The organism is Streptomyces sp. NPDC048182 (assembly GCF_043202555.1).
Classification (GTDB): Bacteria; Actinomycetota; Actinomycetes; order Streptomycetales; family Streptomycetaceae; genus Streptomyces.
Map to the genome: position 1 here is coordinate 223875 of NZ_JBIDAQ010000003.1, position 53774 is coordinate 277648.

The window sequence follows — 53774 nt, forward strand, 5'->3', positions numbered from 1 at the left end:
TTCGCCTATGACCGAGCGGGGCGGGAAGTCGATCGCCGCGTGGGTGGCGTCGCCCTGAGTCAGACCTGGGACATGGCCGGAAGGCTGAGTACGCAGACGCTGACGGCGTCAGGCGCCATCACTGGCTCAGGCCCGACGGCCACTCCACACCGCCTTCAGCACCGGGCCTATCGCTACCGGCCCGACGGCACAGTGGCCACCATCAGCGATCTTCTCCGGGGCGATCGCAGTGTCGACATCGACGGGCTGGGGCGAGTGTCAGGCGTTCGCGCCGCCACCTGGACCGAGCGCTATGCGTACGACATGGCGGGTGATCTCGCCGAGGGCGAGTGGGGCAGCGCGCATCAGGCCGACCCCCGGCACTTCCCGGTCCGCCGATTCCGGGACATCAGCTACGAGTACGACGATCAAGGCCGCGTCGTTGTCCGACGCAAGAAGCGCCTGTCCCGCAAGCCGGACATCTGGCAGTACACGTGGGACAGCGAAGACCGCTTGGTCGCCGTGACCACGCCGGACGGCACCGCATGGACGTACGCGTACGACCCATTCGGCCGTCGCATTGCCAAGCGTCGTCTGGGTCCCGACGGTCACAGTGTCGTCGAGGAGACCAAGTTCGTCTGGGACGGCTTCGTGCCGGCCGAGCAGATCACCGAGGCGCTCGGCAAGGAGCCCGAGTGCACGGTGTGGGACTGGGAGCGGGACCGCTTCAGTCCCGTCACGCAGGTTGTGCGGGCTCCGTCGCCCGAAGCATCCCAGGAGTGGGTGGACGCCGAGTTCTACTCCATCGCCACGGACCTCGTCGGCACGCCCACCGAGCTGGTCTCGGAGTCAGGGGAAATCGCCTGGCAGGCCCGCTCCACGGTCTGGGGGGCGCCGCTTGACGCGCCCGGTCCGGACGGCGTCTCGTGCCCGTTGCGTTTCCCAGGACAATACGACGACCCTGAGACGGCACTTCACTACAACTACCAGCGTCACTACGATCCGGAGACGGCCCGGTACGTCTCCTCGGACCCGCTCGGTCTCACTCCAGGGCCGAACCCGCGCGCATACGTGTCCAATCCCTTTACCGCGGTCGATCCATTCGGCCTGTCACCTGCCTGCCCCGAGGCTGCGAAACGAGCAGCGGAGGCCCGAGCCGACCTTGAGCAGGCGCGACCGGGCGCCAGTAAGAAGACCCGTCCTACCAGTGCGGCCGGCCTCTCGGTACCCGGCCACAAAAAGCCGTTCGACGGAGCGAGCATCAAGGGCGGCGGGGAGCACGATCTGCACCCGGACGTCAAGGCTGCTTACGACAGAGTGCCCGAGGACGTGCGGGCGGGGGGTCAGCACGGGAAGTGCGGAGAGGCAGAGGCGTTGTCGAAAGCGATGAAGGCAGGTGTCGATCCAAGGGGCGGTGTGATGCATGCGGTCAACGTCCGCGCTCCGGGTAACGAAGCCCATAAGATGGTCAAGCCCCCTTGCCCTTCATGCGCGAATGTACTCGATCAACTCGGAATCACGGCGGTGACGTAGTGGAAATCGACGAAATACCGACAGAGTGGTCCCCACTGACCTGCCAGGTGCTGCGTTCGGCCGGGTGGTACCCAGGTCGTGCCGTCCCTGTCGATGGATGGCGCAGGGCCCTCGAAGAGAGTCACGGACTTCACATGCATGAAGCGGCGGCGAGCTTCTTGGCCGAATTCGGTGGACTGGCGACGGACACGTGGACTCCCGGTCCTGTGATGCCGCAGTCCACGTTCCGTTTCGATCCGTGCGTCGCCGCGGCTCAGCTGAGTCAGGCCGCAGGAGCCGGTCTCTGCCCCATCGGGCAGGCGGACAGCGGCGCGAGCTACCTGGGGATGGCCGTCGACGGGTCCGTTCACGTCGGTGACACCAGCGGCTCGGAGCTTCTGGCGTCCGGGGCACACGCAGCCCTGGAGAGGCTGGTCATGGACCGGCTCACCGAGGCCCCATTGCCGTTCGTGCCGGCCGGTGACCACTTGGAGCTTCCTGCCGAATTCGAGGCGACAACGGGACCGGACGGTGTCCGCCGGTGGTCACCCGCAACGGAACGTGTACTCCGATCGGCCGGTTGGCGGCCGGGACGTTCGGTTTCCGTCGACAACTGGGAAAAGGTCCTGCGTGAAGCCGACGACGGATACGTCATGCACGAGGCGGCGCGTCGGTTCCTCGCGGAATTCGGCGGTCTGGAAGTGTTCGAGAAAGGGCCCGGCGTCAATGCAGGTCGGGCATCTTTTCGTCTTGATCCCGCCTTGGCCAAGTGGGATTACGAAATCATCGAGTCCCTTGGTGAGGAAGTCGAGGTCTCCCTCTACCCGCTAGGGGATCTGTGGCAGGGGAACTTCTATCTGGCCATGGCCGAAAATGGGACAGTCTACTTCGGTATGGATGACGCGGAGTGGCTCGCCCAGTCTCCGGACGAGGCCCTGGACAGACTCATCAGAGGCATTCGCGGCTGACGGAGGGCCCTGGCGCTGTGGAGGGGCGGTGCCGAAGGGCCCTGCGGCTCGGTTTGATCTTCGGGGCCCCCGGGGTACCCTCTTCCGCCCGATTGGCCATGCGTCCACCCCGTATGGCAGACTAGCGGGGTTGCTCGGTCGAGTGCCGATGCTGCGCGTCTCCCGCCGGGAGGACCGGAAGCGAGTCCCACAGTACTCGTCGCCCTGCTCAGGGGCGGACGTACGGGAATCTTCCGGGAATGCGTCAGCGGGGTGCCTCGGCCAGGCGCCCGGTGGGCCTCTCGCCCCCGGCCTGCGGTTCCGGAAGGGCCGTGCTCCCAGAGCGGGGATGTTCGAACAAGGGACATCTGTGTCAGCGGGAGTGCGACACGCCCGACCGCGTGGGTCGGAGGCGGCAGCAGAGGGACGCCGGGTACCAGAGCGTTTTCGAGAGACAGGACTACGAAGTAGCCATGGCGGGACAGAAGATCCGCATCCGGCTCAAGGCCTACGACCACGAGGTCATCGACTCCTCGGCGAAGAAGATCGTCGAGACGGTGACGCGTACTGGTGCGTCGGTCGCGGGCCCGGTGCCGCTGCCCACTGAGAAGAACGTGTACTGCGTCATCAAGTCGCCGCACAAGTACAAGGACTCGCGCGAGCACTTCGAGATGCGCACGCACAAGCGCCTGATCGACATCCTCGACCCGACCCCCAAGACCGTTGACTCTCTGATGCGACTCGACCTCCCGGCCGGTGTCGACATCGAGATCAAGCTCTGAGGGCGGTGATCTGAAGATGACCAAGCAGATCAAGGGCATCCTGGGCGAGAAGCTCGGCATGACGCAGGTGTGGGACGAGAACAACCGTGTTGTTCCGGTCACGGTCGTCAAGGCCGGCCCCAACGTCGTCACCCAGGTCCGCACGAACGACGTCGACGGCTACGAGTCGGTCCAGATCGCCTTCGGCGAGATCGACCCGCGCAAGGTGAACAAGCCCCTCAAGGGCCACTTCGCCAAGGCCGACGTCACCCCGCGCCGCCACCTCGTCGAGATCCGGACCGCTGACGCCGCCGAGTACACGCTCGGCCAGGAAGTCACCGCCGAGGTCTTCGAGTCCGGCGTGAAGGTCGACGTCACCGGCAAGAGCAAGGGCAAGGGCTTCGCCGGTGTCATGAAGCGTCACAACTTCAAGGGCCTCGGCGCCGGTCACGGCACCCAGCGCAAGCACCGCTCGCCGGGCTCCATCGGTGGCTGCGCCACCCCGGGCCGCGTGTTCAAGGGCCTCCGCATGGCGGGTCGCATGGGCAACGAGCGGGTCACCACCCAGAACCTGACCGTCCACGCCGTTGACGCGGAGAAGGGTCTGCTGCTCATCAAGGGCGCGGTTCCCGGTCCGAACGGCGGCCTCGTCCTGGTCCGCACCGCGGCCAAGGGGGCCTGAGGTAACCGATGAGCACTGTTGACATCCTTTCGCCTGCCGGCGAGAAGACCGGAAGCGTCGAGCTCCCCGCGGAGATCTTCGGCGTGGAGAAGATCAGCATCCCGCTGATCCACCAGGTCGTCGTCGCGCAGAACGCCGCTGCCCGCCAGGGCACGCACAAGACCAAGCGTCGCGGCGAGGTCCGCGGTGGCGGCAAGAAGCCGTACCGCCAGAAGGGCACCGGCCGCGCCCGCCAGGGTTCGACCCGCGCCCCGCAGTTCGCCGGCGGTGGCGTCGTCCACGGCCCGCAGCCGCGTGACTACTCGCAGCGGACCCCGAAGAAGATGAAGGCCGCGGCCCTGCGCCACGCCCTCACCGACCGGGCCCGCCACGACCGCATCCACGTCGTCTCCGGCGTGATCGACGGCGACGCGCCCAGCACCAAGGCCGCCCGGAGCCTGTTCGGCAAGATCAGCGAGCGCAAGAACCTGCTCCTGGTCGTCGAGCGCTCCGACGAGGCCGCGTGGCTGTCCGCCCGCAACCTGCCCCAGATCCACATCCTGGAGCCGGGCCAGCTGAACACGTACGACGTTCTCGTCTCGGACGACGTGGTCTTCACCCAGGCCGCTTTCGAGTCCTTCGTGTCTGGCCCCACCAAGGCCGCTGACACCGAAGGGAGCGAGGTCTGATGGCCATCCGTCACCCCGCTATCGCCTCGAAGGCCGCGAAGAAGGCCAAGGCCGCGCGCGTCGCCAAGGCCCGCCGCCACGCCACCGAGGGCAAGAACACCGTCGTCACCCCGGTCAGCAAGGGCTTCACGGACCCCCGTGACGTGCTGCTGAAGCCGGTCGTGTCCGAGAAGAGCTACGCGCTGCTCGACGAGAACAAGTACACGTTCGTCGTCGCGCCGGGCTCCAACAAGACCCAGATCAAGGAGGCCGTCCAGGCGGTCTTCTCGGTCAAGGTCACCGGGGTCAACACGATCAACCGCCAGGGCAAGCGGAAGCGGACCCGCACGGGCTTCGGCAAGCGTGCCGACAGCAAGCGCGCGATCGTGACCCTCGCCGAGGGCGACCGTATCGACATCTTCGGCGGTCCGACCGCTTAAGCGGGTCGGATCGTCCGATATCGGACGAGGACTGAGAAATGGGAATCCGCAAGTACAAGCCGACTACGCCGGGCCGTCGTGGCTCCAGCGTCGCCGACTTCGTCGAGGTCACGCGGTCCACGCCGGAGAAGTCGCTGGTCCGCCCGCTGCACAGCAAGGGCGGCCGTAACAACGCCGGTCGTGTGACCGTTCGCCACCAGGGTGGCGGACACAAGCGCGCCTACCGCGTGATCGACTTCCGTCGTCACGACAAGGACGGCGTGCCGGCGAAGGTCGCGCACATCGAGTACGACCCCAACCGCACCGCGCGCATCGCGCTGCTGCACTACGCGGACGGCGAGAAGCGCTACATCCTCGCCCCGCGCAACCTGCAGCAGGGCGACCGCGTGGAGAACGGCCCCGGGGCCGACATCAAGCCGGGCAACAACCTGGCGCTCCGCAACATCCCGGTCGGTACCACGATCCACGCGATCGAGCTCCGTCCGGGCGGCGGCGCCAAGTTCGCCCGCTCCGCCGGTGCCTCCGTGCAGCTGCTCGCGAAGGAGGGCTCGATGGCCCACCTCCGCATGCCGTCCGGTGAGATCCGCCTGGTCGACCAGCGCTGCCGCGCCACGGTCGGCGAGGTCGGCAACGCCGAGCAGTCCAACATCAACTGGGGCAAGGCCGGTCGTAAGCGGTGGCTGGGCGTTCGCCCGACCGTCCGCGGTGTGGTCATGAACCCGGTGGACCACCCGCACGGTGGTGGTGAGGGCCGGACCTCCGGTGGCCGTCACCCCGTGTCCCCCTGGGGCAAGAAGGAGGGTCGTACTCGTTCGCCCAAGAAGGCGTCGAACAAGTACATCGTCCGCCGCCGCAAGACGAACAAGAAGCGTTAAGGACGGGTTGAGATGCCTCGTAGCTTGAAGAAGGGGCCCTTCGTCGACGACCACCTGATCAAGAAGGTGGACTCGCAGAACGAAGCCGGCACCAAGAACGTCATCAAGACCTGGTCCCGTCGCTCGATGATCGTCCCGGACATGCTCGGTCACACGATCGCGGTGCACAACGGCAAGACCCACATCCCGGTGTTCGTCACCGAGTCGATGGTCGGCCACAAGCTCGGCGAGTTCTCGCCGACGCGCACCTTCCGGGGTCACGTCAAGGACGACCGGAAGTCGAAGCGCCGCTAGCAGCGGATCGCATTCAGACACATGAGTAACTCTGAAGGGACAACCATGGAAGCCAGGGCCCAGGCGCGGTACATCCGCGTCACGCCCATGAAGGCCCGCCGTGTGGTGGACCTCATCCGTGGCATGGACGCCACGGAGGCCCAGGCTGTTCTGCGATTCGCTCCGCAGGCAGCTTCGGTGCCGGTCGGCAAGGTGCTGGACAGCGCCATCGCCAACGCCGCGCACAACTACGACCACACCGACGCCGGCACCCTCGTGATCTCCGAGGCGTACGTCGACGAGGGCCCGACCCTGAAGCGGTTCCGGCCGCGCGCCCAGGGCCGTGCCTACCGGATCCGCAAGCGGACCAGCCACATCACCGTGGTCGTCAGCAGCAAGGAAGGAACCCGGTAATGGGCCAGAAGGTAAACCCGCACGGGTTCCGACTCGGTATCACCACCGACTTCAAGTCGCGCTGGTACGCCGACAAGCTGTACAAGGACTACGTCAAGGAAGACGTCGCCATCCGTCGGATGATGACGTCCGGCATGGAGCGCGCCGGCATCTCCAAGGTGGAGATCGAGCGCACCCGTGACCGCGTCCGCGTGGACATCCACACCGCCCGCCCGGGCATCGTCATCGGCCGCCGCGGCGCCGAGGCCGACCGCATCCGCGGTGACCTGGAGAAGCTGACCGGCAAGCAGGTCCAGCTGAACATCCTCGAGGTCAAGAACCCGGAGACGGACGCTCAGCTGGTGGCCCAGGCCGTCGCCGAGCAGCTGTCCTCCCGCGTCTCCTTCCGTCGCGCCATGCGCAAGAGCATGCAGTCGACGATGAAGGCCGGCGCCAAGGGCATCAAGATCCAGTGCGGTGGCCGCCTCGGCGGCGCCGAGATGTCCCGTTCGGAGTTCTACCGCGAGGGCCGCGTGCCCCTGCACACGCTCCGCGCCAACGTGGACTACGGCTTCTTCGAGGCCAAGACGACCTTCGGCCGCATCGGTGTGAAGGTCTGGATCTACAAGGGCGACGTCAAGAACATCGCCGAGGTCCGCGCCGAGAACGCCGCGGCCCGTGCGGGCAACCGCCCGGCCCGTGGTGGCGGCGGCAGCGACCGCCCGGCCCGTGGTGGCCGCGGTGGCGAGCGTCGCGGGCGCAAGCCGCAGCAGTCGGCTCCGGCCGCCGAGGCCCCCAAGGCCGAGGCTCCCGCCGCCGCTCCGGCCGAGGCGCCGTCCTCTTCTACTGGCGGAACGGAGGCCTGACCGACATGCTGATCCCCCGTAGGGTCAAGCACCGTAAGCAGCACCACCCCAAGCGCGACGGCATGTCGAAGGGTGGCACGCAGGTCGCGTTCGGCGAGTACGGCATCCAGGCGCTGACTCCGGCCTACGTCACGAACCGCCAGATCGAGGCGGCCCGTATCGCGATGACCCGCCACATCAAGCGTGGCGGCAAGGTCTGGATCAACATCTACCCGGACCGTCCCCTCACCAAGAAGCCGGCCGAGACCCGCATGGGTTCCGGTAAGGGTTCGCCGGAGTGGTGGATCGCCAACGTCAAGCCCGGACGCGTCATGTTCGAGCTGTCGTACCCCAACGAGAAGATCGCCCGTGAGGCGCTGACCCGTGCGGCCCACAAGCTGCCGATGAAGTGCCGGATCGTCAAGCGCGAGGCAGGTGAAGCGTGATGTCGGCCGGTACCAAGGCGTCCGAGCTGCGCGAGCTGGGCAACGAGGAGCTTCTGGCGAAGCTCCGCGAGGCCAAGGAAGAGCTGTTCAACCTCCGCTTCCAGGCGGCGACCGGGCAGCTCGAGAACCACGGTCGGCTGAAGGCCGTCCGTAAGGACATCGCGCGGATCTACACCCTGATGCGTGAGCGCGAGCTGGGCATCGAGACGGTGGAGAGTGCCTGATGAGCGAGAACAACGTGACTGAGAACGCAGAGGCGCGCGGCTTCCGCAAGACCCGCGAGGGTCTCGTCGTCAGCGACAAGATGGACAAGACCGTCGTCGTCGCCGTCGAGGACCGCGTCAAGCACGCGCTGTACGGCAAGGTCATCCGCCGTACGAACAAGCTCAAGGCCCACGACGAGCAGAACACCGCCGGCGTCGGCGACCGCGTCCTCCTCATGGAGACCCGGCCGCTCTCCGCCACCAAGCGGTGGCGCGTCGTCGAGGTCCTCGAGAAGGCCAAGTAGTAAGCCTCCTGCGGGGCATTCCCCGCAGGACAGTTCCGCCAGGCTCGGTAGGGGTCCCTCTCGTAGGGCCCCTGCCGGGAACCGGCAGACATTCAGGAGATAGACGTGATCCAGCAGGAGTCGCGACTGCGTGTCGCCGACAACACGGGTGCCAAGGAGATCCTCTGCATCCGTGTGCTCGGTGGCTCCGGTCGCCGCTACGCGGGTATCGGTGACGTCATCGTCGCCACCGTCAAGGACGCGATCCCCGGCGGCAACGTGAAGAAGGGTGACGTCATCAAGGCGGTCATCGTTCGCACCGTCAAGGAGCGCCGCCGCCCGGATGGCTCGTACATCCGTTTCGACGAGAACGCCGCCGTCATTCTGAAGAACGACGGCGACCCCCGCGGCACCCGTATCTTCGGCCCGGTCGGCCGTGAGCTGCGCGAGAAGAAGTTCATGAAGATCATCTCCCTCGCGCCGGAGGTGCTGTGAGCATGAAGATCAAGAAGGGCGACCTGGTCCAGGTCATCACCGGTAAGGACAAGGGCAAGCAGGGCAAGGTCATCGCGGCCTTCCCCCGCGAGGACCGCGTCCTGGTCGAGGGTGTCAACCGGGTCAAGAAGCACACCAAGGCCGGTCCGACCGCTCGCGGTTCGCAGGCCGGCGGCATCGTGACCACCGAGGCCCCGATCCACGTCTCCAACGTCCAGCTGGTCGTGGAGAAGGACGGCAACAAGGTCGTCACGCGCGTCGGTTACCGCTTCGACGACGAGGGCAACAAGATCCGCGTTGCCAAGCGGACGGGTGAGGACATCTGATGGCGACCACCACCACTCCGCGTCTGAAGACGAAGTACCGCGAGGAGATCGCGGGCAAGCTGCGTGACGAGTTCAAGTACGAGAACGTCATGCAGGTCCCCGGCCTCGTCAAGATCGTGGTCAACATGGGTGTCGGCGACGCCGCCCGTGACTCCAAGCTCATGGACGGTGCCGTCCGTGACCTGACCACCATCACCGGTCAGAAGCCGGCCATCACCAAGGCCCGGAAGTCCATCGCGCAGTTCAAGCTGCGTGAGGGCCAGCCGATCGGTGCGCACGTCACGCTTCGTGGCGACCGCATGTGGGAGTTCCTGGACCGCACCCTGTCGCTCGCGCTGCCGCGCATCCGCGACTTCCGCGGCCTGTCCCCCAAGCAGTTCGACGGCCGTGGCAACTACACCTTCGGTCTCACGGAGCAGGTCATGTTCCACGAGATCGACCAGGACAAGATCGACCGCGTCCGGGGTATGGACATCACCGTGGTGACCACGGCGACCAACGACGCTGAGGGCCGCGCGCTCCTTCGTCACCTCGGCTTCCCGTTCAAGGAGGCGTGAGCGAGATGGCGAAGAAGGCTCTGATCGCTAAGGCTGCTCGCAAGCCCAAGTTCGGTGTGCGTGGCTACACCCGCTGCCAGCGCTGTGGCCGCCCGCACTCCGTCTACCGCAAGTTCGGCCTGTGCCGCGTGTGCCTTCGTGAGATGGCTCACCGTGGCGAGCTGCCGGGCGTGACCAAGAGCTCCTGGTAATCCCCCCTTTGGGGATTGTCGGAGACTCTCGGTAAGCATCGAGGTCGGCAGATGCCCGGCTCCACATGCCGTAGGCTTGTGGGGTTGGGCGTCTGCCGCCCACATCGACTTACTACGCCGTAGGTCCACCGCGCCGCACCCGTCCCGTCTCGGATCGGGGAGAGGGATGGCGCACCAGGAAACCCCGGCGAGAGAGGCCGAAGGCCAATTCATGACCATGACTGATCCGATCGCAGACATGCTTACGCGTCTGCGGAACGCGAACTCGGCGTACCACGACTCCGTGACGATGCCGGCGTCCAAGATCAAGTCTCACATCGCGGAGATCCTCCAGCAGGAGGGCTTCATCACGGGCTGGAAGGTCGAGGACGCCGAGGTCGGCAAGAGCCTCGTCCTGGAGCTGAAGTTCGGCCCCAACCGTGAGCGCTCCATCGCGGGCATCAAGCGGATCTCGAAGCCCGGTCTCCGGGTGTACGCGAAGTCCACCAACCTGCCCAAGGTGCTGGGTGGCCTCGGCGTGGCGATCATCTCCACGTCGCACGGGCTCCTCACCGACAAGCAGGCCGGCAAGAAGGGCGTGGGTGGGGAAGTCCTCGCCTACGTCTGGTAGCGGAAGGGAACGGAGGAAACAGCTATGTCGCGCATCGGCAAGCTCCCCATCGCGGTTCCCGCCGGCGTGGACGTCACCATCGACGGCCGTACGGTCGCGGTCAAGGGCCCCAAGGGCTCGCTGACCCACACCGTCGTGGCGCCGATCGACATCGCCAAGGGTGAGGACGGCGTGCTCAACGTCACCCGCCCCAACGACGAGCGTCAGAGCAAGGCCCTGCACGGCCTGTCCCGCACGCTGGTGGCGAACATGATCACCGGCGTGACCCAGGGTTACGTGAAGAAGCTCGAGATCAGCGGTGTCGGTTACCGCGTGCTCGCCAAGGGTTCGAACCTGGAGTTCTCCCTCGGCTACAGCCACCCGATCCTGGTCGAGGCCCCCGAGGGCATCACCTTCAAGGTGGAGTCCCCGACCCGTTTCTCGGTCGAGGGCATCGACAAGCAGAAGGTCGGCGAGGTTGCGGCCAACATCCGCAAGCTGCGCAAGCCCGACCCGTACAAGGCCAAGGGCGTCAAGTACGAGGGCGAAGTCATCCGCCGCAAGGTCGGAAAGGCGGGTAAGTAAGCCATGGCATACGGGCAGAAGATCCTCAAGGGCGACGCCTACAAGCGCGCCGCGATCAAGCGCCGCCACATCCGCATCCGCAAGAACCTCGCGGGTACGGCGGAGCGCCCCCGTCTGGTCGTCACCCGCTCCAACCGCCACATCGTGGCCCAGGTGATCGACGACCTCAAGGGTCACACCCTTGCGTCGGCGTCCACCCTGGACACCTCGATCCGCGGCGGCGAGGCGGACAAGTCCGCGCAGGCCAAGCAGGTCGGTGCCCTGGTCGCCGAGCGCGCCAAGGCCGCGGGCGTCGAGGCCGTCGTGTTCGACCGTGGTGGCAACCAGTACGCCGGGCGCATCGCCGCCCTGGCGGACGCCGCCCGCGAAGCCGGCCTGAAGTTCTGAGCCGGTTCCGTATCGCTAGCGGAAACAGAGAGAGGTAATTCCAATGGCTGGACCCCAGCGCCGCGGAAGCGGTGCCGGTGGCGGCGAGCGGCGGGACCGGAAGGGCCGTGACGGCGGCGCAGCTGCCGCCGAGAAGACCGCTTACGTCGAGCGTGTCGTCGCGATCAACCGTGTCGCCAAGGTCGTGAAGGGTGGTCGTCGCTTCAGCTTCACCGCGCTGGTCGTGGTGGGCGACGGTGACGGCACCGTGGGTGTCGGTTACGGCAAGGCCAAGGAGGTGCCGGCCGCCATCGCCAAGGGTGTGGAGGAGGCCAAGAAGCACTTCTTCAAGGTCCCCCGCATCCAGGGCACCATCCCGCACCCGATCCAGGGTGAGAAGGCTGCCGGCGTCGTGCTGCTCAAGCCCGCGTCCCCCGGTACCGGTGTTATCGCCGGTGGTCCGGTGCGCGCCGTGCTCGAGTGCGCCGGTATCCACGACATCCTGTCGAAGTCGCTCGGCTCCGACAACCAGATCAACATCGTGCACGCGACCGTGGCGGCCCTCAAGGGCCTGCAGCGTCCCGAGGAGGTCGCGGCCCGCCGCGGTCTGCCGCTCGAGGACGTCGCCCCCGCGGCTCTTCTCCGCGCACGTGCCGGGGCGGGTGCGTAGATCATGGCGCAGCTCAAGATCACGCAGGTCAAGTCCTACATCGGCAGCAAGCAGAACCACCGCGACACCCTGCGCTCCCTTGGTCTCAAGGGGATCAACACGCAGGTCGTCAAGGAGGACCGCCCCGAGTTCCGCGGCATGGTGCACACCGTCCGCCACCTCGTGACGGTCGAGGAGGTCGACTGATCATGGCGGAGCAGAACCCGCTCAAGATCCACAACCTCCGTCCCGCCCCGGGCGCCAAGACCGCCAAGACCCGCGTCGGTCGTGGTGAGGCGTCGAAGGGTAAGACGGCCGGTCGTGGTACCAAGGGCACGAAGGCCCGTTACCAGGTTCCGGAGCGCTTCGAGGGTGGCCAGATGCCCCTCCACATGCGTCTCCCGAAGCTGAAGGGCTTCAAGAACCCGTTCAAGACCGAGTTCCAGGTCGTGAACCTCGACAAGCTGGCCGCGCTGTACCCCGAGGGTGGCGAGGTCACCGTCGAGGGTCTGGTGGCCAAGGGCGCCGTTCGCAAGAACAGCCTCGTCAAGGTCCTCGGCCAGGGCGAGATCTCGGTGGCGCTGCAGGTGACGGTGGACGCCGTCTCCGGCTCCGCCAAGGAGAAGATCACCGCCGCCGGCGGTACGGTCACCGAGCTGGTCTGATCTTCGGACCTCTCGATGACGTGAGCGATCCCGACCGGGGATACCCCACAAAAGGGGTATCCCCGGTCGGTCGTTCCTAGGGAAGTGCTCCCGCCGGTAAGGTGGCCAGCACTGCCCTCTTTCACGGGCGCCACACATGGGGCACCCTGAGCGGCAGTCGGCCGTTAAGCCTTGCAGCCGTCACCATTTCAGTCGTCAGTCGAACCTCAAGACCGTCACCCTTGCCGCAGTAGCGCGGGGGTCGCAGGAGGCACCGTGCTCACCGCGTTCGCCCGGGCGTTCAAGACGCCCGACCTGCGCAAGAAGCTCCTCTTCACGCTCGGCATCATCGTGGTCTACCGCCTGGGGACCCACATCCCGATCCCCGGCGTCGACTACAAGAACGTCCAGGAGTGCGTGGACCAGGCGTCCGGCAACCAGGGCCTCTTCGGTCTGGTCAACATGTTCAGCGGCGGCGCCCTGCTGCAGATCACGGTCTTCGCGCTCGGCATCATGCCGTACATCACCGCGAGCATCATCCTTCAGCTGCTGACCGTGGTGATCCCCCGCCTGGAGGCCCTGAAGAAGGAGGGCCAGGCGGGTACCGCGAAGATCACGCAGTACACCCGGTACCTGACCATGGCGCTCGCCATCCTCCAGGGCACAGGGCTGGTGGCCACCGCCCGCAGCGGCGCCCTGTTCTCCGGCTGCACCGTCGCCGGGCAGATCGTGCCGGACCAGGCGATCTTCACCACCGTCACCATGGTCATCTGCATGACCGCCGGCACCGCCCTGGTGATGTGGCTCGGTGAGCTGATCACCGACCGCGGCATCGGCAACGGCATGTCGATCCTGATGTTCATCTCGATCGCCGCGACCTTCCCGTCCGCGCTCTGGGCGATCAAGAAGCAGGGCTCGCTGGCCGACGGCTGGATCGAGTTCGGCACCGTGATCCTCGTCGGCCTGGTCATGGTCGGCCTGGTGGTCTTCGTGGAGCAGGCCCAGCGCCGCATCCCGGTGCAGTACGCGAAGCGGATGATCGGCCGCCGCTCCTACGGCGGCACCTCGACCTACATCCCGCTCAAGGTCAACCAGGCGGGTGTGATCCCGGTCATCTTCGCCTCGTCGCTGCTCTACATCCCGGCGCTGATCGTCCAGTTCTCCAACTCCCAGGCGGGTTGGGCGGCCTGGATCACGAAGAACCTCGCCAACACGGCGGCCACCCCGCACATCATCCTGTACTTCTTCCTCATCGTGTTCTTCGCGTTCTTCTACGTGGCGATCTCCTTCAACCCCGAGGAAGTCGCGGACAACATGAAGAAGTATGGTGGCTTCATCCCGGGCATCCGGGCTGGCCGACCGACCGCTGAGTATCTGAGCTACGTACTCAACCGGATCACCTGGCCGGGTTCGCTGTATCTGGGCCTGATCGCTCTCGTCCCGACAATGGCGTTGGCTGGTTTCGGGGCAAACCAGAACTTCCCCTTCGGCGGCACCAGCATCCTGATCATCGTGGGTGTCGGTCTGGAGACGGTGAAGCAGATCGAGAGTCAGCTCCAGCAGCGCAATTACGAAGGGTTCCTCCGCTGATGCGAATCGTCCTCGTCGGGCCGCCTGGCGCCGGAAAGGGTACGCAGGCGACCCGCCTTGCCGAGACGCTGCACATCCCGCACATCTCCACGGGTGACCTGTTCCGCGCCAACATCAGCCAGCAGACCGAGCTCGGCAAGCTCGCCAAGTCCTACATGGACGCCGGCAACCTCGTCCCGGACGAGGTGACCATCGGCATGGCGAAGGACCGCATGGAGCAGCCGGACGCCGAGGGCGGTTTCCTGCTCGACGGCTTCCCGCGCAACGTCTCCCAGGCGGAGGCGCTGGACGAGCTGCTCGAGACCGAGAACATGCAGCTCGACGCGGTGCTCGACCTGGAGGCCCCCGAGGACGAGGTGGTCAAGCGCATCGCCGGCCGCCGCGTGTGCCGCAACGAGTCGGCGCACGTCTTCCACGTCACGTACAACGCGCCGGCCGTCGAGGGCGTCTGCGACGTCTGCGGCGGCGAGCTGTACCAGCGGGACGACGACTCCGAGGAGACGGTCCGCAAGCGGCTGGAGGTCTACCACACGCAGACCGAGCCGATCATCGACTACTACAAGGCGCAGGGCCTGGTCGTCACCATCTCGGCGATGGGCCCGGTGGGCGAGGTCACCGCCCGCGCGCTCGAGGCGCTCAAGCGCGACCAGTAGTCACCGTTCGATCCGCCCGGCAGCAGCCGCGGTCCTGCTCAGGGGCCGCGGCTGAGCTGTGGGTGGCCGTATTGTTGTAAGGCGTGTTGGAAGCGTCCGTCGTCCCCCTGAAAGGCCGCAGCCCCCATGGTGCAGATCAAGACCCCCGAGCAGATCGCGAAGATGCGCGAGGCGGGGCTGGTCGTCGCCGCCATCCACGCGGCCACCCGTGAGGCGGCGGTGCCCGGCGCCACCACCAACGACCTGGACCAGGTCGCCCGCAAGGTCCTCGCCGACCACGGCGCCAAGCCGAACTTCCTGAACTACGGCGGCTTCCCGGCGACCATCTGCACCTCCGTGAACGAGGTCGTCGTCCACGGCATCCCCTCCGACGACGTGGTCCTCAAGGACGGCGACGTCATCTCCATCGACTGCGGCGCGATCATCGACGGCTGGCACGGCGACGCCGCGTACACCGCCTTCGTCGGCTCCGGCCACGCCCCCGAGCTGATCGAGCTGTCCCGGGTGACCGAGGAGTCGATGTGGGCCGGCATCGCGGCCATGAAGCAGGGCAACCGCCTGGTGGACATCTCCCGGGCCATCGAGACGTACATCCGCCGCCAGCCGAAGCCGGGCGGCGGCAAGTACGGGATCATCGAGGACTACGGCGGCCACGGCATCGGCACCGAGATGCACATGGACCCCCACCTCCTGAACTACGTCGAGCGCCGCCGCGGCAAGGGCCCCAAGCTGGTCCCCGGCTTCTGCCTGGCCATCGAGCCGATGGTCTCCCTGGGCACCCCCCGCACGAAGGTCCTGGACGACGAGTGGACGGTCATCACGACCGACGGCACCTGGTCCTCCCACTGGGAGCACTCCATCGCCCTCACCGAGGCGGGGCCGCTGGTCCTCACGTCGCCCGACGGGGGCAAGGCCAAACTGGCCGAGCTGGGTGTGGTGGCGGCGCCGGATCCGTTGGCATAACGATCGCCCTCTCGGGGCAGACTTCCTCGTTTCGCCTTTTGCCATGCCCTGACGTAGACTGACTCGTCGGCTCTCGTGCACCCGCATGTCCGCATGTCGCTCATGTGGCGTAGGGGAGTCGATCAAGGTAGTCGATTCGAAGGGCGAAGCGTGGCCAAGAAGCAAGGTGCCATCGAGATCGAGGGCACTGTCGTCGAGTCTCTTCCGAACGCCATGTTCAAGGTCGAGCTCCAGAACGGCCACCAGGTCCTGGCACACATCAGCGGCAAGATGCGCATGCACTACATCCGCATCCTCCCTGACGACCGGGTCGTGGTGGAGCTGTCTCCGTACGACCTGACGCGTGGCCGGATCGTCTACCGGTACAAGTAGATCTTGCCCGCGCCCCGGGCCCGCCCGGTGCGATGGCACTGACCCGGAGAACCTCACCCCATGAAGGTCAAGCCGAGCGTCAAGAAGATCTGCGACAAGTGCAGGGTGATCCGCCGTCACGGCCGGGTCATGGTCATCTGCGACAACCCGCGCCACAAGCAGCGCCAGGGCTGACGCAGGACCTCCCTCCGCGATTCGCAGTACTTCGCGCGACGCGAGCTGAATTGTTCATACGCAGGACCCGGACGCAGCACGGCTGTGTCCGACACCCCCGGTCTCGGAGGCTGGGGACCCGGCACGTACCTCATACGGCGGCCGGGGAGCGGTCTTGTGGAAGACCTCCGACAACTAACTGGAGCCATTGAATGGCACGCGTTTCCGGTGTTGACATCCCGCGCGAAAAGCGCGTGGAGATCGCCCTCACCTACGTGTTCGGCATCGGCCGGACCCTCTCGCAGCAGACGCTCGCCGCCACCGGCGTGGACCCGAACACCCGTGTTCGGGACCTCTCCGAGGAGCAGCTCGTCGCGATCCGCGAGTTCGTCGACAACAACATCAAGACCGAGGGTGACCTCCGTCGCGAGATCCAGGCCGACATCCGCCGCAAGGTCGAGATCGGCACCTACCAGGGTCTCCGTCACCGTCGCGGTCTGCCCGTCCGCGGTCAGCGCACCAGCACCAACGCGCGTACCCGCAAGGGCCCGCGTCGCGCCATCGCCGGCAAGAAGAAGCCGGGCAAGAAGTAGTCCGCAGCGGACTGATGACCACGGTCTTCGCTGTAGGACCGACCACCTCCCGTAGGAGAACGACATGCCCCCCAAGGGACGTCAGGGCGCTGCCAAGAAGGTGCGCCGCAAGGAAAAGAAGAACGTCGCTCACGGCCACGCGCACATCAAGAGCACGTTCAACAACACCATCGTGTCGATCACGGACCCGTCCGGCAACGTGATCTCCTGGGCCTCCGCCGGCCACGTCGGCTTCAAGGGCTCCCGGAAGTCCACGCCGTTCGCCGCGCAGATGGCCGCCGAGTCGGCTGCCCGCCGCGCTCAGGAGCACGGCATGCGCAAGGTCGACGTGTTCGTCAAGGGCCCGGGCTCCGGTCGTGAGACCGCGATCCGCTCCCTCCAGGCGACCGGTCTCGAGGTCGGCTCCATCCAGGACGTCACCCCGACCCCGCACAACGGCTGCCGGCCGCCCAAGCGCCGCCGCGTCTGATCTTGTTCGGCGGTTTCGGGCGGTACGGCTCCGTGTAGGTGCCGTACCGCCCGTACCCTTGTAGTACAAGTCGGGCGTCAAATAGCGGGCGCCCCTGACTGAAGGATCACCACATGCTGATCGCTCAGCGTCCCTCGTTGACCGAAGAGGTCGTCGACGAGTTCCGCTCCCGGTTCGTCATCGAGCCGCTGGAGCCGGGCTTCGGCTACACCCTCGGCAACTCCCTCCGCCGCACCCTCCTGTCGTCGATCCCCGGCGCTGCTGTCACCAGCATCCGCATCGACGGCGTCCTGCACGAGTTCACCACCGTGCCGGGCGTCAAGGAGGACGTCACCGACCTGATCCTCAACATCAAGCAGCTGGTCGTCTCCTCGGAGCACGACGAGCCGGTCGTGATGTACCTGCGCAAGCAGGGCCCGGGTCTGGTCACCGCCGCCGACATCGCGCCGCCGGCCGGTGTCGAGGTGCACAACCCCGACCTCGTCCTCGCCACGCTCAACGGCAAGGGCAAGCTGGAGATGGAGCTGACCGTCGAGCGCGGTCGCGGCTATGTCTCCGCGGTGCAGAACAAGCAGGTGGGTCAGGAGATCGGGCGCATCCCGGTCGACTCGATCTACTCGCCGGTCCTCAAGGTCACGTACAAGGTCGAGGCCACGCGTGTCGAGCAGCGCACCGACTTCGACAAGCTGATCGTCGACGTCGAGACCAAGCAGGCCATGCGGCCGCGCGACGCCATGGCGTCCGCCGGCAAGACGCTGGTCGAGCTGTTCGGCCTCGCCCGTGAGCTGAACATCGACGCCGAGGGCATCGACATGGGTCCGTCCCCGACGGACGCCGCGCTCGCGGCCGATCTGGCGCTGCCGATCGAGGAGCTGGAGCTCACCGTTCGGTCGTACAACTGCCTCAAGCGCGAGGGCATCCACTCCGTGGGTGAGCTCGTCGCCCGTTCCGAGGCGGACCTGCTCGACATCCGCAACTTCGGTGCGAAGTCGATCGACGAGGTCAAGGCGAAGCTCGCGGGCATGGGCCTGGCGCTGAAGGACTCGCCTCCCGGGTTCGACCCGACCGCCGCCGCGGACGCCTTCGGCGCGGACGACGACGCGGACGCCGGGTTCGTGGAGACCGAGCAGTACTAAGAGCTCGGGCCGCACGGTCCGAGTTCGGGTGCGGGTGCGCTGTGGCTGGTCGCGCAGTTCCCCGCGCCCCTTCCGAGCACGGCCCCTTCGGGGCCTGTGCTCGGATCTCCGACGGACGGCCGTCCGCTCGGATACTGACCCCGGTACCTAGTACGGCCGGGGCAGACACCTAGGAGAAACACCATGCCGAAGCCCACCAAGGGTGCCCGTCTGGGCGGCAGCGCCGCGCACGAGAAGCTCCTCCTCGCCAACCTGGCGAAGAGCCTCTTCGAGCACGGCCGCATCACCACCACCGAGGCGAAGGCGCGTCGGCTGCGCCCCTACGCCGAGCGTCTGGTCACCAAGGCGAAGAAGGGCGACCTTCACAACCGCCGTCAGGTGCTCCAGGTGATCACGGACAAGAGCATCGTGCACACGCTGTTCACCGAGATCGGCCCGCGCTACGAGAACCGTCCGGGTGGCTACACCCGTATCACCAAGATCGGTAACCGCCGTGGCGACAACGCGCCCATGGCTGTCATCGAGCTGGTCGAGGCGCTGACGGTTGCGCAGCAGGCCACCGGCGAGGCCGAGGCCGCGACGAAGCGTTCCGCCAAGGACGCGGAGGCGCCGGCCGCTGAGGCTCCGGCCGAGGAGTCGAAGGACGCGTAAGCGTCTGGTGGGTGCTGTGTGAGGGCGGCTGCGGCTTCGTCGTGGCTTGTCGCGCAGTTCCCCGCGCCCCTTGAGGGCGTTGCGGGTCCGTTCCTTTTCAGGGGCGGGCCCGCTTCTCTTTACCTGAGAGGAGCTGTGGGTGAGTGATGAAGTGCGGCCGGGGCATGTTCGGATCCGGCTCGATCTGTCCTACGACGGCGGGGCGTTTCATGGGTGGGCCAAGCAGGCCGGTGGGAAGCGGACCGTGCAGGGGGAGATCGAGGACGCGCTGCGGACCGTCACGCGGGCCGGGGAGCGGGCGTACGAGCTGACCGTGGCCGGGCGGACCGATGCCGGGGTGCATGCGCGGGGGCAGGTGGCGCACGTCGATCTGCCGGTCGAGGTGTGGGAGGAGCACCGGGAGAAGCTGCTGAAGCGGCTTGCCGGGCGGCTGGACAGGGACGTGCGGGTGTGGGCGCTCAGCGAGGCGCCGGCGGGGTTCAACGCGCGGTTCTCGGCGGTGTGGCGGCGGTACGCGTACCGGGTGACGGACAACCCCGGGGGCGTCGACCCGCTGCTGCGCGGGCACGTGCTGTGGCACGACTGGCCGCTGGACGTGGACGCCATGAACGAGGCCGCGCGGGCGCTGCTCGGCGAGCACGACTTCGCCGCGTACTGCAAGCGCCGCGAGGGGGCCACCACCATCCGGACGCTTCAAGAGCTGAGCCTGGTGCGCGGGGCGGACGGGGTGGTCACGGCGACCGTCCGGGCCGACGCCTTCTGCCACAACATGGTGCGCTCGCTGATCGGGGCGCTGCTCTTTGTGGGGGACGGGCATCGGGGGCCGGAGTGGCCCGGGAAGGTGCTGGCCGCGGGCGTGCGGGACTCCGCCGTGCACGTGGTGCGGCCGCACGGGCTGACCCTGGAGGAGGTCGGCTACCCGGCCGACGAGCTGCTGGCCGCGCGGAACAAGGAGGCGCGGAACAAGCGGGTCCTGCCGGGTGGCGGCTGCTGCTGAGGCGGCGGGCTCGGGTCAGTCGTGGGCCCAGGTGGTGAGGAGGCCGGCCACGGCGGTCGCGGCCTCGTCGGCGTCCCGTCCGTCGCGGGCCTCGGGGGCGAGTTCCAGGTGGACGAAGGTCGCGTGGCGGCGCTGGGCCGCCTGGCCCTGCACGTTGGTCTTCCCCTCCAGCGGGCAGCGCGCCGCCCAGCCCCGGCAGACCCGCAGCCCGTCCGCCGCCATCCGGTCGGCCAGGGCGACGACCTCGCCGGGGGCGCTCTGGGCGACGCCGGTGGAGAGCAGGACGTCGTACTTCTCGGCGGCCGACTCGGCGAAGCCGTGCAGCTGGATGCCGGGGACGCCGCGGTCCGCGAGCTGCACGGCGATGGTGTGGAAGGCGCTGTCCTCGCGGTGGGCGACGTCCGCCGCGCCGTCGCCGCCCGCCTGGCGGTGGGCGCCGGCCAGCACCAGCGCGCCGCCGGGAGTGCCCTCGAGCAGGCGGACGCCGAGCGCCTCGGTGTGCTGGTCGAAGACGGGGTGCGGCACCTGCGCGCTCCAGCGGACCGGGGAGTCGGCGGTCAGGTAGAGGCGGCCCCAGCGGCTGCTGTCGCCCGTACCGGAGGCCGCGATCTCGTCGTAGCGCCGGCCGCTGTCGGTGTCGGTGAGCCGGGTGACGCGCAGACCGATCGGGTCGAGCAGCCGCTGGGCCCCCTGGGCGTCCCCCTGGAGCAGGCGTCCCACGGCCCGGCCCAGCCGGTCCCGCTGCTGCTCGGAGGGCGGCGTGTAGGGGCCGTCGGGTCCCATGTGCGCGGTGTACGACAGGATGCGGGCGCGGAGGTCCACCAACTCCCGGCTTTTGTCGTTCGATTGGGCCGGGGAATCCGCCTGACAGCCGGACGTTGCCAGGAGGACAGCCAAAAGACCGAAAGCGCACACAAAGTGTGAAGCGATCGTTATGGCGCGGGCTGAATGCGCCGCAACTCGAGTGTGACACTGCTTCGGTGACATCACGTAAGTCTCTCCCCATCGGTCGTGGTCCAGCGCTCATCCTGGCGCCCACCGTCTGAGAAGCCGGCCGACACCGACCGAGGAGCGAACCATGGCAGCCAGGACGAAGAAGCGGAAGACGGGACCGGCCGTCACCGGCTCGGTGGTGCTGGCCTTCGTCGCGATCTGCGGTTACCTCGCGCTGGAGCCGCGCGACCAGGAGCCGCCCGGGGCCACCGACGTGCGCAACGTCGGTGAGCCGAACAGTACCCGCGGCACGGGCGGCGGGCCCGCCGACAAGGGCGGAACGACCTGGTCCCGGCTGGCCGGTCCGGCGCGCTCGGTGCTGCGCGACGGCGACGGCCGGATCGTGGCCGTGTTCACCGACGGGGCCCGCACCGCGACCCTCACCGGACCGGCCCGCACCTTCCAGGAGCCGGCCTCGACCCCCTCCAAGGTCTCCACCACGGACTGGGTCCGGCTCATGCCCGAGCCCTGGAAGGCGGGCGCCGAGAAGGAGCGGTGGTTCGGGAAGTGGTACGCCGAGTACCGGGACAGCAAGGAGGACGACCTGTTCGCGTACGCCTTCCAGTACGTGGCGGGCGCCCCGCGGAAGAAGGACGCGCAGGGCGTCGCCTACGCCGGTGACGCCAACTTCGGCCCGCTGAACACCACCGGCGCCGAGGGCGGCGACCTGCGTCTCGAGCAGTCCGACTTCTACGACTACCTCGGCATGACCTACCCGTTCCGGGACGGCACGGTCGGGCAGCCGGAGACGATGCGCGCGCGGTCCCTGGACTGCTCCGGCTTCATCCGCATGGTGCTCGGCTACCGCGCCCGCTACCCGCTGATGGCCTCGGACGACGCCGGCGACGGCCTGCCCCGCACCGCCAACGGCATGGCCCGCTCGAAGCGGGGCGTCGACGTGCTGCCGCTCACCGGGGTGGGCGCCGACAGCCGGCCGGCCGCCATAGACCAGCTGCAACCCGGCGACCTGGTCTTCTTCAAGCTCGACACCCGCACCGGGCAGCGCCTGGACCACGTGGGCATGGTCCTCGGCCACGACACCGAGGGGCACCTGATCTTCGTCTCCAGCCGCGAGGAGGTCAACGGCCCCACCATCGGCGACGTCGGCGGCAGCTCCCGCCTGGACGGCGACGGCTACTACGCCAGGACGCTGCGCAGCGCGAAGCGCCTGTGACGCACCGGCGTCCGGCGCCCGGCCGGCGGGGGAGTCGGTGGGGGCCGCTCAGCCCAGGGCCGCCGCCGACGCCTGGGCCTCGCCGCGGCGGCGTATCTGGCGGAAGGCGAACTCGGCGAGATCGTCGCCGGTGCGGAAGACCGGGGTGGACTTCGTCGTGACGTCCTTGCCGTTGGTGAAGCCGGTCAGGGTGAAGTAGGTGTAGCGGCCGTAGCTGTTGGTGGTGTTGCGGCAGACCGCGCCCTCGCAGAAGCGCTTGACGCCGCCGCCGGTCAGCGGCCGGATCATGCTCGCGTTGTCGGTCTGCTTCCGGGCCGCGCTCGCGCGGGCCGCGGTGTCGAAGACGGCGACGCCGACCGTGACGGCCATGTCGCCCTTGGTGTAGGTCACGCGTATCAGGCGGGTGCAGCCGCCCGCCTTGAGGGCCTTGGGCAGCGACTTCTGGGCGGCGGAGGCGCAGTCGCGGGTGTCCGCGGTGGGCCCCTTCTTGTACACCGTCTCGCCCATGGTCAGCTGGGTGCCCGGGAAGAGCAGGTCCGGGCCGAGCGGGGCCTTGTCCTTGGCGGCGCTGGAGACGAAGTCCTTGGGGTCCAGCGGCGGCGGCGCGCTGGTCGGCTGGAAGGACGGGGCGGCGGGCGACTCGCTGGGGATGTCCGCCGAGGTCGACAACTGGGAGGACGGGGTGTCGGACGCCTCACCTGAGCCGTCCGACGACACCACGGCCGCCGCGACCGCGCCGGCGACGGCCACCGCGGCCAGCGCGCCGCCGCCGACGAACAGCAGTCGGCGCCGCTTGGCGCGGGCCTCGGACGCCTCGGCGAGCGCGGCCCAGTCCGGGGTGCCGCCGTCGCCGCCGCTGTTCCACGAGGGCTGCTGCGAGTGTGGTTTCCAGGGATCCCACTGGGAGTCGGGTCCCCCCTGCCCAAAGCTCATGGCCCGCATCTTAGACGGGACATGACGCGCGCTGGTCCGCCTGTGGACGGCCGTGAACGCCTAGCGTTCCTCCCATGCGGACGGGCAAAAGCGACATCTTCGGGTGGTTGGTGCGGCCGGCGGACCGGCGGCTGTGGACGGTGCTCGCGGTGGTGCTCGCGGCATCCGCGCTGCGTACGGCGCGGGCGGCCGGGGACGGCGGGATGGACAACGCGATCGTCGTGCGGGCCGCCCGGAGCTGGCTGGCCGGCGGCGATCCGTACGACGATCCGCACTTCCTCTACTTCCCGAGCGCCGTCCTCGCCGCCGCCCCGCAGGCGCTGCTGCCGGGGGCGGTACTGCGGGTCCTGGTGCCCTGCGCGGTGACCGCGTTGCTAGTCCTGGGCTGGGCGGCGGCGCTGCGGCTGCACCGGGTGCCGCTGGGCAGCCGCTTCGCGGCGCTGGGGCTGCTCGGCCTCGCCGCGGGCTTCGCGCCCTTCGGGCACCTGGTGCGGCTGGGCAACTGGACGGTCACGGCGGCGGCGGCCCTGCCGCTCGCCCTGCTCCTGGCGAGCCGGGGGCGCTGGACGGCGGCGGGCGCGGTGATCGGCGCGGCCGTGGCGCTGAAGCCGCTGCTCGCGCCGGTGCTGCTGCTGTTCCTGTTCGCCGGCCGGTGGCGGGCCCTGGCGGCGGCCGTCCTCATCCCGGCCTGCGCGTCCGGCGCCGCGGCCCTGCTGCTGCCCGACCCGGCCGGCTTCCTCACCCGCACCCTGCCCTTCCTGCTGCACGGCGACGACGGCTTCGTCCGCCTCTACGAGGCGTCCCCGGCGGCCGTGCTGCCCCGGCTCGGGGTGCCGCTGTCCCTCGCGCGGGCGCTGGGGGTGCTGGCGGCCGGGGCGGGGGTGCTGTGCGCCTACCGGCGCTGGCGGCGCAGCGACCCAGGACCGCTGCGGCTCGCCGAGACCGGCGCGGGGCTGATGCTCTCGGCGTTCCTGGTCTCGCGCCCGTCCTACGACCACTACCTCCTGGTCGTGCTGCCGCTGCTGCTCGCCGGGCTGCCGTACGCCGGCTCGGTGGCCCGGCGGCCCTGGTTCTGGATCGCCCTGGTGCCCCAGCTGCCCGGCCTGGGCTGGCCCTGGCTGGAGACGGACCGGCGCCGGGCCTTCCGGGACGCGTTCACGCTGTGCGCGCTGGCGGTGACGGTGGCCCGGCGGGGCGTGGCCGGTTCCGCCGTACCGGTGACGGCCGGGGAGCGGCCCGCGCCCGCCCCGTCCCCCGCGGCACCGTTTTGACCCGGCCGCCGCGCCCCGGGTACTCTGCACAGCTGTATGTGTATTGGCTTGCTCATTCTCACGTGAGGGGCCCTTACACCGGTCCACCGGGACCGATGACCAGCGATCTGCACGCGGTATGCGTCACCGCGGTGCGGTCAGGGCTGTCGTGATCGTCTTCGGTGACCTTGTCAGGACCATTCACTGAAGAAGCGAAGGCTACGAACCGTGCGTACGTACAGCCCCAAGCCCGGCGATGTGACGCGCCAGTGGCACGTCATCGACGCCCAGGACGTCGTCCTGGGTCGTCTGGCCACCACGGCCGCGTCCATCCTCCGCGGCAAGCACAAGCCGATCTACGCGCCCCACGTCGACACCGGTGACTTCGTCATCATCATCAACGCCGACAAGGTGCACCTCTCCGGCAACAAGCGGACCCAGAAGATGGCGTACCGCCACTCCGGCTACCCGGGCGGTCTGCGCTCCGTGCGCTACGACGAGCTGCTGGACAAGAACCCGGAGAAGGCAATCGAGAAGGCCGTCAAGGGCATGCTCCCCAAGAACTCCCTGGGCCGTCAGATGCTCTCGAAGCTGAAGGTCTACAAGGGTGACCAGCACCCGCACGGCGCGCAGCAGCCGCAGCCGTTCGAGATCACCCAGGTCGCGCAGTAACTCCGGCCACCCCCTAAGACTGAAGAGAATCTGAGGAGCATCGTGGCCGAGACCACTGCCGAGCAGCCGCTCGAAGAGATCGACATCGACAGCTACACCACCGAGTCCGAGGTCCCCGTCGAGGGCGAGTACACCTCGGAGTCCATGGCCTCCCGCTTCGGCGAGCCGCAGCCGGCCGCCGGCCTGGGCCGCCGCAAGAACGCCATCGCCCGTGTCCGGATCGTCCCGGGCACCGGCAAGTGGAAGATCAACGGCCGCACCCTCGAGGACTACTTCCCGAACAAGGTGCACCAGCAGGAAGTCAACGAGCCCTTCAAGGTGCTCGAGCTGGACGACCGCTACGACGTCATCGCCCGCATCGCCGGCGGCGGCGTCTCCGGCCAGGCCGGTGCGCTCCGTCTCGGTGTCGCCCGCGCGCTGAACGAGGCCGACGTGGACAACAACCGCGGCGCCCTCAAGAAGGCCGGCTTCCTCAAGCGCGACGACCGCGCGGTCGAGCGCAAGAAGGCCGGTCTGAAGAAGGCCCGCAAGGCCCCGCAGTACAGCAAGCGCTAAGCTTCGCTGCCTGCACGTACTCCGAACGCCCCGGCGGCACGCCACAGTGCTGCCGGGGCGTTCGTTTATCCCGGCCGCCAGGCGTATAACGACACAAGACGCTCAGAAGCTCAGCCGGTCATGGGCTCATGTGTTCACGCGTTCATGGGCTCGTGTGCTCGGAACTGACGTTTCCTCAGGAGGACAAGTGGGACGACTCTTCGGCACGGACGGCGTACGCGGTGTCGCCAACGCGGATCTCACGGCCGAGCTGGCGCTCGGTCTCTCCGTCGCCGCGGCGCACGTGCTGGCCGAGGCGGGCACCTTCGCCGGGCACCGGCCCACCGCCGTGGTCGGCCGGGACCCGCGCGCCTCCGGGGAGTTCCTGGAGGCCGCCGTGGTCGCGGGCCTGGCCAGCGCCGGTGTGGACGTGCTGCGGGTCGGCGTGCTGCCCACCCCCGCGGTCGCCCACCTCACCGGCGCGCTCGGCGCCGACCTCGGCGTGATGCTCTCCGCCAGCCACAACGCGATGCCCGACAACGGGGTCAAGTTCTTCGCCCGCGGCGGGCACAAGCTCGCCGACGAGCTGGAGGACCGCATCGAGTCCGTCTACGAGGAGCACCGCACCGGCGCGCCCTGGGACCGGCCGACCGGCGCGGGCGTCGGGCGGGTGCGGGACTACGACCAGGGGCTCGACCAGTACGTCGCCCACCTCGTCGGGGTGCTGCCCAACCGGCTCGACGGCCTGAAGATCGTCCTGGACGAGGCGCACGGGGCGGCCCACCGGGTGTCCCCGGAGGCGTTCCTGCGGGCCGGGGCCGAGCTGGTCACCATCGGTGCGGCGCCCGACGGCCTCAACATCAACGACGGCTGCGGCTCCACCCACCTCGACCTGCTCAAGGCGGCGGTCCTGGAGCACGGGGCCGACCTCGGCATCGCGCACGACGGGGACGCCGACCGGTGCCTCGCCGTGGACCACACCGGCGAGGAGGTGGACGGCGACCAGATCCTCGCCGTGCTGGCCCTCGCGATGCGGGAGCGGTCCGTGCTGCGCGCGGACACCGTCGTCGCCACGGTCATGTCCAACCTGGGGTTCAAGCTGGCCATGGAGCGGGAGGGCATCCGGTTCGTGCAGACCGGGGTCGGGGACCGGTATGTGCTGGAGGAGATGAAGGCCAGGGGCTACGCGCTGGGTGGCGAGCAGTCCGGGCACGTGATCATCCTCGACCACGCGACGACGGGTGACGGGACGCTGACCGGGCTGATGCTGGCCGCGCGGGTCGCGCAGACGGGGCGGTCCCTGCGGGACCTCGCGTCCGTGATGGAGCGGCTGCCGCAGGTGCTGGTGAATGTGCCGGACGTGGACAAGTCCCGGGTGACGACGTCTGCGGAGCTGGCCTCGGCGGTGGGGGAGGCCGAGCGGGAGCTGGGCTCCACGGGGCGTGTTCTGCTCCGGCCCTCGGGTACGGAGCCGCTCGTCCGCGTCATGGTCGAGGCCGCCGACATCGAACAGGCCCGCACGGTGGCCGGCCGCCTGGCCGACGCGGTGAAGTCGGCGCTGGGCTGAGTGGCCGGGGGCGTGGCGCAGCTCGGCGCGACGAGGTGCCGCTGCGCCCACCCGTGCCGCCCCAGCGGCACGACTGCCCGCAGCTGGGTTGGTCCGGCTCCCCGGTTTTACAGCTTGCGTAGGCTCAGTTTTTGGACCTTGTGGTCCGGGCCCTTGCGGAGGATCAGGGTGGCTCGGCCGCGCGTGGGGGCGACGTTCTCCACCAGGTTCGGCCTGTTGATCGTGCGCCACGTCGTGCGGGCGTAGTCGAGGGCCTCCTCCTCCGACACCTGCGTGTACTTGCGGAAGTAGGACGAGGGGTTCTGGAACGCCGTCGCCCGCAGTTTCCGGAACCGCCGGAGGTACCACCGCTCGATGTCCTCCGTGCGCGCGTCCACGTACACGCTGAAGTCGAAGTAGTCGGCCAGCCCCACCCGCGTGCGGCCGTCCTTGCCCGGCAGCGCCGGCTGGAGGACGTTCAGGCCCTCGACGATCAGGATGTCGGGGCGGCGTACGACCAGCTGCTCGTCCGGGACGATGTCGTAGATGAGGTGGGAGTACACCGGCGCCGTCACCTCCGCCTTGCCGGCCTTGATGTCGGCGACGAACCGGGTCAGCGCCCGCCGGTCGTAGGACTCGGGGAAGCCCTTGCGGGACATCAGGCCCCGCGCCTCCAGCTCCCGGGTCGGCAGCAGGAAGCCGTCCGTGGTGACCAGCTCGACGCGCGGGTGCTCGGGCCAGCGCGAGAGCAGCGCCTGGAGCAGCCGGGCGACGGTGGACTTGCCGACCGCGACCGAGCCGGCCACCCCGATGACGAAGGGCGTGCCGGACTGCGAGCCGCCCTCGCCGAGGAAGGTGTTCAGCGCCCCGCGCAGGCCGTCGGTGGCGCCGACGTAGAGGTTGAGCAGCCGGGACAGCGGGAGGTAGATGTCCCGCACCTCGTCGAGGTCGATGACGTCGCCGAGGCCGCGCAGCTTCTCCACCTCCTCGGCGGTGAGCGGCAGCGGCGTCTTGTCGCGCAGCGCGCTCCACTCGGCGCGGGTGAGGTCGACGTAGGGAGTCGCCTCCGGCCGCTGCCGGTGGGCGCTCCGGGGTATCGAGGGGACCGGAGAGATCACAGTCCATTGTTAACGGAGTGCGAACGCGGCGGCAGGTGGGGTACGTCACCCCGGCCGGAGTCGGACACGGATGATCACGTGGGCGTCACGGTCCGATACCGGGGCGGTGGCCGGTAGATCAACTGTGCGTCACCTGTGCGTAAGGTGCGGGCAAAGCGTGCGGTGATCATCCGCACCCCGGGCAGGAAGAGCCGTCCACGTGAGAAGCACCACCGTCCGCCGCAGCGCCCTCGCGGCCTCCGTCGCCGCCCTCGCCCTCCTCGTCACCGCCTGCGGCGGCTCGTCCGACGACGACGGCAAGGCAGACGAGGGCAAGGCGAAGGCGCTCACCGCCGCCGAGCTGGAGAAGGCCGCCCTGGCCCAGGCGGACGTGAAGAACGGCAAGGTCACCCCGACCGCCAAGTCGGACGACGTCGCACCGGACCAGGTGAAGACCGGAAAGGCCGCGTGCCGGCCGCTCGCCCTCGGGCAGGTCGGCGTGCCTCTGGGCACGCCCGCGACCACGGTGAAGCGGTCCTGGACCGAGACGGCGAAGAAGCCCAGGCACGTGACCGAGGAGAACATCGGCACCGCCCTGGACCTGGACAAGGTCCTGATCACGCTGGCGTCCTACGAGGACGGCGGTGCCGAGGCGGTCATGAAGGACGTCGAGGCCGCGCGCAGCGCGTGTGCGGGCGGCTTCGCGCACACCGTCGAGGGGGTCGAGACGAAGATCCTCAAGGTGGCCGCCGACAAGGCGCCCGCCGGTGCCGACGAGGCGGTCGCGCTGACCCTGACGATCGCGGGCGACGAGGGCGACAAGTTCCCCGCCAAGCTGACCGTCACCCGGAAGGGCTCCACCATCGCGTCCTTCGTCGTCATCAACCTCGGTGCCGCCGCCACCGGCAAGGACTTCCCCTTCCCCGCCGAGATCTCGGACGCCCAGCTGGCCAAGCTCGGCTGACCGCCCGCTGACCGCCCGTGCGTACCCCGGTGGGAATCTCCGATTTCGGGCTCATGCCGCCGGGTTCGTGGCGGAACCTGACCGTAGGCTGCCCGTCATGTGCGGAATCGTGGGATACGTGGGGCCGCAGTCGGCGCTCGACGTCGTGCTGGCCGGCCTGAAACGGCTGGAGTACCGGGGCTACGACTCGGCGGGTGTCGCCGTGCTCGCGGACGGCGGGCTCGCCACCGCCAAGCGCGCCGGGAAGCTCGTCAACCTCGACAAGGAGCTGTCCGAACGGCCGCTGCCGGCCGCGCCCGCCGGCATCGGCCACACCCGGTGGGCCACGCACGGCGGCCCCACGGACACCAACGCCCACCCGCACCTGGACAACGCGGGCCGGGTGGCCGTCGTCCACAACGGCATCATCGAGAACTTCGCGGAGCTGCGCGCGGAGCTGGCGGAGCGCGGGCACGAGCTGGCCTCCGAGACCGACACCGAGGTCGTCGCCCACCTGCTCGCCGAGGAGTTCTCCGGCTGCGGCGGCCTCGCCGAGGCGATGCGGCTGGTGTGCCGGCGCCTGGAGGGGGCCTTCACGCTGGTCGCCCTGCACGCCGACGAGCCGGACGTGGTGGTGGGCGCCCGGCGCAACTCGCCGCTGGTGGTGGGGCTCGGCGAGGGTGAGGCGTTCCTCGCCTCCGACGTCGCCGCCTTCATCGCGCACACCCGCGAGGCCGTCGAGCTGGGCCAGGACCAGGTGGTGGAGCTGCGCCGCGACGGCGTGCGCGTCACCGGCTTCGACGGCGCCCCGGCCGAGGTGCGGCCCTACCACGTGGACTGGGACGCCTCGGCCGCCGAGAAGGGCGGCTACGACTACTTCATGCTCAAGGAGATCGCCGAGCAGCCCAAGGCGGTCGCCGACACCCTGCTCGGCCGCGTCGACGGCGCCGGCTCGCTCACCCTGGACGAGGTGCGCATCCCGCCGGAGGTGCTGCGCGAGCTGGACAAGGTCGTCATCGTCGCCTGCGGCACGGCCTACCACGCCGGCCTCATCGCCAAGTACGCCGTCGAGCACTGGACGCGGGTGCCCTGCGAGGTGGAGCTGGCGAGCGAGTTCCGCTACCGCGACCCGATCCTGGACCAGCGCACCCTGGTGGTCGCGATCTCCCAGTCGGGCGAGACCATGGACACCCTGATGGCCCTGCGGCACGCCCGCGAGCAGGGCGCGAAGGTGCTGGCCATCTGCAACACCAACGGCTCCACCATCCCGCGCGAGTCCGACGCGGTCCTCTACACGCACGCCGGGCCCGAGGTCGCCGTCGCCTCCACCAAGGCGTTCCTCACCCAGCTGGTCGCCTGCTACCTGGTCGCCCTCTACCTCGGGCAGGTGCGCGGCACGCAGTACGCCGACGAGATCCGGGGCGTCGTGCGCGACCTGGCCGGGATCGCCGGGGCGGTCGAGCAGGTCCTGGAGACCATGGAGCCGGTGCGCGAACTGGCCCGCTCCCTCGCCCACAAGAACACGGTGCTCTTCCTCGGCCGGCACGTCGGCCACCCGGTCGCCCTCGAAGGCGCCCTCAAGCTCAAGGAGCTGGCCTACATGCACGCCGAGGGCTTCGCGGCCGGCGAGCTGAAGCACGGGCCGATCGCGCTCATCGAGGAGGACCTGCCGGTCGTCGTGATCGTGCCCTCGCCGCGCGGGCACTCGGTGCTGCACGACAAGATCGTCTCCAACATCCAGGAGATCAGGGCCCGGGGCGCCCGCACCATCGTCATCGCCGAGGAGGGCGACGAGGAGGTCGTCCCCTACGCCGACCACCTCGTCCGCGTCCCCGTCACGCCGACCCTGCTCCAGCCGCTGGTCGCGACGGTCCCGCTCCAGGTCTTCGCCTGCGAGCTGGCGACGGCCCGGGGCAACGAGGTGGACCAGCCGCGGAACCTGGCGAAGTCGGTGACGGTGGAGTGAGGCCGTTGTCTTCGTAGCCATGGCGAGCGCCATAGTGTTCCGGCATGGGCATCATCGGGGTCGGCATCGACGTGGCGGAGATCGAGCGGTTCGAGGCGTCCCTGGAGCGCACCCCGGCGCTGGCCCGGCGCCTCTTCCTCCCCGCCGAACTGCTCCTCCCCAGCGGCGAACGCCGGGGCACCGCCTCCCTCGCCGCCCGCTTCGCGGCGAAGGAGGCCCTGGCCAAGGCGCTGGGGGCGCCGGCGGGGCTGCTGTGGACGGACGCGGAGGTGTACGTCGAGGAGGGCGGGCGGCCGCGGCTGCGGGTGACGGGGACGGTCGCCGCGCGGGCGGCGGTGCTGGGGGTGGCGTCGTGGCATGTGTCGCTGAGCCATGACGCGGGGGTGGCTTCGGCGGTGGTGATCGCGGAGGGCTGAGCCCTGGGGCACTGATCGGGCCGTTCCCCGACCCGCGCTACGGGGAACACTCGACGGCATGCGGACTGCGTACAGCGTGGAGACGGTCAGGACCGCCGAACGGGAGCTGATGGCACGGCTGCCGGACGGGGCGTTGATGCAGCGGGCGGCGGCCGGACTCGCCGCCGCCTGCACGGAGCTGCTCGGCCGGGTGGCCGGGCGGGTCTACGGCAGCCGGGTCGTGCTGCTGGTCGGCAGCGGTGCCAACGGCGGCGACGCCCTGTACGCCGGGGCGCGGCTCGCCCGGCGCGGGGCGGGCGTCACGGCGGTGCTCCTCGCACCGGACCGGGCGCACGCCGGAGGTCTGGAGGCGCTGCGGCGGGCCGGCGGCAGCGTGGTGGACTCCGGGGCCGGGGCGGCGCTGGTCGAGCGGGCCCACCTCGTGCTCGACGGGATCGTGGGGATCGGCGGGAAGGGCGGGCTGCGCGAGGACGCGGTGCCGTTGGCCGAGGCGGCGGCGCGGTCGCGGGCGGGCGTGGTCTCCGTGGACCTGCCGAGCGGGGTGGACGCGGACACGGGGCAGGTGCCGGGGGCCGCCGTACGGGCCGACCTGACGGTGACCTTCGGGGCGCACAAGCCTGGGCTGCTGGTCGATCCGGGGCGGGAGTACGCCGGGTCGGTGCGGCTGGTGGACATCGGGCTGCCGCTGCCCGGGGAGGCGGCGGAGCTGGAGGCGCTCCAGCACGCGGACGTGGCGCGGCTGCTGCCGGTGCCGGGGGTGGAGAGCGACAAGTACCGGCGCGGTGTGGTCGGGATCGCCGCCGGGTCGGCGCGGTATCCGGGGGCGGCGGTGCTGGCCGTGTCGGGGGCGCTGCGGGGTGGGGCGGGGGCGGTGCGGTACGTCGGTCCGGCGGGGGACGCGGTGATCGCGCGGTTCCCGGAGACGCTGGTGTCCGACCAGGGGCCGGCCAAGGCTGGGCGGGTGCAGGCGTGGGTGGTCGGGCCGGGGGCGGGGGACGACGCGGGGACGGTGGCCGAGGTGCTGTCGGCCTCGGTGCCGGTGCTGATCGACGCGGACGGGTTGCGGTTGGCGGAGGTGTCGGCGGTACGGGGGAGGTCGGCGCCGACCTTGATGACGCCGCATGCGGGGGAGGCGGCGGCGCTGCTGGGGGTGAGCCGGGAGTCGGTGGAGGCGGGGCGGCTCGAGGCGGTGCGGGAGTTGGCGTCGCGGTATTCGGCGACGGTGCTGCTGAAGGGGTCGACGACGGTGGTGGCTGCGGCGGAGTCGGGGGCGGTGCGGGTGAACGCCACGGGGACGTCGTGGCTGGCCACGGCGGGGAGCGGGGACGTGCTGTCGGGGTTGGCGGGTTCGCTGCTGGCAGCGGGGCTGTCCGCGCGGGACGCCGGCTCGGTCGGGGCGTATCTGCACGGGCTCGCGGGCCGGCTGGCGTCGGACGGGGCGCCGGTGGGCGCGCATGACGTGGCCGCCGCGATTCCCTTGGCATGGCGGGATGTCAGGGACGCCGGTTGAACGGTGTGCGGCGTGGGCGCTGAGGGCGGGGCGTGGCGCAGCCCGGCGCGACGGGGTGCCGCTGCGCCCACCCGTGCCGCCCCAGCGGCACGATTGCCCGCAGCTACGCGTGGAGGGGGGCGGGTGCGGCACGGCTGCCTGCGGCTGCGCGGGGTGGGGGGCGGGTGTGGCACGACTGCCCGCGGCTGCGCGTGGAGCGGGCGGGACTGTATGCCCCAGGGGCGCGGGGAACTGCGCGACCAGCCACGACGGGCCCGCAGTCGACGGATCGCCCCCTCTGAGACACTGAGGCCACGATGAACGAGACTGGTGGGACTTCGCGGGCCTGGGCCGAGATCGATCTGGGCGCGCTGCGGGAGAACGTACGGGTGCTCAAGGAGCGCGCGACCGGCGCCCAGTTCATGGCCGTGGTCAAGGCCGACGGCTACGGCCACGGCGCCATCCCCTGCGCCCGCGCCGCCGTGGCCGCCGGAGCGACATGGCTCGGCACCGCCACCCCCCAAGAGGCCCTCGCCCTGCGCGCCCAGCCCTGGCTGCCGCCCGACGTGCGCGTCCTGTGCTGGCTGTGGACCCCCGCCGACCCCTGGCAGGACGCCGTCGAGGCCGGCATCGACGTCTCCGTGAGCGGCATGTGGGCGCTGGACGCGGTCACGGAGGCGGCCCGCCGGGCGGAGAAGCCCGCCAGGGTCCAGCTCAAGGCCGACACCGGCCTCGGCCGCAACGGCTGCCAGCCCGGCGCCGACTGGGAGGCCCTGGTCGCCGCCGCCCGCCGCGCCGAGGCCGACGGAGTCCTCCGTGTGACCGGCCTCTGGTCCCACTTCGCCTGCGCCGACGAACCCGGCCACCCCTCCATCGCCGCCCAGCTCACCCGCTTCCGCGAGATGACGGCGTACGCCGAGGACCAGGGCCTGCGCCCCGAGGTCCGGCACATCGCCAACTCGGCCGCCACGCTCACCCTCCCCGAGACCCACTTCGACCTCGTCCGCCCCGGCGTCGCGATGTACGGCATCTCGCCCAGCCCCGACCTCGGCACCTCCGCCGACTTCGGACTCCGCCCCGTGATGCGCCTCGCGGCCTCGCTGGCCCTGGTCAAGCAGGTCCCCGGCGGACACGGCGTGAGCTACGGGCACCAGTACGTCACCCCCGGCGAGACCACCCTCGGCCTGGTCCCGGTCGGCTACGGCGACGGCGTCCCGCGCCACGCCTCCGGCACCGGCCCGGTCCTCGTGGACGGCAAATGGCGTACCGTCGCGGGACGCATCGCGATGGACCAGTTCGTCGTGGACCTCGGCGGCGACCGGCCCGCCGAGGGCGCTCAGGCGGTGCTGTTCGGGCCTGGCGACCGGGGCGAGCCCACCGCCGAGGACTGGGCGCAGGCCGCCGGGACCATCGCGTATGAGATCGTCACCCGGATCGGTCCGCGCGTCCCCCGCGTCCACCTGAACGAGAGCTGACCGATCGTTCGGCGACGCGCATGACTGACACGCATGACTCGCCCGTTCGGGTGAATCAGAAACCAGAGGGGAACCCGGAGAGCGGCCCGGTGGGGAGGTGCGGCAGGTGAGCGAGACCAGCGCGGAGGCCGTGGCGGACGTGGCGGACGTCGCCGTGGCGGCCGTCGCCACCGCCGCGGAGGCCGCCGCGGGCGGCTGGCGCCGTACCACCGGCCTCGCCGGCGCGGCGCTCGGCGTGGTCGCGGCGGGCGCGGCGGCCGGCGTGGCGATAGAGCGCCTCACCGTCGGGCGCGGCATCCGCCAGAAGGCCCGCCTCGCCCTGGACGCGGCCGGACCCTACGGCGGCCTGCGCGGCACCCCCGGCACGGCCCGCGCCGAGGACGGTACCGAGCTGTACTACGAGGTGGACGAGGTGGAGCCGGCCACCGAGGCCGCCCTCGCCCGGCGCCGGCGGCGGCTCTTCGGGCGCCGGGCGCCGGCCCCCGTCACCGTCGTCTTCAGCCACGGCTACTGCCTCAACCAGGACTCCTGGCACTTCCAGCGCGCCGCCCTGCGCGGCGTCGTCCGCACCGTGCACTGGGACCAGCGCAGCCACGGCCGCTCCGGGCGCGGCGTGGCCCAGGCCGGCGGCGCCCCGGTCACCATCGACGAGCTGGGCGCCGACCTCAAGGCCGTCATCGACGCCGCCGCCCCCGAGGGCCCGATCGTGCTGGTCGGCCACTCCATGGGCGGCATGACGGTGATGGCCCTGGCGGACCGCTTCCCGGAGCTGATCCGCGAGCGCGTCGTCGGCGTCGCCCTCATCGGCACGTCGGCCGGCCGGCTCGGCGAGGTCAACTTCGGGCTCCCGGTGGCCGGCGTGAACGCCGTGCGGCGGGTGCTGCCGGGCGTGCTGAAGGCGCTGGGGCAGCGGGCCGAGTGGGTGGAGAAGGGCCGGCGGGCCACGGCGGACCTGTTCGCCGGGGTCATCAAGCGGTACTCCTTCGCCTCCGGGGACGTCGACCCGGCCGTGGCCCGGTTCGCCGAGCGGATGATCGAGTCGACGCCCATCGACGTGGTCGCCGAGTACTACCCGGCCTTCAGCGACCACGACAAGACCGAGGCCCTCGTCCACTTCCGCGGCCTGCCGGTCCTCGTCCTCGCCGGGGTGCGGGACCTGGTCACGCCGAGCGAGCACAGCGAGGCCGTCGCGGCCCTGCTGCCCGACGCCGAGCTGGTGCTGGTCCCGGACGCCGGGCACCTGGTGATGCTGGAGCACCCCGAGCTGGTCACCGACCGGCTCGCCGACCTGCTGGCCCGGGCGGGCGCGGTGCCCGCAGGGGCTACCGTTGGCGGTTATGGAAGCACCGGCAGCACGGCGGGACCCGGCTGAGCCCGCCGCCCCGCAGACCCACCTCACCGTCACCTCGCCCGAGCGGATGCGCGACCTGGGCCGGCGGCTGGCCGCCCTGCTGCGCGCCGGCGACCTGGTGATGCTCAGCGGCGAGCTGGGCGCGGGCAAGACGACCCTGACCCGCGGGCTCGGCGAGGGCCTGGACGTGCGCGGCGCGGTCACCTCCCCGACCTTCGTCATCGCCCGCGTCCACCCCGCCCTCGGCGACGGCCCGCCGCTCGTGCACGTCGACGCCTACCGGCTGGGTGGCGGCCTCGACGAGATGGAGGACCTCGACCTGGACGTCTCCCTGTCCGACTCGGTGATCGTGGTCGAGTGGGGCGAGGGCAAGGTGGAGGAGCTGACCGACGACCGGCTGCACGTGGCGATCGAGCGGGCCACCGGCGACACCACGGACGAGGTGCGGCGGGTGGTGCTCACCGGCATCGGCGCGCGCTGGTCGGCGGCCGGCCTGGACGACCTCGCGGACTGACCGCCACTCGACGCGGTGCGGCCGTCGTCCCGACAGCGCGTCGGGAAGATATTGCGCTCCGGGTCCCGGCCGTGGTCACATGGTATCCAGCTCGTGGTTAGGCATACCTAACCGCACCCGCCCCCGCCGTACAGGAGGCGTCCATGCCGGAGACCCAGCCGCCGCGTCCGACCGAGCCCGCGCCGGCCCGCGCCGCCGTGTCCATGGGCGCCTTGCTCGCGTCCTGCGCCGCCGCGGCAGCGGTCTCCACGCCGCCGCGCGCCCCGGCCGTACCCGCACGGGAGACGCGGCGCGAGGCCGCCTGAGAGACAGGAGCAGGTCAGCGCACGACGACGACCTGCTGCCCGATCGTCGCGAACTGCCACATCGCGGCGCCGTCGGCCCGCGTCTCCCGGATGCCGCCGGTGCGCTCGCCGCGCGCCGGCCGCGCCATGGAGCCGTCCACCGCCGCGCTGAACCCGATCGTCACGTTCTCCACGGTGGTGAACCGCACGACGTGCTCCACCGCCGCGCCGTCGGACCCGGTGACCCGGTTCGAGCGCGAGGTGACCGCGTAGGTGTCGGGGGCGGGGTCGACCGTGCTGGGCGTGACCTTGAAGGTGCGCCGCACCTGTCCGGTGGGGCCGACCAGCCAGACCCGGTCGTCGTCCACCGAGTACACCACCCGTTCACCCCTGCCGGACCCGGCGGGCAGCGCCTCGGGGTGGAGCCGGTCGCGCGGGGCCTTGGAGGCGCCGGGGGCGGGGGAGCCGCTCGCGCGCGGCCCGTCCGGGTTCTCGGGGGCGCCGGCGGCGGACGCCTGGTAGGTGAGGACACCCACCGTCACCAGCGCGGCCGTGGTGAGCCCGGCGACGATTCCGGCGCTTGTGCTTGCCACTGGGACCACCTCGGCGTCGTACGGGCGGGGCTTCCCGGCCGACCGTAGCAGCAGGTGACCGCCCGACCCGGTCGTCCGACACGAGCCCCGCGGCGCCGTAGGCTGTTCGCGTGCTCTTGCTCGCTCTGGATACCGCAACGCCCGCCGTGACCGTCGCGCTGCACGACGGCACGGACGTCATCGCCTCGTCGAGCCAGGTGGACGCGCGCCGGCACGGTGAGCTGCTGCTGCCCGCCGTCGACCGGGTGCTCGCCGAGGCCGGGATCGCCCTGGACGCCGTCACCGGCATCGTCGCCGGCACCGGTCCCGGCCCGTACACCGGGCTGCGCGTCGGCCTGATGACCGCGGACACCTTCGGCCTCGCGCTCGGCGTCCCCGTGCACGGCGTGTGCACCCTGGACGGCCTGGCCTACGCCGCCGACCTGGAGGGCGAGTTCGTGGTCGCCACGGACGCCCGCCGCAAGGAGGTCTACTGGGCCCGGTACGCCGACTCGCGCACCCGGCTCACCGGGCCCGCGGTGGACCGGCCCGCCGACATCGCCGCCGAGGTGGCGGGCCTGCCGGCGGTCGGCGCGGGCGCCCTGCTCTACCCGGAGACCTTCCCCCGGGCGCACGAGCCCGAGCACGTCTCCGCCGCCGCGCTCGCCGCGCTGGCCGCCGAGCGGCTGGCGGCCGGCGAGGAGCTGCCGCCGCCGAGGCCGCAGTACCTGCGCCGGCCCGACGCGCAGGTGCCGAAGAACTACAAGGTGGTCACCCCCAAGTGACCGGGTCCGAGACCGCCGTGCTGCGCGAGATGCGCTGGTGGGACATCGACCCCGTGCTCCGCCTGGAGCGGGAGCTGTTCCCCGAGGACGCCTGGTCGCGCGGGATGTTCTGGTCCGAGCTGGCCCACGCGCGCGGCCCGGGCGCGACCCGCAGGTACCTGGTCGCCGAGACGCCCGATGCCCAGATCGTGGGGTACGCCGGCCTCGCCGCCGCCGGTGACCAGTCCGACGTGCAGACCATCGCCGTCGCCCGCGACCAGTGGGGCACCGGGCTCGGCGGCCGGCTGCTCACCGAGCTGCTGAAGGCGGCGACCGCCTTCGAGTGCGCCGAGGTGCTCCTGGAGTGCCGGGTGGACAACACCCGCGCGCAGCGGCTCTACGAGCGCTTCGGCTTCGAGCCCATCGGGTTCCGGCGCGGCTACTACCAGCCGGGCAACGTGGACGCCCTGGTGATGCGCCTGACCACCGACCAGCCCGTACGAGGAAGCGACAGAGGGACCGACCATGGCTGACGAACCCCTGGTCCTGGGGATCGAGACCTCCTGCGACGAGACCGGCGTCGGCGTGGTGCGCGGCACCACCCTGCTGGCCGACGCCATCGCCTCCAGCGTCGACGAGCACGCCCGGTTCGGCGGCGTCGTGCCCGAGGTCGCGAGCCGCGCCCACCTGGAGGCGATGGTCCCGACCATCGAGCGCGCCCTGAAGGAGGCCGGCGTCAGCGCCCGCGACCTGGACGGCGTCGCCGTCACCGCGGGCCCGGGCCTGGCCGGCGCGCTCCTTGTCGGCGTCTCGGCGGCGAAGGCGTACGCCTACGCGCTCGGCAAGCCCCTGTACGGCGTCAACCACCTCGCCTCGCACATCTGCGTCGACCAGCTGGAGCACGGCCCGCTGCCCGAGCCGACGATGGCGCTGCTGGTCTCCGGCGGCCACTCCTCGCTGCTGCTCTCCACGGACATCACCGCCGACGTCCGCCCGATGGGCGCCACCATCGACGACGCGGCCGGCGAGGCGTTCGACAAGATCGCCCGGGTGCTGAACCTGGGCTTCCCCGGCGGCCCGGTCATCGACCGGTACGCGCGCGAGGGCGACCCGCGGGCCATCGCCTTCCCGCGCGGCCTGACCGGGCCCCGCGACCCGGCGTACGACTTCTCCTTCTCCGGCCTCAAGACGGCCGTGGCCCGCTGGATCGAGGCGAAGCGGGCGGCCGGCGAGGAGGTGCCGGTGCGCGACGTGGCGGCCTCCTTCCAGGAGGCGGTGGTCGACGTGCTGACCCGCAAGGCGGTGCGGGCCTGCAAGGACCAGGGCGTGGACCACCTGATGATCGGCGGCGGCGTGGCCGCCAACTCCCGGCTGCGCGCGCTGGCCCAGGACCGCTGCGCGGCGGCCGGCATCCGGCTGCGGGTGCCGCGGCCCAAGCTGTGCACGGACAACGGCGCGATGGTGGCGGCGCTGGGCGCCGAGATGGTCGCCCGCAACCGGGCCGCCTCCGACTGGGACCTGTCCGCCGACTCCTCCCTGCCGGTGACCGAACCGCACGTGCCCGGGCACGACCACGTCCACGAGGTCAGCAAGGAGAACCTCTACCCGTGACCGTCGCCCTGATGTGGGAGGCCCGCGCCCTGCCGGGCCGGGGCGCCGAGCTGCTCGCCTGGGCCCGCCGCCAGGAACTCCCCGCCACGCCCCTGCGCCGGGAGACGCTGCGCGCCCCGCAGGACCGGGTCCTCGTCCTCACCTGGTGGGACGCGGACCTCGACGCGGACCTGCCCGAACTCCCCGAACCCGACGCCGACCTGGTCACCCGGGCGGTGCACCGCTGGCGGTTCGAGTCGGTGTCCGCCGACTGAGCGGCCCCGCGTTCCGCGCGTCGCCATTCTGAGAATCCCCGCAGAATTCCCCCCGCACCCGCCCACCCGCGAGGAATCGGACTTACGTTCCTTCCTCGGGGGCATCCGGAACAGGACATGACGGGCGGGACGGGGGCGGGCGCATGGCTGAGCGCACCAAGGGCAGCGAGGACGGCACCGGCGGGCGGAAGAGGGTGCTGCGGATCGCGGCCCTCGCCCTGGCGGGCGCGCTGCTGCTCGGCGGGGCGGCGGCGGCCTGGGCGTACCAGCACCTGAACGGCAACATCCGCAGCGTCGACATCGACAGCGCGCTCGGCGACAACCGCCCCGCGCGGCCGACCGCCACCCCCTCCGCCGGGGAGGACCCGCCCCCCTCCGGCCCGCTGAACCTCTTGGTCCTCGGCTCGGACTCGCGCAGCGGCGCCAACGGCAAGCTGGGCGGCGGCGACAGCGAGGGCGCCCGCTCGGACACCGCGATGGTCGTCCACCTCGACGCGGGCCGGAAGGCCGCCACGGTGGTCAGCGTCCCGCGCGACACGCTCGTCGCCCGCCCCGCCTGCCCGCTGGCGTCGGGCGGCACCTCCCGGGCGTCGGACAGCGCGATGTTCAACACCGCCTACGAGCTGGGCGGCCCGGTCTGCGCGGTCAAGACGGTGGAGGCGCTCACCGGGATCCGCATGGACCACTACCTGGAGGTCGACTTCGCCGGCTTCGCCAAGCTGGTCGACACCCTCGGCGGCGTCACCGTCACCACCGACACGGACATCGACGACGACAAGAGCCACCTGCACCTGGACGCCGGCACGCACACGCTGGACGGCAAGCAGGCCCTCGGTCTGGCCCGCACCCGCTACGGCCTGGCCGGCGGCAGCGACCTGGAGCGGATAGGGCTCCAGCAGAAGCTGGTCAAGGCGCTGCTGACCCGGGTCTCCGACGACGGCCTGCTCACCGACCCGACGCGGATGTACCGGGTCGCCGACGCGGTCACCGGCAGCCTCACCACCGACACCGGCCTGGACTCGCTGACCGACCTGGCGAACCTCGGCCGCAGCGTGCGGGGCCTTCAGGCGGACGCGGTGCGCACGGTGACGCTGCCCGTGGTGCCGGCCCCCACGGACCCGGACCGGGTCGTGCCGAAGCAGGCGCAGGCACGCGAGCTGTGGGAGTCCCTCCGTTAGACCGGGTGCCCGATGAGCATCGTCGGCGCCCCCGCGACCCGGGTCAGGAACACGGTCGCCGCGTGCGGCCCCTCGGGCCTCACCTTCCGGCGCAGCTCCTCCGGCTCGACCGCCGAGCCCCGCTTCTTCACGGTCAGCACGCCGACGCCCCGCTCCCGCAGCAGCGCCTTCAGCTTCTTGACGTTGAAGGGCAGCAGGTCGGTGATCTCGTAGGCGGTGGCGTACGGGGTCGGGTGCAGCGCGTCGGCGGTGACGTAGGCGATGGTCGCGTCGAGCAGCCCGCCGCCGACCTGGTCGGCCACCTCGGCGACCAGGTGGGCGCGGATCACGGCGCCGTCGGGCTCGTAGAGGAAGCGGCCGGGGGTGCGGACCGGCGGGTCGGGCAGGTGCCGGGAGAGCAGGCCGCGCGGGCCCGGCAGCAGGGTGGCGCGCACGGCGCCGGGCCCGGTGCCGAACCAGAGCACGGCCTCCTTGACGTCCCCGCCGTCGGAGATCCACTCGGCCTCGGCGTCCTCGGGCACCGCCTCGTGCGGGATGCCGGGCGCCACCTTCAGCGCGGCGGCGCGGGGCGCCGTACGGGCGGCGGCGACGGCCCAAGAGAGCGGCGGTGAGTACGCCTCGGGGTCGAAGATCCGGCCCCGCCCGCCGCGCCGCGCGGGGTCGACGAACACGGCGTCGTAGCCGCTCGTGTCCACCTCCGTCACATCGGCCTCGCGCACCTCGATCAGGTCGGCGAGCCCGAGCGCCTCGGCGTTGGCGCGGGCCGCCGCCACCGTCACCGGGTCGCGGTCCACGGCCAGCACGCGGATGCCGGCCCGGGCCAGCGCGAGGGCGTCGCCGCCGATCCCGCCGCACAGGTCGGCCACGGAGGTCACCCCGAGGTCGGCGAACCGCCGCGCCCGGTACGTCGCGACACTCGCCCGCGTGGACTGCTCGACGCCGTTCGGCGTGAACCACATCCGCTCGGCGTCCGCGGCCCCGAACTTCGCCGCCGCCCGCTGCCGCAGCCGCGCCTGCCCGAGCGCCGCCGACACCAGCTCCGCCGGGTGCGTGCGGCGCAGCCGGGTGGCGACGGCCAGCTCGCGCGCCGGGTCGGTGCCGCGCACCTCGGCGAGGAGGGCGCGGCCTTCGGGGGTGAGCAGGGCGTGGAGGGCGTCGAGGTCGTTCACCGGCTCATTGTGGGCCAGTCGGTGGACGGTGTGCCTCCGGCGTGGTGTCGGGACGGGTGTGGAGGCCATGTACTGCGAGGATCCGGCTCCATGCGGACAGTCGTACAAACTGATAAAAATCGGGCACGGTGCGGTGTGGCCGCCGCGCTCGCCGTCGCCGCCCTGGCCTCCGGCTGTGCGGGGGGCGACGCCACCGAGGTGCGGGGCGCGGCCGGCCAGCAGCCCCTCCAGGCGCCCCCGGCCCGCGCCCTCGACGCCTACGCGGGCAAGCTGCGCGCCGCGCATGCCGCCCGGGTCGCCGCCGCCAAGCGCTGGAAGCTGCGGCGCGTCCCGCTGACCGCGCCCCCGGCCCCGGCCGTCAAGCCGGAGATCACCGCGCGGGCGGGCTTCGAGGTGGACGGCCAGGAGGACCTGCCGCCGGTCTTCACGACCATCCCCACCAAGGACAAGGTCGTCTTCCTGACCATCGACGACGGCGCCGAGAAGGACCCCGAGTTCCTCCGCATGATGAGCGAACTGGGCGTCCCCTACACGGCCTTCCTCAGCGACTACCTGGCGAAGGAGGACTACGGCTACTTCAAGAAGATGCAGTCCCGGGGCATCACCCTGAACAACCACACCCTCACCCACCCCTACCTGCCCGGCCTGTCCTACGCCGAGCAGCGCCACGAGATCTGCGGCATGCAGGACATCATGGAGAAGCAGTACGGCAAGCGCCCGAAGCTCTTCCGCCCGCCGTACGGCGACTACAACCACGACACCCTGCGCGCCGCCGCGTCCTGCGGCATCCGGTACGCCCCCATCTGGGACGAGGAGGTCTTCGTCGACCACTGGGAGTACCGCGAGTGGGACCGCTCGCTCCACCCCGGCGACATCGTCCTGACCCACTTCCGGGGCAAGGCCGACTGGAACGGCACGATGCGCGACATGGTCCGGAGGTTCCTCGACAAGGTCACCGCCGAGGGCTACGCGGTGGCCCGCCTGGAGGACTACCTGTGAGCCGGGGGCGGCGGCCGGGGCGTCGGCTTCTGGCCTCCGCCGCCCTGACCACCGCCCTGCTCACCGGCTGCGCCCCGGACGCGGCGCCCGCCCTGGTGGCGGCGGGCGAGCCGGCCCCGGCGGCGGGGGAGCGGCTGCCGCCTGCCGTGGACCACGTCCCCACCACCGACCCCGTCGTCTTCCTCACCTACGACGACGGCGCCGAGCGCGACCCCGGCCTGACCGACCTGCTCTCCTCCCGCCGCCTCCCGGTGACCCTCTTCCTCACCGACACGGTCGCCGGACCGGCCTACGGCCACCTCGCCCGGCTCCGCGCCGTCGGCACCGGCCTGGAGAACCACACCCAGCACCACCGCGCCCTGCGCGGCCTGCCCTACGCCGGCCAGCGCGCCGAGATCTGCGGCCAGCGCACCAAGCTCACCTCCCGCTTCGGCGTCACCCCGCGCCTCCTGCGCCCGCCCTACGGCACGTACGACACCGCGACCCGGCGCGCGGCGGCGTCCTGCGGCGTCACGTCCCTGATCCTCTGGCGCGCCTCGACCGAGACCGACGGCACCCTCGCCTTCCGCCGGGGCGCTCCGCGTCTTCAGCCCGGCGACATCGTCGCGGTCACGGACCCGGAGGCGACGGAGGCACTGCTGCGCCGGATCGAGGCGGCGGGCCTGAGGGTGGGCCGCCTGGAGGACTACCTCTGAGGGTGATGCAGGGGGCCGAAATCGACGACGCGCCGTCTGCATTGGCACTCCGCTTGACCGAGTGCTAATCGCGGTCATAGTCTCGGCCCTGGCACTCCCCACTGGAGAGTGCCAACACACGCGACGGGCAGGTCCGGCACCCGCGACGACGGATCGACCTGGTCGCCACCTCAGACAGTTAACCCCGTGAGATCTCCGAAGGGGGAGGTCGGATCGTGACGACCACCAGCTCCAAGGTTGCCATCAAGCCGCTCGAGGACCGCATCGTGGTCCAGCCGCTCGACGCCGAGCAGACCACGGCCTCTGGCCTGGTCATTCCGGACACCGCCAAGGAGAAGCCCCAGGAGGGCGTCGTCCTGGCCGTGGGCCCGGGCCGCTTCGAGGACGGCAACCGTCTTCCGCTCGACGTCTCCGTCGGCGACGTCGTGCTCTACAGCAAGTACGGCGGCACCGAGGTGAAGTACAACGGCGAGGAGTACCTCGTCCTCTCGGCCCGCGACGTGCTCGCGATCGTCGAGAAGTAAGTCGAGCTTCCACCAGCTCAGCACTGCGCCCCTGGCCCCCTGCGACCTCGAGAAGCCGGGCGCGAGGGGCGCAGTGCGTTTATTCCCAGATTTCGATTTCGGAAGAGGGCTCACGCTCCCATGGCGAAGATCCTGAAGTTCGACGAGGACGCCCGTCGCGCCCTCGAGCGCGGCGTCAACAAGCTCGCCGACACGGTGAAGGTGACGATCGGCCCCAAGGGCCGCAACGTCGTCATCGACAAGAAGTTCGGCGCCCCGACCATCACCAACGACGGCGTGACCATCGCCCGTGAGGTCGAGATCGAGGACCCGTACGAGAACCTGGGCGCCCAGCTGGTGAAGGAGGTGGCGACCAAGACCAACGACATCGCGGGTGACGGTACGACCACCGCCACCGTGCTGGCCCAGGCCCTGGTCCGCGAGGGCCTGCGCAACGTCGCCGCCGGTGCCTCCCCGGCGCTGCTGAAGAAGGGCATCGACGCGGCCGTCGCCGCCGTGTCCGAGGACCTCCTCGCCACCGCGCGCCCGATCGACGAGAAGTCCGACATCGCCGCCGTGGCCGCGCTCTCCGCCCAGGACAGCCAGGTCGGCGAGCTGATCGCCGAGGCCATGGACAAGGTCGGCAAGGACGGCGTCATCACCGTCGAGGAGTCCAACACCTTCGGTCTGGAGCTGGACTTCACCGAGGGCATGGCCTTCGACAAGGGCTACCTGTCGCCGTACTTCGTGACGGACCAGGAGCGCATGGAGGCCGTCCTGGAGGACCCGTACGTCCTCATCACCCAGGGCAAGATCTCCTCCATCGCGGACCTGCTGCCGCTGCTGGAGAAGGTCATCCAGTCCAACTCCTCGAAGCCGCTGCTGATCATCGCCGAGGACGTCGACGGCGAGGCGCTGTCGACCCTGGTCGTCAACAAGATCCGCGGCACCTTCAACGCCGTCGCCGTGAAGGCCCCCGGCTTCGGCGACCGCCGCAAGGCGATGCTGCAGGACATGGCCGTCCTCACCGGCGCCACCGTCATCTCCGAGGAGGTCGGCCTCAAGCTCGACCAGGTCGGTCTCGACGTGCTCGGCACCGCCCGCCGCATCACCGTCACCAAGGACGACACCACGATCGTCGACGGCGCCGGCAAGCGCGACGAGGTCGACGGCCGGATCAACCAGATCAAGGCCGAGATCGAGAACACCGACTCCGACTGGGACCGCGAGAAGCTCCAGGAGCGCCTCGCCAAGCTGGCCGGCGGCGTGTGCGTGATCAAGGTCGGCGCCGCCACCGAGGTGGAGCTGAAGGAGCGCAAGCACCGTCTGGAGGACGCCATCTCCGCGACCCGCGCCGCGGTCGAGGAGGGCATCGTCTCCGGTGGCGGCTCCGCGCTCGTCCACGCCGTCAAGGTCCTCGAGGGCAACCTCGGCAAGACCGGCGACGAGGCCACCGGTGTCGCGGTCGTCCGCCGCGCCGCCGTCGAGCCGCTGCGCTGGATCGCCGAGAACGCCGGCCTGGAGGGCTACGTCATCACCTCCAAGGTCGCCGAGCTGGACAAGGGCCAGGGCTTCAACGCCGCCACCGGCGAGTACGGCGACCTGGTCAAGGCCGGCGTCATCGACCCGGTGAAGGTCACCCGCTCCGCTCTGGAGAACGCGGCCTCCATCGCCTCCCTCCTTCTGACGACCGAGACCCTGGTCGTCGAGAAGAAGGAAGAGGAGGAGCCGGCTGCGGCGGGCCACGGCCACGGTCACGCGCACTGAGCGCTGCGCTGAGCTTGAGCGGTGCCCAGTGCCCCCCGGTGGGGGGTGCTGGGCATCGGTCGTTTTGGCGGATTGGCGTCTGCCCCGGGCGGTGCGTTGCCGGGTGCGGCGCCGTCGTGGTTGGTCGCGCAGTTCCCCGCGCCCCTTTAGGCGATGTGCCTGACCGGCGTCGGGAGGCGCAGGCCCGTCAGGGGCTTAAAGCAGGCCGCTGAGTGGCAGTACGCGTTCGGCGAGGTGGCCTCGTAGCCTGGCTCCGTCGGTGTTGGCCTCGGTGAGCCAGCCGGCGGTGATGAGTAGCTCGGTGTGTTCGGCGATGTCCTCCGGGCGGAGGGCGCAGAACGAGGCGGCCGGGTCCAGGGGGAGGCCGTCCTCCTCGTCGCCTCCGAGGCGGCCGTCGGGGCGGCTGTGGGCGGCGGTGTACACGGCGAGGAGCCTGGTGGCGGGGCGCGCCTTCTTCTTCCGCAGCTTCCGGTCGCCCACCGCCCGCTGCGCCCACCCCGAGATCCGCGAACGCGTGACCTTGCCGAGGGAGAGCGGGCGGGACTCGGCCGCCAGCAGCGCGGGGACGGTGATCTGGACGGGCGTCTCGGGCCGGGCGGACAGCGCGTCGTCGGCGGAGACGCCGTCCGGCAGCCGCAGCCAGCCGGCGTCGGCCAGTTGCCGGAGCACCCGCGCGGCCTCGCCCTGCAGCCAGCCTTCGAGATCCTGCCCGGTCACGTTCCCGACGCCGGCGCGGGCGGCCCGCAGGGTGAGCATCAGCACCGCGAGCCGTGCCTCGGCCTCGGGGAGCGGGGCGTTCGTCCGGACGTACTCCAGCACGCCACGGGCCTGGCCGGCCTGGGTGCGGGTCAGCAGCCGCTCGACCGCCGGCCCGTCGCCGTCCACCATGACGCCGAGGCGGTTGGCGTTCATCTCCCGGGTGCTCCGCGCGGCCGCCTCGGCCCGCTCCGCCTCTTCGCGCAGGGACGCGTCGCCGGTGACGGTGGCCCATGTGGCGAACGCGCGGGCCTTGCGGTCGTGCAGCTCGGCGAGGACGACGAGGTCGGGTTCCGGGCGCCGCTGATACGCGCGGAACGCGTCCCCGAGCTCGGTCAGCTCCAGGCGCAGCACCTCGGGCTGGAGGTCGTCCGGCACGACCCGCTGCGCGATCTTCCCGGGCCGCCGCCTCTTCGCACCCGGGGCGGACCCTCCGCTCCGGGGTGCGGGGGCGCGATCGGAGAACGTCACCGCCCTCGCGTCCGTACGCCCCCGGTCGGCGCTGCCGACGACCAGTTCGCCCTGCTCACCCGTGCCCGAACCCACCCGATGCCGCCCTCTCCCCAGCCACTCTGCGCCGTCTCGACGCTACGCCGCACCGGCTCCCCGAGGGGGCCGGACGGAGGCAGATCACACGTTCGAGTGACGGGGCGCCCGCGTGTCGCGTGGGTACTGCTCACTGCGGCCCGTACTTGCGCCCCGTCCGCGAGGAGATCCCGCCCAGCAGTCCCCGCGGGACCAGCTTCGCCGCGCCCATCAGGGCCTTGTAGCGCGGGTCGGGGATCGACACGGTCTTTCCGCGGGACAGGTCGGTCAGGGCCGCCGCAGCCACCTTGTCCGCGTCCAGCCACATCCAGCCCGGGATGCTGTCCGTGCCCATCCCGGCCCGCTCGTGGAACTCGGTGCGCACGAAGCCGGGGCACAGTGCCATCAGCCGTACGCCGCTGCCCGCCAGGTCCCGTGCCGCGCCCTGCGTGAACTGCACGACCCACGCCTTGGAGGCGCCGTAGGTGCCGCGTGGCACGAAGGCCGCGACCGAGGCCACGTTCACGACGCCGCCGCGCCCCCGCCCGCGCATCGCCTCCGCCGCCGCCGAGGTCAGCCGGAGCACCGCCTCGCAGTGCACCTTCAGCATCCGCAGCTCGTCGGCCATGGGGACCTCGAGGTAGCGGCCCTTGTTGCCGAAGCCGGCGTTGTTGATCAGCAGGTCGACGGGGCGGCGGGTCTCGCCGAGCCGGGCGGCGACCGCCTCGATGCCGGTGTCGTCCGCGAGGTCGGCGGCGAGCACCTCCACCTCGACGCCGTGCCGGTCGTGCAGTTCGGTCGCCTGCTCGCGCAGCCGCTCGGTGTTCCGGGCCACCAGCACCAGGTCGTGCCCGTCCGCCGCGAGCCGCCGCGCGAACGCAGCCCCGATGCCTGCCGTCGATCCCGTGATCAATGCCGTAGTCATGGCGTAAGGCTAGGGGGCGTCCCGCTGTCCAAAGCATCGGGTCGGAATTCGCCTCCGTGGCAAAGCCTCCCTTATCCTCGGTGGCGTGATCGAGGCTCGTCATCTCCGTGTGCTGCGCGCCGTGGCAACCACTGGTTCCTTCTCCGCCGCCGGGCGCGAGCTGGGCTGCACGCAGCCCGCCGTCAGTCAGCAGATGAAGGCGCTGGAGACCTCCGTCGGCACGCCCCTGCTGGTGCGCACCGGGCGGGAGATGCGGCTGACGCAGGCCGGTGAGGCGCTGGTGCGGCACGCCGCCGGGATCCTGGCCGGGCTGACCGCGGCCGAGGAGGAGGTCGCCGCCATCGCCGGGCTCAGGGCCGGGCGGGTGCGGCTCGTCTCCTTCCCCAGCGGCAGCTCCACCCTCGTGCCCACCGCCCTCGCCGCGCTGCGCGCCGCGCACCCCGGCACCCGGGTCTCCCTGGAGGAGGCCGAACCGCCGAAGTCCGTCCAGCTGCTCCGCGAGGGCGACTGCGACGTGGCCCTCGCCTTCCGCTACGAGGGCGCGGCCGGCGCCGAGGAGTGGGACGACCTGGTCGTCCGGCCGCTGCTGACCGACCGCCTGGTGGCCCTGCTCCCCGAGGAGCACCGCCTCGCCCGCACCGGCGGCCAGGCCGCGGCGCTGGCCATCGGGGACCTGGCCGGCGAGCCCTGGATCGCGGGGTGCCCGCGCTGCCGGGGCCAGCTGGTCGAGGTCTGCGAGGGCGCCGGCTTCACCCCCCGCATCGACTTCGCCACCGACGACTACCCGGCCGTGGTCGGCCTGGTCGGGGCCGGCCTCGGCGTGGCCGTGCTGCCCCAGCTCGCCGTCGAGTCGGTACGCCCCCGGGGTGCGCGCACCCTCGCCCTGGAACCGGCGGTGCGCCGGGAGATCGTCGCCCTCACCCTGCCCGACCTGGCCCAGGTCCCGGCGGTGCGGGCGACCCTGGACGAGCTGGCCCGCGCGGCGTCCGGTCAGTCGGCGGCGCGCTGAGGGCGGCCCCGCGGGCGTACCTCCCGTACGGCTGAAACGTTCCTTCGCTCAGTGGTGGGACGCGTCGTCCGCGCCGCCCGGCGCCGACGCCGACACCAGCCGGTTGCGCGCCCGCCCCATCAGCTCCTCGCGCTCGTCCTCGGTGAGCCCGCCCCACACGCCGTACGGCTCGCGCACCGCCAGCGCGTGCGCGGCGCACTCGGCGCGCACCGGGCACCTCATGCAGACCTCCTTGGCCGAGTTCTCGCGAGCGCTGCGCGCCGCACCCCGCTCACCCTCCGGATGGAAGAACAGCGAGCTGTCCACCCCGCGGCACGCGGCCAGGAGCTGCCAGTCCCACAGGTCCGCGTTCGGACCGGGAAGGCGGGAGAAATCTGCCATTGCGTGACCCCTTGTAGCCGATCTGGGTGGATACGGTGTCCACGACCGTACAACTACGATCTAAGGAGATGAAAATATGACTCATTACGAATCTTGCCGCAGACACCAGCGAAGCGGAAGAAAAGCGGCTAAATGGGGCATGGCTTGTGGGGAAAGCGGGCGGGTCCGCCGCGCGTGACCGCTCGCCACCGGCCCCCTCACGTAGAGTGCCGAAGACGACACACAGCCCCGTAACTCTTTCGAGTGACCGTCGTTGAGAGTGCGGAGGCGGTTGAAGGAACAAGTGCTCGGGCGGACGTCCGGGACGGTCGACCGCACAGGTGACGATTTCGTACCAGCCTGGAGGCTCAACGTGACGCGCATCAGCTGCGGAGGACGGCCATGACTTCCGTCCTCGTCTGCGACGACTCCCCGCTTGCCCGAGAGGCGCTCCGCCGCGCCGTCGCGACCGTGCCCGGCGTCGAGCGCGTGACGACGGCGGCCAACGGCGAGGAAGTCCTCCGCCGCTGGGGCGCCGACCGCTCCGACCTGATCCTGATGGACGTGCGCATGCCCGGCCTGGGCGGCGTCGAGACCGTCCGGCGGCTGCTGTCCGCCGACCCCGGCGCGCGCATCATCATGCTCACCGTCGCCGAGGACCTGGACGGCGTGGCCCTCGCGGTCGCCGCCGGCGCCCGCGGCTACCTGCACAAGGACGCCTCGCGCGCCGAGCTGCGGGCCACCGTCACGCAGGCCCTCGCCGACCCGACCTGGCGGCTCGCCCCGCGCCGGCTGCGCTCCGCCGAGATGGGCGCCGCGCCCACCCTCACCGCACGCGAGATCCAGGTGCTCGAGGGCATGAGCCACGGCCGCTCCAACGCGGAGATCGGCCGCGAGCTGTTCCTCTCCGAGGACACCGTCAAGACGCACGCCCGGCGGCTGTTCAAGAAGCTCGGCGCCTCGGACCGGGCACACGCGGTGGCGCTCGGCTTCCGGTGGGGCCTCGTCCGCTAGGGGCACGCCTCGTGCGGTGCAGAACCAGAGGGGCCGGTGGTCCCGGGGGGCGGCCCTGCGGTCCCGGCGGGTCCCGCGGCGCCGGCCCGGCCGTCCCGATTCCCGCTTACCGCGAGGTGGGCGGGGGTGACAAGGCGGCCCGCCGGACGGCCGGGACCCGTTTCGCCGCGGATGACGCATCCTTGAGGTGTGGAGTTCCTCGGGGACGAGTCGGTCGAGCGGAATGGGAGGGCGCAGGGGATGAGTTCCGGCGCACCCGCTCATAACGCTTCGGTGCACAACGACGGGCGCGAAGCCACGGATCGGACGGCCGCAAGGCACCATGGACCGATGCGTGACGACGAGGCGGCCCCCGACCAGGGAAGGGTCGGCGGGCTCGTGCACCGCGCAGTCGACGGGGACGAGCAGGCCACGCACGACCTGCTCGCCCATGTCCACCCCCTCGCCCTGCGCTACTGCCGCACCCGGCTGTCCCGGCTCCCCGGCGACGCCCGGCACTTCGTCGAGGACCTCGCCCAGGAGGTGTGCGTGGCGGTGCTCCTGGCGCTGCCCCGCTACAAGGACACCGGCCGCCCCTTCGAGGCGTTCGTCTTCGCCATCGCCGCCCACAAGGTCGCCGATCTCCAGCGCGCGGCGATGCGGCACCCCGGCTCCACCGTCGTGCCTTCCGACGAGATGCCCGAGCGGCCCGACGACTCGCTGGGCCCCGAGGAGCGGGCGCTGCTCAGCAGCGACGCCGCCTGGGCCAAGAAACTGCTGGCCAACCTGCCGGAGAATCAGCGTGAACTGCTGCTGCTGCGCATCGCGGTGGGGCTCACGGCGGAGGAGACCGGCCAGATGTTGGGAATGTCACCCGGCGCGGTGCGGGTGGCGCAGCACCGGGCGCTGAGCCGGCTGCGGGCGCTGGCCGAGCAGTAGCCGGCCGGAGTCACCGGCGGCTGGTGCGAACGTACAGGCGCTTTTGGCCTGCTTGATCGTGGAATGAGCCACCCCCACTTCCCGTTAGCATGGACATCCGCACCGATCAAGGCCATTGGGGAAGGTGTCATGACTGCCAACGTCGACGGAGTGCCCGCCAAATTCGCGACCCTCGGGCTGACCTACGACGACGTGCTGCTGCTGCCGGGCGCGTCGGACATGGCTCCCGACGAGATCGACACCGCCTCGTACGTCTCCAAGAACGTCCGGGTGAACATCCCGCTGCTGTCCGCCGCCATGGACAAGGTCACCGAGTCGCGCATGGCGATCGCGATGGCCCGCCAGGGCGGCGTCGGCGTCCTGCACCGCAACCTGTCCATCGAGGACCAGGCCAACCAGGTCGACCTGGTCAAGCGCTCCGAGTCCGGCATGGTGGCCGACCCCATCACCATCGACCCGGACGCCACCCTCGCCGACGCCGACGCGCTGTGCGCCAAGTTCCGCATCAGCGGCGTGCCCGTCACCGACGGCGGCGGCCGGCTCCTGGGCATCGTCACCAACCGCGACATGGCCTTCGAGTCCGACCGCGCCCGGCGGGTGCGCGAGGTCATGACGCCGATGCCGCTGGTCACCGGCAAGGTCGGCATCTCCGGCGTGGACGCCATGGAGCTGCTGCGCCGCCACAAGATCGAGAAGCTGCCGCTGGTCGACGACCAGGGCGTGCTCAAGGGCCTGATCACGGTCAAGGACTTCGTCAAGGCCGAGAAGTACCCGAACGCCGCCAAGGACTCCACCGGCCGCCTGCTGGTCGGCGCCGCGGTCGGCGTGGCCGGCGACGCGTTCGAGCGCGCCCAGGCCCTCATCGAGGCGGGCGTCGACTTCATCGTCGTCGACACCGCGCACGGCCACTCCCGCCTGGTCGGCGACATGGTCGCCAAGATCAAGTCGAACTCCGCCGGCGTCGACGTCATCGGCGGCAACATCGCCACCCGCGACGGCGCCAAGGCCCTCATCGACGCCGGCGTCGACGGCATCAAGGTCGGCGTCGGACCCGGCTCCATCTGCACCACCCGCGTCGTCGCCGGCATCGGCGTCCCGCAGGTCACCGCCATCTACGAGGCGTCGCTGGCCGCCAAGGAGGCCGGCGTCCCGGTCATCGGCGACGGCGGCCTGCAGTACTCGGGCGACATCGCGAAGGCCCTGGTCGCCGGCGCGGACACGGTGATGCTGGGCTCGCTCCTCGCGGGCTGCGAGGAGTCGCCGGGCGAGCTGCTGTTCATCAACGGCAAGCAGTTCAAGTCGTACCGCGGCATGGGCTCCCTCGGCGCGATGCAGACCCGCGGCGACCGCAAGTCGTTCTCCAAGGACCGCTACTTCCAGGAGGGCGTCGCCTCCGACGAGCAGCTGGTGCCCGAGGGCATCGAGGGCCAGGTGCCCTACCGCGGCCCGCTCGCCTCCGTCGTCCACCAGCTGGTCGGCGGCCTGCGCCAGTCGATGTTCTACGTCGGCGGCCGGACCGTGCCGCAGCTCCAGGACAACGGCCGGTTCGTGCGGATCACCTCCGCCGGGCTCAAGGAGAGCCACCCGCACGACATCCAGATGACGGTCGAGGCGCCCAACTACAGCCGCAGCAAGTAGGCAGCAGGTAGGCAGACCGCGCTCCCAGGCGGCCCCGCGAGCATCCGGGGCCGCCTTCGCCGTGCCCGTCGGGGATACTGGGAGGCGCTGCAACGCATCAGGGAAAGGCCACAGACGTGACTGAGATCGAGATCGGGCGCGGCAAGCGCGGCCGCCGGGCGTACGCCTTCGACGACATCGCCGTCGTCCCCAGCCGCCGTACGCGGGACCCGAA

General features: G+C 71.0%; 68 protein-coding genes (2 of these 68 cut by a window edge). 60 read left to right on the forward strand and 8 right to left on the reverse strand.

The window, feature by feature from the left end; all coding sequences use genetic code 11:
* The 33 genes from ACGFZL_RS07060 to truA form a co-directional block, all read left to right on the forward strand.
* Positions 1-1512 carry the end of a DUF6531 domain-containing protein gene (locus ACGFZL_RS07060; protein ID WP_393689950.1) on the forward strand. Its footprint begins 3087 nt before the window's first position, so the window shows 1512 of its 4599 coding nt (coding positions 3088-4599); its start codon lies off the left edge, out of view; the stop codon is at positions 1510-1512.
* The gene (locus ACGFZL_RS07065; protein ID WP_393690193.1) at positions 1467-2459 is read left to right on the forward strand and encodes an SUKH-3 domain-containing protein; all 993 of its coding nucleotides are present in this window, start codon (positions 1467-1469) and stop codon (positions 2457-2459) included. The genes ACGFZL_RS07060 and ACGFZL_RS07065 overlap by 46 nt, the downstream gene beginning before the upstream one ends.
* 452 nt (positions 2460-2911) lie before the next feature.
* Positions 2912-3220 carry a 30S ribosomal protein S10 gene (gene rpsJ, locus ACGFZL_RS07070; RefSeq protein ID WP_003948644.1) on the forward strand — a complete coding sequence of 103 codons (309 nt, stop codon included), beginning with the start codon at positions 2912-2914 and terminating at the stop codon, positions 3218-3220.
* 16 nt (positions 3221-3236) lie between these two features.
* On the forward strand, positions 3237-3881 hold the full coding sequence (rplC, locus tag ACGFZL_RS07075) for a 50S ribosomal protein L3 (protein WP_121748660.1): 645 nt from the start codon (positions 3237-3239) through the stop codon (positions 3879-3881).
* Positions 3882-3889: 8 nt separating this feature from the next.
* On the forward strand, positions 3890-4549 hold the full coding sequence (gene rplD, locus ACGFZL_RS07080) for a 50S ribosomal protein L4 (protein WP_355167607.1): 660 nt from the start codon (positions 3890-3892) through the stop codon (positions 4547-4549).
* A complete protein-coding gene (gene rplW, locus ACGFZL_RS07085; RefSeq protein ID WP_355167609.1) occupies positions 4549-4968 on the forward strand; it encodes a 50S ribosomal protein L23 in 420 nt (139 codons plus the stop codon). The genes rplD and rplW overlap by 1 nt, the downstream gene beginning before the upstream one ends.
* A gap of 38 nt (positions 4969-5006) precedes the next feature.
* Positions 5007-5843 carry a 50S ribosomal protein L2 gene (rplB, locus tag ACGFZL_RS07090; protein ID WP_030400225.1) on the forward strand — a complete coding sequence of 279 codons (837 nt, stop codon included), beginning with the start codon at positions 5007-5009 and terminating at the stop codon, positions 5841-5843.
* Positions 5844-5855: 12 nt separating this feature from the next.
* Entirely contained in the window at positions 5856-6137 is a 282-nt protein-coding gene (gene rpsS, locus ACGFZL_RS07095) for a 30S ribosomal protein S19 (RefSeq protein ID WP_161226988.1), read from the forward strand.
* A 45-nt stretch (positions 6138-6182) separates the two neighbouring features.
* A complete protein-coding gene (gene rplV, locus ACGFZL_RS07100) occupies positions 6183-6530 on the forward strand; it encodes a 50S ribosomal protein L22 (protein ID WP_355167612.1) in 348 nt (115 codons plus the stop codon).
* On the forward strand, positions 6530-7375 hold the full coding sequence (gene rpsC / locus ACGFZL_RS07105) for a 30S ribosomal protein S3 (RefSeq protein WP_355167614.1): 846 nt from the start codon (positions 6530-6532) through the stop codon (positions 7373-7375). The genes rplV and rpsC overlap by 1 nt, the downstream gene beginning before the upstream one ends.
* A gap of 5 nt (positions 7376-7380) precedes the next feature.
* A complete protein-coding gene (gene rplP / locus ACGFZL_RS07110; RefSeq protein ID WP_046418010.1) occupies positions 7381-7800 on the forward strand; it encodes a 50S ribosomal protein L16 in 420 nt (139 codons plus the stop codon).
* Positions 7800-8024, forward strand: a complete 225-nt coding sequence (rpmC, locus tag ACGFZL_RS07115; RefSeq protein ID WP_003974259.1) for a 50S ribosomal protein L29 — start codon at positions 7800-7802, stop codon at positions 8022-8024. Before rplP ends, rpmC begins: the two co-directional genes overlap by 1 nt.
* Entirely contained in the window at positions 8024-8308 is a 285-nt protein-coding gene (rpsQ, locus tag ACGFZL_RS07120) for a 30S ribosomal protein S17 (RefSeq protein ID WP_355167616.1), read from the forward strand. The genes rpmC and rpsQ overlap by 1 nt, the downstream gene beginning before the upstream one ends.
* Before the next feature lie 105 nt (positions 8309-8413).
* A complete protein-coding gene (gene rplN, locus ACGFZL_RS07125; protein ID WP_003992364.1) occupies positions 8414-8782 on the forward strand; it encodes a 50S ribosomal protein L14 in 369 nt (122 codons plus the stop codon).
* A gap of 2 nt (positions 8783-8784) precedes the next feature.
* Complete coding sequence (rplX, locus tag ACGFZL_RS07130; RefSeq protein WP_003992365.1) at positions 8785-9108, forward strand: 50S ribosomal protein L24; 324 nt, start codon at positions 8785-8787, stop codon at positions 9106-9108.
* Complete coding sequence (gene rplE, locus ACGFZL_RS07135; RefSeq protein ID WP_030359018.1) at positions 9108-9665, forward strand: 50S ribosomal protein L5; 558 nt, start codon at positions 9108-9110, stop codon at positions 9663-9665. The genes rplX and rplE overlap by 1 nt, the downstream gene beginning before the upstream one ends.
* A 5-nt stretch (positions 9666-9670) precedes the next feature.
* The gene (locus ACGFZL_RS07140) at positions 9671-9856 is read left to right on the forward strand and encodes a type Z 30S ribosomal protein S14 (protein WP_003948630.1); all 186 of its coding nucleotides are present in this window, start codon (positions 9671-9673) and stop codon (positions 9854-9856) included.
* Between the two features lie 211 nt (positions 9857-10067).
* Entirely contained in the window at positions 10068-10466 is a 399-nt protein-coding gene (gene rpsH, locus ACGFZL_RS07145) for a 30S ribosomal protein S8 (protein WP_131564570.1), read from the forward strand.
* A 24-nt stretch (positions 10467-10490) separates the two neighbouring features.
* On the forward strand, positions 10491-11030 hold the full coding sequence (gene rplF, locus ACGFZL_RS07150; protein WP_355167619.1) for a 50S ribosomal protein L6: 540 nt from the start codon (positions 10491-10493) through the stop codon (positions 11028-11030).
* 3 nt (positions 11031-11033) lie between these two features.
* Positions 11034-11417: a 50S ribosomal protein L18 gene (rplR, locus tag ACGFZL_RS07155; RefSeq protein WP_355167621.1), complete on the forward strand. Its 384-nt coding sequence runs from the start codon at positions 11034-11036 to the stop codon at positions 11415-11417.
* Between the two features lie 43 nt (positions 11418-11460).
* Positions 11461-12066, forward strand: a complete 606-nt coding sequence (rpsE, locus tag ACGFZL_RS07160) for a 30S ribosomal protein S5 (RefSeq protein ID WP_355167623.1) — start codon at positions 11461-11463, stop codon at positions 12064-12066.
* Between the two features lie 3 nt (positions 12067-12069).
* Complete coding sequence (gene rpmD, locus ACGFZL_RS07165) at positions 12070-12252, forward strand: 50S ribosomal protein L30 (RefSeq protein WP_003974250.1); 183 nt, start codon at positions 12070-12072, stop codon at positions 12250-12252.
* 2 nt (positions 12253-12254) lie between these two features.
* On the forward strand, positions 12255-12710 hold the full coding sequence (gene rplO, locus ACGFZL_RS07170; RefSeq protein WP_023547373.1) for a 50S ribosomal protein L15: 456 nt from the start codon (positions 12255-12257) through the stop codon (positions 12708-12710).
* A 255-nt stretch (positions 12711-12965) separates the two neighbouring features.
* A complete protein-coding gene (gene secY, locus ACGFZL_RS07175; protein ID WP_355167625.1) occupies positions 12966-14279 on the forward strand; it encodes a preprotein translocase subunit SecY in 1314 nt (437 codons plus the stop codon).
* Positions 14279-14932, forward strand: coding sequence for an adenylate kinase (locus ACGFZL_RS07180; protein WP_393689951.1), 654 nt, complete (start codon positions 14279-14281; stop codon positions 14930-14932). The genes secY and ACGFZL_RS07180 overlap by 1 nt, the downstream gene beginning before the upstream one ends.
* A 126-nt stretch (positions 14933-15058) precedes the next feature.
* Positions 15059-15895 (forward strand): type I methionyl aminopeptidase, encoded by an 837-nt coding sequence (gene map / locus ACGFZL_RS07185; protein ID WP_355167629.1) that lies wholly within the window; start codon positions 15059-15061, stop codon positions 15893-15895.
* A gap of 150 nt (positions 15896-16045) precedes the next feature.
* Entirely contained in the window at positions 16046-16267 is a 222-nt protein-coding gene (gene infA / locus ACGFZL_RS07190; RefSeq protein WP_003948620.1) for a translation initiation factor IF-1, read from the forward strand.
* 60 nt (positions 16268-16327) lie between these two features.
* Positions 16328-16441, forward strand: a complete 114-nt coding sequence (gene rpmJ / locus ACGFZL_RS07195; RefSeq protein ID WP_003974245.1) for a 50S ribosomal protein L36 — start codon at positions 16328-16330, stop codon at positions 16439-16441.
* 191 nt (positions 16442-16632) lie between these two features.
* Complete coding sequence (gene rpsM, locus ACGFZL_RS07200) at positions 16633-17013, forward strand: 30S ribosomal protein S13 (protein WP_006140893.1); 381 nt, start codon at positions 16633-16635, stop codon at positions 17011-17013.
* Between the two features lie 64 nt (positions 17014-17077).
* The gene (gene rpsK, locus ACGFZL_RS07205; protein WP_003956432.1) at positions 17078-17482 is read left to right on the forward strand and encodes a 30S ribosomal protein S11; all 405 of its coding nucleotides are present in this window, start codon (positions 17078-17080) and stop codon (positions 17480-17482) included.
* A 113-nt stretch (positions 17483-17595) separates the two neighbouring features.
* A complete protein-coding gene (locus tag ACGFZL_RS07210) occupies positions 17596-18618 on the forward strand; it encodes a DNA-directed RNA polymerase subunit alpha (protein WP_003966937.1) in 1023 nt (340 codons plus the stop codon).
* Between the two features lie 183 nt (positions 18619-18801).
* Positions 18802-19269 carry a 50S ribosomal protein L17 gene (gene rplQ / locus ACGFZL_RS07215; protein WP_393689952.1) on the forward strand — a complete coding sequence of 156 codons (468 nt, stop codon included), beginning with the start codon at positions 18802-18804 and terminating at the stop codon, positions 19267-19269.
* Between the two features lie 139 nt (positions 19270-19408).
* On the forward strand, positions 19409-20266 hold the full coding sequence (gene truA / locus ACGFZL_RS07220; protein ID WP_393689953.1) for a tRNA pseudouridine(38-40) synthase TruA: 858 nt from the start codon (positions 19409-19411) through the stop codon (positions 20264-20266).
* A 15-nt stretch (positions 20267-20281) separates the two neighbouring features.
* On the opposite strand, the gene ACGFZL_RS07225 is transcribed toward truA, so the two are convergent.
* Complete coding sequence (locus ACGFZL_RS07225; RefSeq protein WP_393689954.1) at positions 20282-21049, reverse strand: hypothetical protein; 768 nt, start codon at positions 21047-21049, stop codon at positions 20282-20284.
* Between the two features lie 295 nt (positions 21050-21344).
* Between ACGFZL_RS07225 and ACGFZL_RS07230 the strand changes: the two genes are divergently transcribed.
* Positions 21345-22433 (forward strand): NlpC/P60 family protein, encoded by a 1089-nt coding sequence (locus tag ACGFZL_RS07230; protein ID WP_393689955.1) that lies wholly within the window; start codon positions 21345-21347, stop codon positions 22431-22433.
* 48 nt (positions 22434-22481) lie between these two features.
* Here ACGFZL_RS07230 and ACGFZL_RS07235 read toward each other — a convergent pair whose 3' ends face one another.
* Entirely contained in the window at positions 22482-23366 is an 885-nt protein-coding gene (locus ACGFZL_RS07235; protein WP_393689956.1) for a hypothetical protein, read from the reverse strand.
* 74 nt (positions 23367-23440) lie between these two features.
* On the opposite strand from ACGFZL_RS07235, the gene ACGFZL_RS07240 reads away from it, so the two are divergent.
* From ACGFZL_RS07240 to glmM, 4 genes are all read left to right on the forward strand, one after another.
* On the forward strand, positions 23441-24637 hold the full coding sequence (locus ACGFZL_RS07240) for a glycosyltransferase 87 family protein (RefSeq protein WP_393689957.1): 1197 nt from the start codon (positions 23441-23443) through the stop codon (positions 24635-24637).
* A gap of 207 nt (positions 24638-24844) precedes the next feature.
* The gene (gene rplM / locus ACGFZL_RS07245; protein WP_064729367.1) at positions 24845-25288 is read left to right on the forward strand and encodes a 50S ribosomal protein L13; all 444 of its coding nucleotides are present in this window, start codon (positions 24845-24847) and stop codon (positions 25286-25288) included.
* A gap of 42 nt (positions 25289-25330) precedes the next feature.
* Entirely contained in the window at positions 25331-25843 is a 513-nt protein-coding gene (gene rpsI / locus ACGFZL_RS07250) for a 30S ribosomal protein S9 (RefSeq protein WP_355167644.1), read from the forward strand.
* Between the two features lie 187 nt (positions 25844-26030).
* Positions 26031-27389, forward strand: a complete 1359-nt coding sequence (glmM, locus tag ACGFZL_RS07255; protein WP_393689958.1) for a phosphoglucosamine mutase — start codon at positions 26031-26033, stop codon at positions 27387-27389.
* A 107-nt stretch (positions 27390-27496) separates the two neighbouring features.
* Here glmM and coaA read toward each other — a convergent pair whose 3' ends face one another.
* Positions 27497-28486 (reverse strand): type I pantothenate kinase, encoded by a 990-nt coding sequence (gene coaA / locus ACGFZL_RS07260; RefSeq protein WP_393689959.1) that lies wholly within the window; start codon positions 28484-28486, stop codon positions 27497-27499.
* Between the two features lie 199 nt (positions 28487-28685).
* On the opposite strand from coaA, the gene ACGFZL_RS07265 reads away from it, so the two are divergent.
* From ACGFZL_RS07265 to ACGFZL_RS07300, 8 genes are all read left to right on the forward strand, one after another.
* Entirely contained in the window at positions 28686-29429 is a 744-nt protein-coding gene (locus ACGFZL_RS07265) for a hypothetical protein (RefSeq protein WP_393689960.1), read from the forward strand.
* A gap of 97 nt (positions 29430-29526) precedes the next feature.
* Positions 29527-31374, forward strand: a complete 1848-nt coding sequence (gene glmS / locus ACGFZL_RS07270; protein WP_355167652.1) for a glutamine--fructose-6-phosphate transaminase (isomerizing) — start codon at positions 29527-29529, stop codon at positions 31372-31374.
* A gap of 44 nt (positions 31375-31418) precedes the next feature.
* Positions 31419-31790, forward strand: a complete 372-nt coding sequence (locus ACGFZL_RS07275) for a holo-ACP synthase (protein WP_393689961.1) — start codon at positions 31419-31421, stop codon at positions 31788-31790.
* Between the two features lie 58 nt (positions 31791-31848).
* Complete coding sequence (locus tag ACGFZL_RS07280) at positions 31849-33300, forward strand: NAD(P)H-hydrate dehydratase (RefSeq protein WP_393689962.1); 1452 nt, start codon at positions 31849-31851, stop codon at positions 33298-33300.
* A gap of 296 nt (positions 33301-33596) precedes the next feature.
* Positions 33597-34754 carry an alanine racemase gene (gene alr, locus ACGFZL_RS07285; protein ID WP_393689963.1) on the forward strand — a complete coding sequence of 386 codons (1158 nt, stop codon included), beginning with the start codon at positions 33597-33599 and terminating at the stop codon, positions 34752-34754.
* A gap of 106 nt (positions 34755-34860) precedes the next feature.
* A complete protein-coding gene (locus ACGFZL_RS07290) occupies positions 34861-36126 on the forward strand; it encodes an alpha/beta fold hydrolase (RefSeq protein ID WP_393689964.1) in 1266 nt (421 codons plus the stop codon).
* Positions 36092-36619 (forward strand): tRNA (adenosine(37)-N6)-threonylcarbamoyltransferase complex ATPase subunit type 1 TsaE, encoded by a 528-nt coding sequence (gene tsaE / locus ACGFZL_RS07295; protein ID WP_355167662.1) that lies wholly within the window; start codon positions 36092-36094, stop codon positions 36617-36619. Before ACGFZL_RS07290 ends, tsaE begins: the two co-directional genes overlap by 35 nt.
* 143 nt (positions 36620-36762) lie before the next feature.
* Positions 36763-36924 carry a hypothetical protein gene (locus ACGFZL_RS07300; protein WP_355167664.1) on the forward strand — a complete coding sequence of 54 codons (162 nt, stop codon included), beginning with the start codon at positions 36763-36765 and terminating at the stop codon, positions 36922-36924.
* Positions 36925-36938: 14 nt separating this feature from the next.
* Here the strand turns inward: ACGFZL_RS07300 and ACGFZL_RS07305 are convergent, their stop codons facing one another.
* Positions 36939-37496, reverse strand: coding sequence for a hypothetical protein (locus ACGFZL_RS07305; RefSeq protein ID WP_393689965.1), 558 nt, complete (start codon positions 37494-37496; stop codon positions 36939-36941).
* A gap of 110 nt (positions 37497-37606) precedes the next feature.
* On the opposite strand from ACGFZL_RS07305, the gene tsaB reads away from it, so the two are divergent.
* The 5 genes from tsaB to ACGFZL_RS07330 all read left to right on the forward strand — a co-directional run bounded on the left by tsaB (position 37607) and on the right by ACGFZL_RS07330 (position 41282).
* The gene (gene tsaB / locus ACGFZL_RS07310; protein WP_393689966.1) at positions 37607-38260 is read left to right on the forward strand and encodes a tRNA (adenosine(37)-N6)-threonylcarbamoyltransferase complex dimerization subunit type 1 TsaB; all 654 of its coding nucleotides are present in this window, start codon (positions 37607-37609) and stop codon (positions 38258-38260) included.
* Positions 38261-38289: 29 nt separating this feature from the next.
* Positions 38290-38772 carry a ribosomal protein S18-alanine N-acetyltransferase gene (rimI, locus tag ACGFZL_RS07315; RefSeq protein WP_393690194.1) on the forward strand — a complete coding sequence of 161 codons (483 nt, stop codon included), beginning with the start codon at positions 38290-38292 and terminating at the stop codon, positions 38770-38772.
* Positions 38765-39850, forward strand: a complete 1086-nt coding sequence (tsaD, locus tag ACGFZL_RS07320) for a tRNA (adenosine(37)-N6)-threonylcarbamoyltransferase complex transferase subunit TsaD (protein ID WP_393689967.1) — start codon at positions 38765-38767, stop codon at positions 39848-39850. Before rimI ends, tsaD begins: the two co-directional genes overlap by 8 nt.
* A complete protein-coding gene (locus ACGFZL_RS07325; protein ID WP_393689968.1) occupies positions 39847-40104 on the forward strand; it encodes a hypothetical protein in 258 nt (85 codons plus the stop codon). Before tsaD ends, ACGFZL_RS07325 begins: the two co-directional genes overlap by 4 nt.
* Positions 40105-40247: 143 nt before the next feature.
* Positions 40248-41282, forward strand: coding sequence for an LCP family protein (locus ACGFZL_RS07330; protein ID WP_393689969.1), 1035 nt, complete (start codon positions 40248-40250; stop codon positions 41280-41282).
* Here the strand turns inward: ACGFZL_RS07330 and ACGFZL_RS07335 are convergent.
* Complete coding sequence (locus tag ACGFZL_RS07335; protein ID WP_407078448.1) at positions 41279-42451, reverse strand: THUMP-like domain-containing protein; 1173 nt, start codon at positions 42449-42451, stop codon at positions 41279-41281. The genes ACGFZL_RS07330 and ACGFZL_RS07335 overlap by 4 nt on opposite strands.
* A gap of 90 nt (positions 42452-42541) precedes the next feature.
* Between ACGFZL_RS07335 and ACGFZL_RS07340 the strand changes: the two genes are divergently transcribed.
* From ACGFZL_RS07340 to groL, 4 genes are all read left to right on the forward strand, one after another.
* The gene (locus ACGFZL_RS07340) at positions 42542-43450 is read left to right on the forward strand and encodes a polysaccharide deacetylase family protein (RefSeq protein WP_393689971.1); all 909 of its coding nucleotides are present in this window, start codon (positions 42542-42544) and stop codon (positions 43448-43450) included.
* Positions 43447-44145 carry a polysaccharide deacetylase family protein gene (locus tag ACGFZL_RS07345; protein WP_393689972.1) on the forward strand — a complete coding sequence of 233 codons (699 nt, stop codon included), beginning with the start codon at positions 43447-43449 and terminating at the stop codon, positions 44143-44145. The genes ACGFZL_RS07340 and ACGFZL_RS07345 overlap by 4 nt, the downstream gene beginning before the upstream one ends.
* 215 nt (positions 44146-44360) lie before the next feature.
* A complete protein-coding gene (gene groES, locus ACGFZL_RS07350) occupies positions 44361-44669 on the forward strand; it encodes a co-chaperone GroES (RefSeq protein WP_003974211.1) in 309 nt (102 codons plus the stop codon).
* A 120-nt stretch (positions 44670-44789) separates the two neighbouring features.
* Entirely contained in the window at positions 44790-46415 is a 1626-nt protein-coding gene (gene groL, locus ACGFZL_RS07355; RefSeq protein WP_355167682.1) for a chaperonin GroEL, read from the forward strand.
* Between the two features lie 195 nt (positions 46416-46610).
* On the opposite strand, the gene ACGFZL_RS07360 is transcribed toward groL, so the two are convergent.
* The gene (locus ACGFZL_RS07360) at positions 46611-47717 is read right to left on the reverse strand and encodes a hypothetical protein (protein WP_393689973.1); all 1107 of its coding nucleotides are present in this window, start codon (positions 47715-47717) and stop codon (positions 46611-46613) included.
* 130 nt (positions 47718-47847) lie between these two features.
* Positions 47848-48621, reverse strand: a complete 774-nt coding sequence (locus tag ACGFZL_RS07365) for an SDR family NAD(P)-dependent oxidoreductase (protein ID WP_393689974.1) — start codon at positions 48619-48621, stop codon at positions 47848-47850.
* 85 nt (positions 48622-48706) lie between these two features.
* On the opposite strand from ACGFZL_RS07365, the gene ACGFZL_RS07370 reads away from it, so the two are divergent.
* Complete coding sequence (locus ACGFZL_RS07370; protein ID WP_393689975.1) at positions 48707-49630, forward strand: LysR family transcriptional regulator; 924 nt, start codon at positions 48707-48709, stop codon at positions 49628-49630.
* 48 nt (positions 49631-49678) lie between these two features.
* On the opposite strand, the gene ACGFZL_RS07375 is transcribed toward ACGFZL_RS07370, so the two are convergent.
* Positions 49679-50011 (reverse strand): WhiB family transcriptional regulator, encoded by a 333-nt coding sequence (locus ACGFZL_RS07375; protein WP_355167690.1) that lies wholly within the window; start codon positions 50009-50011, stop codon positions 49679-49681.
* 381 nt (positions 50012-50392) lie between these two features.
* Here ACGFZL_RS07375 and ACGFZL_RS07380 point away from each other — a divergent pair, with 381 nt between their 5' ends.
* The 4 genes from ACGFZL_RS07380 to ACGFZL_RS07395 all read left to right on the forward strand — a co-directional run.
* Positions 50393-51004, forward strand: coding sequence for a response regulator transcription factor (locus tag ACGFZL_RS07380; protein WP_003948568.1), 612 nt, complete (start codon positions 50393-50395; stop codon positions 51002-51004).
* Positions 51005-51334: 330 nt separating this feature from the next.
* Positions 51335-51922 (forward strand): sigma-70 family RNA polymerase sigma factor, encoded by a 588-nt coding sequence (locus ACGFZL_RS07385; protein WP_355167692.1) that lies wholly within the window; start codon positions 51335-51337, stop codon positions 51920-51922.
* Positions 51923-52051: 129 nt separating this feature from the next.
* Positions 52052-53560, forward strand: a complete 1509-nt coding sequence (gene guaB / locus ACGFZL_RS07390) for an IMP dehydrogenase (RefSeq protein ID WP_393689976.1) — start codon at positions 52052-52054, stop codon at positions 53558-53560.
* 116 nt (positions 53561-53676) lie between these two features.
* Positions 53677-53774, forward strand: partial view of a GuaB3 family IMP dehydrogenase-related protein gene (locus ACGFZL_RS07395; RefSeq protein ID WP_355167696.1) — the beginning only. It continues 1027 nt past the right edge of the window; only the first 98 of its 1125 coding nucleotides appear in the window; it begins with the start codon at positions 53677-53679; the stop codon falls past the right edge of the window.

Bases quoted from the DNA above. Each gene is read 5' to 3' on its own strand.
- rpsS (WP_161226988.1), top strand. From the start codon at position 5,856: ATGCCTCGTAGCTTGAAGAAGGGGCCCTTCGTCGACGACCACCTGATC.
- rplP (WP_046418010.1), top strand. From the start codon at position 7,381: ATGCTGATCCCCCGTAGGGTCAAGCACCGTAAGCAGCACCACCCCAAG.
- ACGFZL_RS07225 (WP_393689954.1), bottom strand. From the start codon at position 21,049: ATGGGACCCGACGGCCCCTACACGCCGCCCTCCGAGCAGCAGCGGGAC.
- ACGFZL_RS07280 (WP_393689962.1), top strand. From the start codon at position 31,849: ATGCGGACTGCGTACAGCGTGGAGACGGTCAGGACCGCCGAACGGGAG.
- rpsC (WP_355167614.1), top strand. From the start codon at position 6,530: ATGGGCCAGAAGGTAAACCCGCACGGGTTCCGACTCGGTATCACCACC.
- rplX (WP_003992365.1), top strand. From the start codon at position 8,785: ATGAAGATCAAGAAGGGCGACCTGGTCCAGGTCATCACCGGTAAGGAC.
- rimI (WP_393690194.1), top strand. From the start codon at position 38,290: ATGCGCTGGTGGGACATCGACCCCGTGCTCCGCCTGGAGCGGGAGCTG.
- rplQ (WP_393689952.1), top strand. From the start codon at position 18,802: ATGCCGAAGCCCACCAAGGGTGCCCGTCTGGGCGGCAGCGCCGCGCAC.
- rplB (WP_030400225.1), top strand. From the start codon at position 5,007: ATGGGAATCCGCAAGTACAAGCCGACTACGCCGGGCCGTCGTGGCTCC.
- rpmC (WP_003974259.1), top strand. From the start codon at position 7,800: ATGTCGGCCGGTACCAAGGCGTCCGAGCTGCGCGAGCTGGGCAACGAG.
- rplC (WP_121748660.1), top strand. From the start codon at position 3,237: ATGACCAAGCAGATCAAGGGCATCCTGGGCGAGAAGCTCGGCATGACG.
- ACGFZL_RS07300 (WP_355167664.1), top strand. From the start codon at position 36,763: ATGCCGGAGACCCAGCCGCCGCGTCCGACCGAGCCCGCGCCGGCCCGC.
- tsaE (WP_355167662.1), top strand. From the start codon at position 36,092: ATGGAAGCACCGGCAGCACGGCGGGACCCGGCTGAGCCCGCCGCCCCG.
- ACGFZL_RS07275 (WP_393689961.1), top strand. From the start codon at position 31,419: ATGGGCATCATCGGGGTCGGCATCGACGTGGCGGAGATCGAGCGGTTC.
- guaB (WP_393689976.1), top strand. From the start codon at position 52,052: ATGACTGCCAACGTCGACGGAGTGCCCGCCAAATTCGCGACCCTCGGG.
- ACGFZL_RS07380 (WP_003948568.1), top strand. From the start codon at position 50,393: ATGACTTCCGTCCTCGTCTGCGACGACTCCCCGCTTGCCCGAGAGGCG.
- rpsJ (WP_003948644.1), top strand. From the start codon at position 2,912: ATGGCGGGACAGAAGATCCGCATCCGGCTCAAGGCCTACGACCACGAG.
- ACGFZL_RS07385 (WP_355167692.1), top strand. From the start codon at position 51,335: ATGCGTGACGACGAGGCGGCCCCCGACCAGGGAAGGGTCGGCGGGCTC.
- map (WP_355167629.1), top strand. From the start codon at position 15,059: ATGGTGCAGATCAAGACCCCCGAGCAGATCGCGAAGATGCGCGAGGCG.
- rpmD (WP_003974250.1), top strand. From the start codon at position 12,070: ATGGCGCAGCTCAAGATCACGCAGGTCAAGTCCTACATCGGCAGCAAG.
- rpsK (WP_003956432.1), top strand. From the start codon at position 17,078: ATGCCCCCCAAGGGACGTCAGGGCGCTGCCAAGAAGGTGCGCCGCAAG.
- glmS (WP_355167652.1), top strand. From the start codon at position 29,527: ATGTGCGGAATCGTGGGATACGTGGGGCCGCAGTCGGCGCTCGACGTC.
- ACGFZL_RS07210 (WP_003966937.1), top strand. From the start codon at position 17,596: ATGCTGATCGCTCAGCGTCCCTCGTTGACCGAAGAGGTCGTCGACGAG.
- ACGFZL_RS07140 (WP_003948630.1), top strand. From the start codon at position 9,671: ATGGCGAAGAAGGCTCTGATCGCTAAGGCTGCTCGCAAGCCCAAGTTC.
- ACGFZL_RS07180 (WP_393689951.1), top strand. From the start codon at position 14,279: ATGCGAATCGTCCTCGTCGGGCCGCCTGGCGCCGGAAAGGGTACGCAG.
- rplO (WP_023547373.1), top strand. From the start codon at position 12,255: ATGGCGGAGCAGAACCCGCTCAAGATCCACAACCTCCGTCCCGCCCCG.
- rpsH (WP_131564570.1), top strand. From the start codon at position 10,068: ATGACCATGACTGATCCGATCGCAGACATGCTTACGCGTCTGCGGAAC.
- rpsM (WP_006140893.1), top strand. From the start codon at position 16,633: ATGGCACGCGTTTCCGGTGTTGACATCCCGCGCGAAAAGCGCGTGGAG.
- rplD (WP_355167607.1), top strand. From the start codon at position 3,890: ATGAGCACTGTTGACATCCTTTCGCCTGCCGGCGAGAAGACCGGAAGC.
- groL (WP_355167682.1), top strand. From the start codon at position 44,790: ATGGCGAAGATCCTGAAGTTCGACGAGGACGCCCGTCGCGCCCTCGAG.
- ACGFZL_RS07375 (WP_355167690.1), bottom strand. From the start codon at position 50,011: ATGGCAGATTTCTCCCGCCTTCCCGGTCCGAACGCGGACCTGTGGGAC.
- ACGFZL_RS07340 (WP_393689971.1), top strand. From the start codon at position 42,542: ATGCGGACAGTCGTACAAACTGATAAAAATCGGGCACGGTGCGGTGTG.
- rplE (WP_030359018.1), top strand. From the start codon at position 9,108: ATGGCGACCACCACCACTCCGCGTCTGAAGACGAAGTACCGCGAGGAG.
- ACGFZL_RS07240 (WP_393689957.1), top strand. From the start codon at position 23,441: ATGCGGACGGGCAAAAGCGACATCTTCGGGTGGTTGGTGCGGCCGGCG.
- tsaD (WP_393689967.1), top strand. From the start codon at position 38,765: ATGGCTGACGAACCCCTGGTCCTGGGGATCGAGACCTCCTGCGACGAG.
- ACGFZL_RS07330 (WP_393689969.1), top strand. From the start codon at position 40,248: ATGGCTGAGCGCACCAAGGGCAGCGAGGACGGCACCGGCGGGCGGAAG.
- rplF (WP_355167619.1), top strand. From the start codon at position 10,491: ATGTCGCGCATCGGCAAGCTCCCCATCGCGGTTCCCGCCGGCGTGGAC.
- ACGFZL_RS07235 (WP_393689956.1), bottom strand. From the start codon at position 23,366: ATGAGCTTTGGGCAGGGGGGACCCGACTCCCAGTGGGATCCCTGGAAA.
- alr (WP_393689963.1), top strand. From the start codon at position 33,597: ATGAACGAGACTGGTGGGACTTCGCGGGCCTGGGCCGAGATCGATCTG.
- rpsQ (WP_355167616.1), top strand. From the start codon at position 8,024: ATGAGCGAGAACAACGTGACTGAGAACGCAGAGGCGCGCGGCTTCCGC.
- rplR (WP_355167621.1), top strand. From the start codon at position 11,034: ATGGCATACGGGCAGAAGATCCTCAAGGGCGACGCCTACAAGCGCGCC.
- rplW (WP_355167609.1), top strand. From the start codon at position 4,549: ATGGCCATCCGTCACCCCGCTATCGCCTCGAAGGCCGCGAAGAAGGCC.
- ACGFZL_RS07365 (WP_393689974.1), bottom strand. From the start codon at position 48,621: ATGACTACGGCATTGATCACGGGATCGACGGCAGGCATCGGGGCTGCG.
- ACGFZL_RS07065 (WP_393690193.1), top strand. From the start codon at position 1,467: ATGCGCGAATGTACTCGATCAACTCGGAATCACGGCGGTGACGTAGTG.
- ACGFZL_RS07230 (WP_393689955.1), top strand. From the start codon at position 21,345: ATGGCAGCCAGGACGAAGAAGCGGAAGACGGGACCGGCCGTCACCGGC.
- rpmJ (WP_003974245.1), top strand. From the start codon at position 16,328: ATGAAGGTCAAGCCGAGCGTCAAGAAGATCTGCGACAAGTGCAGGGTG.
- rplV (WP_355167612.1), top strand. From the start codon at position 6,183: ATGGAAGCCAGGGCCCAGGCGCGGTACATCCGCGTCACGCCCATGAAG.
- rpsE (WP_355167623.1), top strand. From the start codon at position 11,461: ATGGCTGGACCCCAGCGCCGCGGAAGCGGTGCCGGTGGCGGCGAGCGG.